The following is a 57,671-nucleotide window of genomic DNA, read 5'->3' as shown; positions in this document are numbered from 1 at the left end:
CTGTATTTCATACAACTATTTCAATTGCGAAACATAAAACCAGTATATATAAAGGAAGAAAATAGTTGTATGATTAAACCTCGAATATAAATAATCAAATTGGTTGTATTGTACAATTATTTGTGTTATACTCTAACTATAAAATAAATGAAAGAAGGACATTAAATGTTTAAACACACTATTGAATTTATAAAACGTTCAACGATTGATGTAGTACCTGAAAAGGTTAAAATCTTCAAAGATGAACAATTGCAAAAAGGACCAAAATATTATTGGTATATGTTTTTGCATGACGAAAGAATTGGAGAAGTATCTGATATGTTTGCATATTACGGCGGAAACAAAGATACAGCTAAACAAAAAATGAGTCGATTAATGAAAGATAGTCGAACTCATTTGTCTGAAAATGTTTTAGAATTACTTGCTAAAAACATGAATTTAAGTGTTTCTGAATTGCTGTGGGGAGATGAAGAAAATTGGAAGAAATTGCTTCCAGCACTTTTCTATTTAATTGTTTTTGAATCTATTAGCGCTTCTGATTTCAGAAAAAATAGAGAGCAACAATTGAAATCGAATGTGCTTGAAGTTTTAAAAGAGTCTGTACTATTTTCAAGTGAATTAGCGAAGAAAGAAATTGAAGCGGATTTATCTGATGGTATTGTTCCATTTGATATTTTTGATAAGAATTTATTTAAAGTTATTTCAAGACTTTATCAAAAAGAAGTAGAAGAAAAATTTTACAGACTATTTAAAGAATTCTTTATAGAAGAAAACTATTGTTTGAAAAAATTAGATAATAGAATAATTGATTTTGCGGAGCGAGTGTATAAAGAAGTTATTTTTGATAACAAGAAAACAGAAGATTCTTTAGGAATTCAGGTTTATCAGCATTCAAATTTATTTTTGAATGCTGATTATAGAGAATATAGAACAAGTATTATACAAAAGAAATCCTTGAATGAAGTAGTACTAGAAAAGGGGCAGGTATTAGAACATTATTTGGATGAAGAACAAAGAATGATACTTGAACAAGTTTCAAAATTTGTCAGTGGTTTAGATAAGATTCAGAGAAGACAAGATGAACGCTTAGGATATCGAAAGAACAACAAAAATTTATTCAAATATGGATTTGATTTTGTAAAATTTGATGAAGAATATTTTAGAGAATCAGAAGAGAAAGTAGAAGAAACTATGATATCTACTGAACAAATGAGCGCAGATTTGAAAAAATTAGATATGTAAAAAAAACAACCGCTAGAATTTTTAGCGGTTGTTTATGTTATTCAATAAGGTTGCTATTGCATCAATTATAGCGCTTTGAAATTAATTAAAATATTATTTAACTTGATTTAGAATCGTATGAAATGCGGAAATTATTTCTTTTTGTTTATTATCAGGTAAATTTTTTATATTTGAAATTAATTCAACAATCTCAGGATTTTCATCTTTTTTTGTAATATCAAAGAAAGATGAAATATCACATTCAAGGGCATTCATAACTTTTTCAAGTGTGTTAATTGTTATGTTCGTTTCTAAGTGTTCAAGTTTATATACATAATTTGTTCCAAGGTCGGCTCGTTCTTCAATTTGTTCTTGTGTAAAACCTTTTTTCAGTCTTAAAAGGCGGATTCGTTTTCCTACATATTTTCTTAGTGATTGCTTCATGTAATACCTCACAAACTTAATATTACAGTTTTTTTACTACATATTTTAGTTCTTGAAAGATTGGTTTAAACTTTACAAGGTTGGTTTAATGCGATATAATTAAAGAAAAAACAACTATATATAGTTGTTAATGTGAATTTTTGGAGATGTTATGTCAAAAAATACTTTTAAAACCCTCACAACCTCAACAGCTATTGCGCTTGCGTCTGTTGGTGGAACTGCATTTGCTCAAGAAGCAACTACTACAACAGCAGTTGATACAACTGCTGTCAATGAACCTGCTCTTGTTTCTAAACCTGTAGCTGATGCAAAACCAGAAGTGAAGAAATCTTCTGATGTCAAGCCTGCTCTGGATGCTCAAGCATCTACTGTTAAACAAGTTGAAGCTGAAAGTGAAACAGCAAAAGCTGAAGCTACTTCTGCTAACCAAGCTGTTACAACTACTGAAACTGCTTTGACAAGTGCTAAAGAGGACTTGAAGTCTGCTGAAGCTATTAAAGCCAATGCTACAGAAGAAAATATCACTGCTACAAAAGCAAAACAAGATGCCAATGTAAAAGCTCAAGAAGCCAATCAAAAAGCAACTGAAGCGTCTACTGAAGCCATTAAAGTTCAAACTGAAACTGTAGCAACTGAAACAGCTAACGTTGCAAGCGCAACAAGTAAGAAAGCTGAAGCCGATAAAACAGTAACCACTAAAGAAGCGAATGTAAAATCAGCTGAAGACGCGCTAAATGGTTCAGGACTTGGTGAAGCTAAAGCCTCACTTGCCCAAGCTGAAAAAGATATTGAACAAGCAAATGCCAATATTTCAAGCGCAGCAACAGCTGTCGAAACCGCTAAGAAAGCAGATAACAACCGCGCAGAAGCCATTAAACAAGCTGAGAACAATGTGAATGTCAAAAATGATGCCTTGAAATTAGCTAAAGAAATGATGGACGCAGACCAAAATAAAGTTGAATCTATCCAAGAAAAAGCAGATGCAACAGCGTCTAAAGAAAAAGAAGCGCAAACTGAATTGGATGTGAAAAAAGCTAAGTTAAATAAATCTGAAGGAATGAACATTCCAAATCCAACATTCACTATTCCATCAAATGTGTATAATGGATTTTCAGCAGATGTATTGAAATCAGCTGGTGTGTCTTCAAATGTTGTAACATTCGCACAGCTAGTCAAATTAGATGACGCAACTACAAATGAATCAATTAAAAAAGATTTACGTCGTGTCATTCTACAAGCTTCTGCTAACATTGTTAAACAATCAAATGCTAACGTTAAATATGACAATGCTGATCTAAATCGTCCAGTTGATATTGATAACTTGACAGAAGCTCAAAAACTTGAAATCTCAGAATTTTATGTTAATGGATTGAAACAAATCAGAAATGCATTTAAAAATTCATTTAACGTAAAATCAGAAACAGCAACAACTAAAGAAGCTGTCACTTTAGCGTCAACACAAGCTGAAAAATATGAAAAACGTGGATTAGACCCAGTTGTTCATGGTCACGTAACAAATGCTGTTGAAAACATTTCCTTCATGAACTCTGATATTTCAAATATGTATGAATTAAAACAAGCCGTCTATAACACTTTAATGTTCACAACATATCTTGATAATGCTGTTTCAAATGAAAGATACAGATGGGGACACCTTCGTGCAAACCTAAACTTTGCAAAATATGTTGGTATTGATGTAGCTAATATCAATGGTCGTTATTACATGATTACAGCATTTTCAAATGAAGGAACTCCAGTTTCTAAATCAAATGACCTTGCCCAACTTGAAGCAAAACTAGCTGAAGCCCAAAAACAAAACAGTCAAGCTCAAACTGCTCTTACAAATGCTAAAGCAGAATTGGCAGAAGCTTCACGCAAATATGCTTCTGCACTTGAAGCTAAAACAGACGCTGAAAAAGAATTGGCAAGCAAATCAGAAACACCACTTCAAACAGAAGTTGCTGAAAAGAACTTGCAATTGGCAAACCTTGCTTTGAAAAATGCACAAGAACGTAAAGCAAACGCTGAAAAAGCTGTTGAAAACTTCTCAAGAAGCCAAGCAGAAAAAGAAACTGCTCTTGAAACAGCTGAAGATGAACTAGCTACAGCCAAAACTGCTCAAAAAGATGCTGAAACTGCTCTTACAAGTGCGCAAGCAAAATTGCAAGCAGAAGAAAACAAGTTGAAAGCTCTTCAAGCTGAACAAGCTAAACTACATGAAGAAAAAGACAAATTGGTGTCAGATGCGAAAGCAATTGCAACTGAATTGAGTGCATATCTAAACGCAGATAAAAATCTTGCAGATGCGCAAGCAAAAGTAGCTGATTTAGAAACAAAACTGACTCAAGCAAAATCTACTGCAAAATTGGCACAAGATAAATTGGACACAGTTACAGCTAAATTGAAAGCTGAACAAGCTAAATTAGCTGAAATCCAAGAAGAGTTTGATAAGTTGCTAGACTTAGAAAACAAAGCTAAAGATAATGTAGTTGCAACTCTACCAGATGGAACTGTTGTTGCTGTAGACTCAAATTCTAATACTTTACCTACAGAAAATACTGAAGAAACTGTTGATAAAACAAAGACAGCTTCACAATCAGGTAAAGATGTTGCTTTGGATGCTAAAGAAGATGTTGTTGTGAAAGATAAACAACAAACATATTCAGCTCCAGCTGTTAAAGCGGGTGCAGATGAAAAAGTGACATATTCACGAGTAGAACGTGCAAAATCATTACCAAATACTGGAGAGTCATCAAGTGTTGCAATGTTGGTACTCGGTGCAATTCTTGGAGCATTTGGACTTGTAACAGTACGTAGAAAGAATTAGAATAATAAAAAAATCTTCTTATTGTAAATGATAGGAAGATTTTTTGGATTCACAAAATTAGTTTAAAAGACTACGCTATTTAAACCATTTTTGAGAATGAATAGAAGCGTTATTTGAAATATATACAGAAAAAGAACCCCAACGTACATTGGAGTTCCTCTTGTTTTTAATTGTCCGAATCAATATTTTTATTTCAAAAAAAGGTAGTGAAAAAGGTAGTGATTCGGTTGATTTTTATTGCAATGTAGTGAAATTTAAAATTTCAAAATTCGCTTAAAATCAAGGTTCCTCACGTCTATTGACATGTAGTGAATCCCTATTTCACCTCTGTAAACACAACGTGTTTGCGAAGTTTTGGTGAGTATTTCTTCAATTGAAGACGGTCTGGAGTGTTACGTTTGTTTTTAGAAGTAAGGTACAAGCGTTCACCAGATTCTTTGTGTTCAAGTGTAATATTTACGCGCATGGTATCTCCCTTCTATTATTCAGCTGCTGCAGCTTTAGCGATTTTACGTCCTTTGTAGTATCCTTTAAGTGATACACGGTGAGAACGTGAGTAATCTCCAGTAGTTTCGTCAAAGTTTACAGATGGAGCTGTTACTTTGTAGTGTGTACGACGTTTGTTTTTCTTCGCTTTTGAAGTGCGACGTGCAGGTACTGCCATTTTGATTTCTCCTTTAGGTATTTATATTCGATTCAATCTACTGATTTTCATCAACCATACTAGGATAACACATTTTGTTTGTAAAGTAAAGTTACTTGACAAAAAAAGATGAAAAAATTAGAAGGTCATTAACCGAATTAATCGAAATTTTCTGAAAATTCAAGAATTTTCTTCTGTTCATTGCCTTAAAAATGTGCTATAATAGTAAAAACTGAAATGGGAGGGAACAAATGACTGAATTAGATAAACGTCACCGCAGCAGCATTTATGACAGCATGGTAAAATCGCCAAACCGTGCCATGCTCCGTGCGACTGGTATGACAGATAAGGACTTTGAAACACCGATTGTGGGAGTGATTTCGACTTGGGCGGAAAATACACCATGTAACATTCACTTGCATGATTTTGGGAAATTAGCCAAAGAAGGTGTCAAATCTGCAGGTGCTTGGCCTGTGCAGTTTGGGACTATCACTGTAGCGGACGGGATTGCCATGGGAACGCCTGGTATGCGTTTCTCTTTGACATCTCGTGATATCATTGCGGACTCTATTGAGGCGGCTATGGGTGGTCACAACGTCGATGCCTTCGTCGCTATCGGTGGCTGTGACAAGAACATGCCTGGTTCTATGATTGCTATTGCCAATATGGATATTCCAGCTATTTTCGCCTATGGTGGTACTATTGCACCTGGAAATCTTGATGGCAAAGACATTGACTTGGTTTCTGTTTTTGAGGGAATCGGAAAATGGAACCACGGTGACATGACGGCTGAGGACGTGAAACGTCTTGAATGTAATGCCTGCCCTGGCCCTGGTGGCTGTGGTGGTATGTATACAGCTAATACCATGGCGACTGCTATCGAAGTTCTCGGTATGAGTTTGCCAGGGTCTTCATCTCACCCAGCTGAATCAGCTGACAAGAAAGAAGACATTGAAGCAGCAGGACGTGCTGTTGTTAAGATGCTGGAACTTGGTCTCAAACCGTCAGATATCTTGACTCGTGAAGCCTTTGAAGATGCCATTACTGTAACCATGGCTCTCGGTGGTTCTACAAATGCCACTCTTCACTTGCTTGCCATTGCCCATGCGGCTAATGTTGATTTGTCACTTGAGGACTTCAATACGATCCAAGAGCGCGTGCCTCACTTGGCCGACTTGAAACCATCTGGACAGTATGTCTTCCAAGATCTCTACGAAGTCGGTGGTGTGCCTGCGGTTATGAAATATCTCTTGGCGAATGGCTTCCTTCACGGAGACCGTATCACATGTACTGGTAAGACTGTCGCTGAGAACTTGGCTGACTTTGCAGACCTTACACCAGGTCAAAAAGTCATTATGCCACTTGAAAATCCAAAACGTGCGGATGGTCCGCTTATCATCTTGAACGGGAACCTTGCTCCTGACGGTGCGGTTGCCAAGGTATCAGGTGTTAAAGTTCGTCGTCACGTTGGGCCAGCTAAGGTCTTTGATTCAGAAGAAGATGCTATTCAGGCTGTTCTGACAGATGAAATCGTTGATGGCGATGTAGTCGTTGTTCGTTTCGTGGGGCCTAAGGGTGGTCCTGGTATGCCTGAGATGCTGTCACTTTCATCAATGATCGTTGGTAAAGGTCAAGGAGACAAGGTTGCCCTCTTGACGGATGGGCGTTTCTCTGGTGGTACTTATGGTCTGGTTGTTGGACATATCGCCCCTGAAGCTCAGGATGGTGGACCGATTGCCTATCTTCGTACAGGCGATATCGTTACAGTTGACCAAGATACCAAAGAAATTTCTATGGCTGTATCGGAAGAAGAACTTAAAAAACGCAAGGCAGAAACAACCTTGCCACCACTTTACAGCCGTGGTGTCCTCGGTAAATATGCCCATATCGTATCATCTGCTTCACGCGGAGCCGTGACAGACTTCTGGAATATGGACAAGTCAGGTAAAAAATAAACTTAAAAAGCAAGCCAATCTCGGCTTGCTTCTTTTCATCTCCAAAAGTAATTTGCATGCTTAACGAGGTGGTAGTCCAAGGGCAATACGGCCGTAGCGACTGATTCGTGTGATTTTCCAAGCAGGCGACCAGGTGACTTCAACCTTGACATCTTCAATCCCCTCGATTTGTTTCAGACCTGCGACGATTTCGATAGGCAGGCTTTCGGCGCAATCGCAGGCAGTATCGGTGAAGGTCATGACAATCTTACAGAGGCCTGTTTCGTCTAAATTGATTTCATAAATCAGCCCTAGATTGTAAACATCCAATTCCACATCTGTATCAAAAACTTTCTCTAGTTTTTCGATAATTTTGTCTTGTAAGACCAAAGCACGGTCATTGATTTTGATATCCTCTCTCATTACAGTCCCTCCACGTGATAAATATCCTCTATTTTCTCATAATTCTGACAATTTGGCAAGTTTTTGATGGATTTTCTGAAAAAATATGATAATATAAAGAAAAGACTAAATTAAGGAGAAGCCTATGGAGCAGATTGGAAAAGTCTTTAGACAATTACGAGAGTCAAGAAATATCCCGCTGAGACAAGCAACTGGGGGACAATTTTCGCCGTCTATGTTATCTCGCTTTGAAACAGGTCAGAGTGAGCTTTCGGTAGAAAAGTTCCTATTTGCACTGGAAAATATATCTGCCAGTGTGGAGGAAATCCTCTTTCTGGCGAGAGGTTTTCAGTATGATACAGATTCTGAGTTGAGAAAAGAAATCATAGATGTCTTGGATCCAAAGAATATAGCTCCGCTTGAGGACTTGTATCGCAAAGAGTATCAAAAGCATGCCCATTCTCAAAACAAACAGAAACATATTCTAAATGCCATTATTATCAAGTCTTATATGAAGAGCATGGATGAAAGGGTAGAGTTAACAGCAGAGGAAGGGAAAGTCCTTCATGATTATTTGTTTTCTACCGAGATTTGGGGAATCTATGAACTAAATTTATTTTCAGTCAGTTCTCCCTTTTTATCTGTTTCTCTTTTTACTAGATATGTACGAGAAATGATCCGTAAATCTGATTTTCTAATGGAAATGTCTGGCAATCGAAACCTTTTTCACACTATACTATTGAATGGTTTTTTAGCCAGCATTGAGTGTGAAGAATTTACCAATGCCTCTTATTTTAAACGTGTTATCGAAGAGCATTTCTACAAGGAAAATGAAACCTATTTCCGAATTGTCTATTTGTGGGCGGAAGGTCTCCTTGATAGCAAGCAAGGCAGAGTCAAGGAAGGTCAGAAAAAGATGGCAGATGCTGTCCGTATTTTTGAGATGCTTGGCTGTAATAAATCTGCCGAATACTATAGAAAAACGACCGATTGTTGAATATCTGCAAACTAAGAAAATCATTCGAAATTTGAAGCGATAGAATTGTTGAGCTCTCACAGGTTATCAAAGAAGTTCTATCGTTTTTTTGCTCATTTTGTTTGTTGCATATATTCAAAAATTTTTCCTCTAGAATTTCTAAGTGCTATACTATAGTCATACTTCATATAGGGATTAGAACAAGGAGGGAGATTATCTATGAAACTATTGTTTAGAAATCAAGCTTATCGACTCTTGACTTTGTCACGCTTCTTCAATGCTTTTGGTGCTTCGATTTTTAATCTGGTATTTATCGTCTATGCATCGACCTTGCCACAAGCCTCCTTTGCTGTTGCTATGGCAAATATTGTCATGATTCTTCCGACTCTCTTTACAGTTTTTGTAGGGATTCGGGCAGATTATACGAGGGACAAGGTCAAATGGATGATCTATAGCGGTTTGTTTCAGGCGGTTTTATTTTTTCTAGCAGCCCTAGTTGTTCAGCAAGCTAGTTTATTTGCCTTTTCTAGCCTGTGTTTGATCAATGTCATTAGTGATGTCATCAGTGATTTTGCAGGTGGTTTGCGCATGCCTCTTATTAAGGAAAAAGTAGCTGAAAATGATTTGATGGAAGCTTATTCTTTTTCCCAGTTCATCACCTATATTTCAGCTATTGGTGGTCAAGCTTTTGGAGTCTGGCTCTTAGGACTATCGGTTAACAATTTTTCCCTCGTTGCGGGAATCAATGCTTGCTTTTTCCTAGTATCAGCCTTTATTCTCTTTTTAGGAAAAAGCAAATTGAGCCTGTCAATGTCATCTGCTGATGGTGAATCACTAAAAAATGAGAAGCTATCTATCAAAGAGCAATTCCTAACGATTTATCGAAATTTACGTCTCGTTTTTCTTAAAGGTGGACAGAAAAACTTTGGATTCATGATCTTTGCTGTCTTGCTTATCAATGCCTTGGGTGGCGCTTTAGGAAGCATCTATAACATCTTCTTTTTGAGCCATTCTCTTTTGGACTTTTCTTACACAGAGGCATTATTTATCAGTCAATTCTGTGCTTTGTTAGCAGTCATCATCAGTAGCCTTACGGGCAATGATTATTTTGGGAAGCAGTCCTTGCCTAGATTGATGATGTGGGTGACCGTAGGACTCAGTCTAATTGGTCTAGCTAATTTATTCAATCAAGTCGTACTTGGTTTACTATTTCTCTGTTCAACTCTGTATGTGTCTGGTAAAGTTCAACCAAAGATTAGTGCCATGCTCCTGAAAAATCTAGCTCCAGAGGTTCTAGCTCGTACCAGTAATTTTTTAGGTTTATTGTTCACCTTATCCATACCTGTGGGAACAGCTTGTTTTTCACTTGTTGCCGTATGGAATATACAGTTGACTTGGATGCTATTTGTTGGTCTTTCCTTCCTGGCTATTCTTTTGACAGTTATTAATCTCAAAAATGATATCTAAATCCTAAATTTTTTCTCACTGTTTTAATCCCTTTATTTATGGTAAAATAGGACTATTAAGTTTAAAGAGGATTCCCTATGAAATTACAAAAACCAAAAGGAACGCAGGATATTTTACCTGCTGAATCTGCCAAATGGCAGTACGTTGAGGGCTTTGCCCGTGAGATTTTCAAGCGCTATAACTATGCAGAAGTGCGTACGCCTATTTTTGAGCATTACGAGGTCATCAGTCGCTCTGTCGGAGATACGACTGATATCGTAACCAAGGAAATGTACGATTTCTATGACAAGGGTGACCGTCATATCACCCTCCGTCCAGAAGGCACAGCGCCCGTTGTCCGTTCCTATGTGGAAAATAAACTCTTTGCACCAGAGGTGCAAAAGCCAAGCAAGTTCTACTACATGGGCCCTATGTTCCGCTATGAGCGTCCACAGGCAGGGCGTTTGCGCCAGTTCCACCAGATTGGTGTTGAGTGTTTTGGATCTAGCAATCCAGCTACCGATGTGGAAACCATCGCGATGGCAGCCCATTTCTTGAAAGAAATCGGCATCCAAGGTGTCAAATTGCACCTCAACACTCTTGGCAATCCTGAGAGCCGTGCAGCCTACCGCCAAGCCTTGATTGACTATTTGACACCGCTCAAGGAGACCTTGTCTAAGGATAGCCAACGTCGTTTGGAGGAAAATCCTCTCCGTGTCTTGGACTCTAAAGAAAAAGAAGACAAGGTAGCAGTAGAGAATGCGCCTTCTATCTTGGACTTCCTTGATGAAGAAAGCCAAGCTCATTTTGATGCTGTGCGTCAGATGTTGGAGAATCTTGGAGTAGACTATATCATCGATACCAATATGGTGCGTGGTCTGGACTACTACAATCACACTATTTTCGAGTTTATCACTGAGATTGAGGGCAATGACCTGACAGTCTGTGCGGGTGGCCGTTACGATGGTTTGGTTTCTTACTTTGGAGGCCCTGAAACTGCTGGATTTGGATTTGGACTTGGTGTAGAGCGCTTGCTTCTCATTCTTGAAAAGCAAGGTGTGCCCCTCCCTATCGAAAACGCCCTAGATGTCTATATCGCAGTCTTGGGAGAAGGAGCAAATGTCAAGGCCTTGGAATTGGTGCAAGCCCTTCGCCAACAAGGTTTCAAAGCAGAGCGTGATTACCTCAACCGTAAACTCAAAGCTCAGTTCAAGTCAGCTGATGTCTTTGCGGCTAAGACCCTCATCACCCTAGGAGAGAGTGAAGTCGAAAGCGGACAAGTAACGGTCAAGAATAACCAAACCCGAGAAGAAGTGCAAGTGTCACTTGATGCTATCAGCCAAAACTTTTCAGAAATCTTTGAAAAATTAGGATTTTAATAACAGAAAAACTGGTCAGAGAACTACTCTGACCTTTTTCTTTTGCAAAATGACAAAAATCATAAACTTTTTGACAAATATGCTTGTCAAAAAGAAAAAGATGTGTTACAATATAATCAAGTTAAGAGAAAAGGAGCAGGGAACGATTATGTGGGCATTAGGATTTGTACCTCTTGTGATTATGTATTATATCTACCATTCCCAAAAGGTCAAGAAACTAGAGAATAAAATCAAAAGAATTGAGCAAAAACAGAAAGGAAATAAAGAAATGTCAAGAATTTTAAAAGAATTGATTGGGAAAACACCGACAATCATTGGACAAGTTTTTGGAACAGATAACTGGGAAGTTGTGGATGTTGATGAGGAATGGGTCAAGCTACGTCGTGTTAATAAAAAAGGAAAAGAAAAATTCAAACTACAACGTATTGAGGATATCCAAACCGTTGAATTTGACGGAGAGTAGGTGTGTAACATGCAACTAAAAAATCGTCTAAAAGAGCTTCGGGCTCGCGATGGCCTCAATCAAACCGACCTAGCCAAACTGGCAGGGGTTTCCAGACAGACCATTAGCCTATTAGAACGGGACGAATACACCCCGTCCGTTGTGATTGCCTTGAAAATATCTCAGATTTTCAACGAAACAGTCGAATCGGTATTTCGCTTGGAGGAGGATGAGTGATGAACAAGTATAAAGTGATTTATTATGTAGTTGCCATAGCTCTATTAGTCAGCCTGTGTCTACTAATTGGAACAAATCTAGGATGGTTTGATCTCTATTACAGCGACCAATTTACTTGGGCCTACTTTGCTCTTATCCCAGTAATTGACTGGATTGAAAAGAAATCCAAAAATCTAGCAAGTGAAAAAGGAGAATGAATATGAAAAAGAATAAGAAAGGTGGCTTGTTATTTTTAATGTCTATTGTCTTGGGAGGTTTCTTGTACATATTTGTAGATATGTTGAAGGCTGGTGCCGAATCCCACGAAATTATTTTAGATGTAAAAATCTTGATACCATGGATATCAGCTATTGGTTTAGTATTAGGTTTCATTAGCATTCTTTTGACGTTCAATTTCTTAAAGAAAAGCAGAAAATTTCACTCCTTGTATCAAGAGGAAATGGATGATGATCTGAATGAAACCTATTATGTGCAGATGTATCGGAATCTCGAGTTTGGAACCATTGCTTTTAATAGTGCAAGCGTAGCGATTTTATTGGCTCTCTTTATTTCAGGAAGTGAAGTGATTGTACTAGATAGAAGCAATCTAATCTTACCTCTTTCTTTTTTGGGGTTAGTGTTAGTTTTAAATGCTCAAAAATATCTTTTTAAGACCATTGCGATTGTTCGTCAGTTTGATTTGGCATTTTTCTCTACACCAAAGGATGTCATGGACTTTATCAATTCTTACGATGAAGGGGAGCGCCAGGCTAATTTGGAACAGAGTTTTCGGATTTTATTCCAACTAAATCAGTATGTCTTGCCAGGTCTCTACATTCTAATTGCTCTCTTTTCCTTACTGACAGGAGAGATTCAGTTACTAGCCTTCTTGCTTGTAGGAGCAATCCATATTTATATTGGTGTGATGCAGTTGCCTATGGTGAAACGTTATTTTAAATAAAGGAGTTTCTATGATTCGTGTTGAAAATGTAAGCAAAAGTTTTGGGAGCAAAAAAGCTCTTCATCAGATTTCTTTTGAGATTAAGGAGGGTGAAATCTTTGGTTTTCTGGGCCCTTCTGGCTCAGGTAAAACAACCATGATCAATGTCTTGACAGGTCAGTTGGCTGCAGATCAAGGTAAAACAGTTTTGTTAGGCAAGAATTCTCAAGATTTAACCTCAAATGATTTGGAACAAATTGGTATTGTTAGTGATGGTAGTGGTTTTTATGAAAAGATGAGTCTTTACAAAAATCTTCTTATCTATGCTAAGCTATATGGTCTCAAGTCAGATAGAGTAAGTCAGGTGCTCCAACAGGTTGGATTGGCAGATGCTAAAGATATTATCGCAGAAAAGTTATCTACAGGAATGAAACAACGAATGTTCTTGGCTCGTGCCCTTCTTAATGCTCCTAAGATTCTTTTCCTAGATGAGCCAACTAGTGGCTTAGACCCTACAACATCTAAGATGATTCATACCCTACTTCAAGAATTAAAGCAGGCGGGGACAACTATCTTTTTGACCACGCACGATATGAATGAGGCAACTCTGCTTTGTGATCGCTTATCTCTTTTGAATAAGGGAAACTTAATAGAGTATGGAAGTCCGCAAGATATTATTCAGAAGTATCATGTGGATAAGAAAGTACATGTGGTTTATAACGATGGACGAGAACAGATAGTTCCATTTGAAGAATTACCACAATTAGACACGACAGATTTGATGGTGGTTCACTCTTGTGAGCCAACTCTAGAAGAAATCTTTATCAGATTGACAGGAGAAAAGTTAGATGTTTAGAAAATTAAATGCCCTACTATGGTTAAGATTACAAGTCCTTATCAGCAATTCAACTTTGTTAGCAACTTTATTGATGCCTTTTGGTACTGCTGTTCTATATAATGAATTTTCAAATAAGGATGGACAATTGAGCCTATTTTTACTATCTGCTAGCTTGACGATGGTCTTGAGCATGGGAAGTGGTTATATGGTATCGATTATGATGGCAGAAGATAAGGAAAAACGAAATCTCAAATCACTCATCCTAAGTGGTGTGACAGCAATAGAATATACTTTCAGTATGCTCGTTCTCCCTATTTTGATAATGTTGGTTGCTATGATTGTACTTCCCATCTATCTTAAAGTAGATGTATCTGGTTATTTATTTGCCTACGTTATCTATTTGCTCCTAGCAACTATTTGTATTATTTTTCTCAACCTTCTAATCGGTGCGGTGTCAGATACTCAATCTAAAGCGCAAGTTTATAGTATCTTCCCTATGTTAATTGTCTCTATTTTACCCATGATTGCTTCTCAAAATGATACGGTTCAGAAAGTGTTAGATTATTCGTTCATCGGTCCTATTGTAAATCTTTTAAATAAAAAAGGTGGGGAAATATCTTTTTCTAATATTGGTATGTTACTTGCCTGGGTACTTGTGTTAGGAATAGCGAACCTCTTTGTATTGAAAAACAGTTATAAAGCAAGATAGGAGAACTTTATGAAACTACTTAAAAACCTTGGCTGGTTTTTTCTAGCCCTTCTATCCTTTTTATTCATCTATGGCTTCATTCAGGGGCTCGCGACTACTTCGCTTGCCTTAGGCGCTTCACCCTATGCTGTTACCCTACTCTATGTGGCCTTGGCTGGAGTTTATGTGTACGGTATTTACAAATGGTATCAGAAAGGTCCTGTTCGTATTGAGAAGAGTGGCTTCAACCGATTTATTTGGGTTCCTGCCTTGGTTTGGTTCTTATCTCTGGTTGTCCAGTTTTTCTTGCCAAATGATCCTTCAGTAAATCAGCAAATAGCGATAGACTTGACCTTGTCTCAACCACTTTTCTCATTCTTTGCGGTCGTTATTTTTGCTCCTTTGACGGAAGAACTTATCTTTAGAGGGATGTTGGCACGCTACCTCTTTCCTAAGCAGGACAATAGCAAACAAACTCTGCTTTTCCTTCTGGTATCTAGTGTTTTGTTTGCCTTAGGTCATTTCCCAGGTGATGTGCAACAATTTTTTGTCTATTTTAGCCTTGGTTTTAGTTTGGGCTTGGCTTATATTAGCAGAAAAGGTCTGGTCTACAGTATTTCTCTCCACGCTTTGAATAATTTAGTCAGCTTTTTGATGATTCTCATGCTATAATAGAGTCAGGAGGTCACATGAAACGAGTAATTTTATTAGCAGTGATTCAAGCAGTTGTTCTATTTTTCATCATTGGAGCGCTAGCTTATGCCTTCAAGGGCGATTTCTTCTACAGCCATCTCGCAGTAGTCTTTGCCCCTATTGCTGGTATCTGGCGTTTTGGGACAGCTTATACGACGGAAATCGTCTTGCCTCGAAAGGCAGCTGAAATCGCTGAAAAGCGTAAAGCAGGCAAAAATTCAAAATAAAAGAGTCCGGTGAACTTCATCGGACTTTTTGTATGGGCGTTAATTTTTAGGGACTTTACCTGATTTTTAAAGACTGACAAACTTTTCTGCTGATTTTCATGAAGAGCCTGCGCTTTTATGGTAAAATAGTAACAGAATAAAAGAGGAGAGAAACAATGAAACGTAGTATGTATGCTGGTCGTGTTCGTGAGGAACACATCGGACAAGAAATGACCTTGAAAGGATGGGTTGGCCGTCGTCGTGACCTTGGTGGTTTGATCTTTATCGACCTTCGTGACCGTGAAGGAATCATGCAGTTGGTTATCAACCCTGAAAAAGTATCTGCAGAGGTCATGACAACAGCTGAAAGCCTTCGTAGTGAATTTGTTATCGAGGTAACTGGTCAGGTCGCTGCGCGTGAGCAAGCCAATGATAAGTTGCCAACTGGTGCAGTTGAGTTAAATGTGACAGCTCTGACAGTGCTTAATACAGCTAAGACAACACCATTTGAGATTAAGGATGGCATTGAGGCCAATGACGATACGCGTTTGCGTTACCGTTACCTTGACCTTCGTCGTCCAGAGATGTTGGAAAATCTTAAACTTCGTGCTAAGGTGACCCACTCTATCCGTAATTACTTGGATGAGTTGGAGTTTATCGACGTGGAGACACCATTCCTTTCTAAGTCAACTCCTGAAGGGGCGCGTGACTATTTGGTGCCATCTCGTGTTAATAAAGGGCATTTTTATGCTCTTCCTCAAAGTCCACAAATCACGAAACAGCTCTTGATGAATGCTGGTTTTGACCGTTACTACCAAATCGTTAAATGTTTCCGTGATGAAGACTTGCGTGGAGATCGCCAACCTGAGTTTACCCAGGTCGACTTGGAAACGTCTTTCCTTACTGAGCAAGAAATCCAAGATATCACAGAAGGTTTGATTGCGCGTGTCATGAAGGAAACAAAAGGCATTGAAGTCACTCTGCCTTTCCCTCGTATGAAATACGATGACGCTATGGCTCTTTATGGTTCTGACAAGCCAGATACTCGTTTTGACATGTTGCTTCAGGACTTGACAGAAGTGGTCAAAGGTGTAGACTTTAAAGTCTTTTCAGAAGCACCTGCTGTAAAAGCAATTGTAGTCAAAGGCGCTGCGGACAACTATTCACGTAAAGATATCGACAAGATGACGGAAGTAGCCAAGCAGTACGGTGCCAAAGGTCTTGCTTGGATTAAGGTAGTTGACGGAGAATTAAACGGACCAGTTGCCAAGTTCTTGACAGGCATCCAAGCAGAATTGTCAACAGCGCTTGCTCTTGAAGACAAGGACTTGGTTCTCTTTGTGGCAGATACGCTTGAAGTGGCTAATGCAACACTTGGGGCCCTTCGTGGACGCATTGCCAAAGAGCTTGGCTTGATTGATAACGATAAATTCAACTTTCTTTGGGTGGTTGACTGGCCAATGTTTGAATGGTCTGAAGAAGAAGGTCGTTACATGAGCGCCCACCATCCGTTTACTCTTCCACAAGAAGAGACTGCTCACGAATTAGAAGGTGATTTGGCTAAGGTTCGTGCTATTGCTTACGATATTGTCTTGAACGGTTATGAGCTTGGTGGTGGTAGCCTTCGTATCAATCAAAAAGACCTTCAAGAACGCATGTTCAAGGCTCTTGGTTTCTCAGCCGAAGAAGCAAATGATCAGTTTGGCTTCCTTCTTGAAGCCATGGACTATGGTTTCCCACCACACGGTGGCTTGGCTATCGGGCTTGACCGATTTGTCATGTTGCTTGCAGGAGAAGAAAATATCCGTGAAGTCATTGCCTTTCCTAAGAACAACAAGGCAACTGACCCAATGACACAAGCTCCTTCAACAGTAGCTCTCAAACAACTAGAGGAACTCAGCTTACAAGTAGAAGAAGATGAAACAAGCAAAACGAATTAAGCGGTGGCGCTATTATCTGCGCCGCTTTGCTCATCAGATAAAAATTTTACGTGTCTTACAAAGCATCTCTCGCGAAAAATATGATGAGAAGATTTCGGCCTCTCTGGTCTATGGTTTTTTATCAGCAGTAGCGGTCAATTTCTTTTTCCAACCAGGGCATGTGTATTCGAGTGGTGCGACAGGTCTGGCACAGATTATCTCTGCCTTGAGTAATCACTGGTTTGGTTTTCACATTCCTATTTCGCTGACCTTCTACGCCATTAATTTTCCTTTGATGGTCTTGGCTTGGTATCAGATTGGCCATAAGTTCACCGTATTTACCTTTATCACGGTATCCATGAGTTCCTTCTTTATCCAGTTTGTCCCTGTGGCGACCTTGACGGAGGATCCCATTATCAATGCCCTTTTTGGAGGAGTTGTCATGGGCTTGGGGATTGGTTTTGCTCTTCGCAACAATATCTCCAGTGGTGGAACGGATATCGTCAGTTTGACTATTCGCAAGAAAACAGGTAAGAATGTTGGTAGTATTTCTTTCTTGGTCAATGGGACCATCATGCTGATAGCAGGTTTGACCTTTGGTTGGAAATACGCTCTCTACTCTATGATTACCATCTTTGTCTCTAGCCGTGTGACGGATGCTGTTTTTACCAAGCAAAAACGCATGCAGGCTATGATTGTGACCAATCATCCAGATAAAGTAATTGAAAAAATCCATAAAAAATTGCACCGCGGAGCAACCATGATCCACGATGCAGAAGGAACCTATAATCACGAGAGAAAGGCAGTTTTAATCACTGTCATTACACGTGCAGAGTTTAATGAATTTAAACAGATTATGAAACAGGTGGACCCAGGTGCCTTTGTCTCTGTCTCGGAGAATGTTCATATTTTGGGACGATTCGTTGAAACAGAAAATTAGTGATCAAAAAAACCAGCGTGAGCTGGTTTTTATTTTTCAATAATTTTGTGGGCGATTAACTGACGGTAACAAATTTGTTTATTGCTTTTAGCATCGTTGATAATCTGAAGAATCGTTTCAAATGATGTTCGACCAAGTTCTAGGCTATTGATATCGACATAGGCTGCCAAGTTGAGCTTGGGATTGACTGAGTCGAAGCTGAGAACAGGGACATCCAGCTGGTGCTTAGCGATGTAGTCACAGACCCCTTCAGCTAGGAGGCTATCAGTTGTGATGATAGCATCAATCATAGGATCGTGTTTAAATAAACGCTTACTGAATTGATAACCTTTTTCTTCTAGAAATTCATTCGCAAAATAGGTTAAGTTACTATCAAGAGGCAGTTGGTACTGTTTGAGTGCTGACTCATAGCCTGTTAAACGGTCTTGTGTTACGAAGAGTCGCTTAGTACCTCCGATAAAGGCAATTCGATTGCAGCCTTTTTTGATGAAATATTCAGTCGCATCAAAGCCAGCTTGAACGTTGTCATTATCGACAAGTGGAATGAAGGGGGACAGAGATTTTCCGAGGATGAGGAAGGGGAACTGCTCATCAGCCACCAGTTTGACTAAAGGATCTTCCTCTTCGGCATAAAGGAAAATTAAACCGTCTACACGTTTACCATAGACCATTTGTGAAATGGCAGTAAGACGCTCCTTCTCATCTTTCCCTGTTGCTATCTGAATGGCATAGTGGTTTTCAGATGCGACTTGAGAGATGCCGCGTAGGACAGATGGAAAGAAAGGATTCTGGTAGAAGGCGTCTGAGTCATCGGGAAGAACTAAGCCGATAACTTGAGTATAGCTACTTACCAAACTGCGAGCGTTGAGGTTGGGGTGGTAATTGAGTTCCTTCATAGCCTTGCGAACGCGTTTTTTAGTTTCATCGCTAATGGTTGATTTATTTTGAATAACACGGGTTACGGTTGAAGGCGAAACACCAGCAGCCTTGGCCACGTCTTTAATCGTAACGGGCATAAAAATCTCCTATTTATGGTAATCTGGATCACGGAAATGCGTTTTATAAAAGATAGTGACTAGATACAGAACAAAAAGAATGTTTTGTACAGTAATCAAAGTTGTCATATTTTGGCCAAAGAGTCCCAAAATAAGCGTAATCAGAGTCGGCAATCCTAAACAGTTCAAGATAAAATGGTAGCACTCTTTAAAGGTTCTAAATGAAAAGAGTCGGGATTTCTTAGTGATATAAAGGAGAAGACTCGCTCCTAGAGAGACGATAAAGAAATTCAAACCAAAGAGGAAGCTTGCACCGAGAACTAGAAAGAGACTGATATAGACACGATTTTGTTGGTACCAGTCTTTAGAAATCGCTTGGGTCAAGCTGTCTTTACTTTTGAAACTCTCAGTCTGAATCGCTCGGTAAGAGATACGGGTCAATTCCTTGCTTTCCTTGCTGATGACGAGCTCATTCGTATAGAAATGCAGTTGCAAGTCCCTAGGTAATTCCTTGCTTTGACTTGGACCGATCACAATAGAAGGCACTTGACTAGCTGTTCCTGTATAAGTTAATTTACCATCAACAATTGCAGCATGTTCAGAGAGGTCCTGGACAACCCCATCCGTCAGAGGTTCATAGACATTATCGATAAAGGTTTCTAGCGGATAAGTCTCCTGCGAGCTGTTTTGGATGGCAATAGGTACCATAGACAAGCTGATAAGGAAGATACTGGTAAAGAGAAGCTGAAACCAGTTGAGCCCGAAACGTTTGGACAGGGGCTTACGAAATCCCCAAATACTTGAAAAATAGGAAAATGGATATGGAAGCATAGGTATCTTTCTAAAAGGTGTTTTCTATATGAGTATTATTATATAGAGAAATGCGCTTTATTTCAAGTCTAGGAGAAAAATTGCTTGTTGCAAGAATATTATTTACAGTAGCAATCGCTAATACTCAATGAAAATCAAAGAGCAAACTAGGAAGCTAGCCGCAGGTTGCTCAAAACACTGTTTTGAGGTTGTGGATAGAACTGACGAAGTCAGTAACCGTACTACGGCAAGGCGAAGCTGACGTGGTTTGAAGAGATTTTCGAAGAGTATAAAATGAAAAAGGGTGGCGGGGAAATATTATCCCTTGTCGCCACCACTTGTAAGTCCTGAAACAAAGTTCTTTTGTAGGAAGAAGAAGAGAATACAGATTGGAAGGGCGATGAGGATAGCACCTGCTGAGAAGTAGGCAATCTTCATGTTTTTCGCATTGTTAACGAAGGTTTGGAGACCTACGGCAACAGTAAAGTATTCTTTCTCACGAAGCAAGAAACTAGAGAGGATGTAGTCCCCGAAAGGTCCCATGAAGGCCCAGAGAGCTTGTACGGCAACCATTGGGCGAACAAGTGGAAGAACAATTTGCCAGAAGCGGCGGAAGTGTCCTGCACCGTCTAGTTTTGCAGATTCGTCTAGAGACATTGGCACTGTATCGAAGTAGCCTTTCATGAGCCAAGCATTCATCGGGATACCACCACCAACGTAGAGGAAGATAAGGAACCAGCTGTGGTTAAGGGCGTTCAACATAAGCGCCATAACGAAGAAGGCTGTCAAGGCGGCCATAGTTGGCACCATTTGGATGATCAAGAAGAAGACCAAACTTTGTTTACGAGCCAAGAAGTTGTAACGGCTGTAAGCATAACCAGCAAGTACGATGATACTTGTTTGAACAGCCATGGTAATCAAGGCGATAATCAAAGTGTTGAGGTACCAAGTACCGTACAAGGTTTCAGAGAAGAGCCCTTGGAAGTTAGCAAAACTAAAGTCGACGTTGCTGTCTAGTTTAAAGGCTACTACGTTACCAGTCTTGAAGGCTGACATAATGGTAATCAACAGTGGATAGATAATCACAATTGATAGACCAATCAGGTAAAGGTATGTAAGGGTTTGAGTCAGTCTACGTTTGAGTTTAATTGAGTTATTCATCTTAGACGTCCTCCATATCAAATGCGTGTAGTTTCTTGAATGCGATCATAGAGATTGAGATGACAATGATAGAGATAATCAAGGTAACAGCTGCCGCCATTGAGTATTGAGGAGATGTACCTGTTGTCAAACGGTAGATCCATGAGATCAAGATATCGGTTGAACCAGCTCCACCACCGACACTACCAGGTCCTCCAGCATTGAAGAGGTACATGATAGAGAAGTTGTTAAAGTTGAAGGTGTATTGACTGATCAAAGTAGGTGCCGCAACAGCCAAGATCATTGGGAAAGTGATGTTGCGGAATTTTTGCCAAGCATTGGCACCGTCAATATAAGCTGCTTCGTAAAGGTCGTTAGGAATAGATTGCAAGATACCCAAGGTCAAAACGTAGATGTATGGGAATCCAAGCCAACCTTGCATCATAATCAAGGCAATTTTAGTCCAAGTTGGGTCTGTTTTCCAAGGAATAAGAGCCCCATCAAGGAAAGGAAGGAATTTGGCCAAGATTGGCAATACTTGAGTGTTGATAGCTCCGACACTATCGTTAAACATGTTTGAGAATGTCAAGATAGTGATGAAGGCTGGGACAGCCCAAGGAAGAAGGAAAATAACACCGAAGATACGTTTTCCTTTGATAAATGGTTGGTTAGCAATGATAGCTGTGAAGATACCGATTACGATTTGTAAAGTAGAAGCTGCCAAAGCCCAGATGATCGTCCAAGAAAGAACGGCACCAAAGGCTGAACGGAAGGTACTCAAGCTCCAGATATTTGTAAAGTTGGTCAAACCAACCCAGTCCAACAATTTGTTTGGTGGCAAGTGTTGGAAGTCGTAGTTAGTAAAGGCGATCATCAAGGTTACGATAACTGGGAAGATAATCGCGAAGGTCATAGCAACATAAGATGGGATGATCAAGAGGTAAGGGAAACCATTTTCATAGATTCCTTTGATCATATCTTTGAGGCTACGTGGAACTGGAATTCCATTGTTAATGCGTTTTGCAATTGTATGTGCATCTTTGATATTTGCGAAATAAAAGAGTACATAAACGACTACAAAGATTAAATGGAAGGCGCCACGAATCAGCATAAAGAGGGAATTATCACGACCTGGTTTATCACCAAGAGTGATGAGATTGCTCAATTCAGGGGCTGCAAGTGATAGGAAGTAAAGGACAAATACAAGGGTTACACCAAGGAAGATAAAACCTTTGGCTTTTTGTTTATTGTAAATCTGTCCTAACCCAGGAATGATAGACAGCAGGGCTGCTTTACTAGGTTGTTGCTTTTCCATAATAACTCCTTTCATAGAATACTGGTTTTTAGATAAAACCTAAACTATTTATGTTTCTATTGATAAATTCAAAGGGGGATTTGAATTCCACCCCCCTTGAACAAATTTTTTATTCACCAAATTTTTGTTTGATTGTTTCTTTGATCAATGTTACAGCATCGTTAGCAGCTGTTTTAGCATCTTTCTTACCGCTTACAGAGTCAAAGAGCATGTTAGCAGCTGGTTCCCAAACTGCAGACATTTGAGAGATGTTTGGCATTGGTTGAGCGTTCTTGAACTGTTTGATAACAGCTGTTGTCAACTCATCGTTTTTACCTTCAGCGTATGAACGAGCTTCAGTGTTAGCTGGGATTTCGTTAGTTGCATCGTAGAAGGCTTTTTGTTGTTCAGTTGAAACAAGGAAGTCTACAAATTTTTGTGCGCCTTCAAGGTTCTTAGTGCTTGATGGGATAATCCAAGCTTTACCACCACCGAATGCTGCGTAATCTTTTCCGTTTGGAAGAGTTGGGATAGTTGCAACACCGTAGTTTACTTTAGCATCTTTGAATGCTTGAGCTTTCCAAGGTCCATCAATGATAGCAGCTGTTTTACCTTCTTGGAATTGAGTTTGGATTAAGTTTCCAGCAGCTGTACCATCTTGCATACCTTTAGGCCATTTTTCGTACCAAGATTTAGCGTAGTTGATACCTGCGATAGAACCGTCGTTAGCAAGACCGATGTCTTTAGCATCTTTACCGTTTTGACCGAATACGTATGCTCCGTTACCAGCAAGAAGTCCGTATGCATAGTAGAAGTTTGTCCAGTCAGCTAGGAAAGCAGAAGTTTTTCCATCTTCTCCAGCGAAGGCATATTTGCTATCTTTAGCAAGGTTTTCCAAGTCAGCAAATGTTTTTGGAGCTTCTTTTACCAAGTCTTTGTTGTAGTACATAACAAGTGACTCGATAACGGCAGGAGCACCGTAAACTTTACCGTCAGCAGCTGTTACAAGAGATTTAGTTTTATCATCTGTTTTAGCGCCATCGCTCAATTTAACTTCTGAAAGTTGTCCGTCAGTACCAAGGCTACCTACACGGTCGTATGGAGCCATCATAACGTCAGCGGCTTGACCTGATTGGTTGTCAAGAGAAAGTTTGTCAAGACCACCAAGTTGGTCACCAGATTTGATGTTAACTTTTGTTCCTGATTCTTTTTCATAAGCTTTAGCAACTGTTTCAGCATAAGCTTTGTATTGGTCTTCAACGTAAAGAGTGATTTCTTTCGCTTCAGATGAACCAGAATCAGCAGGCTTATCAGCAGTTTTGCTTCCGCAAGCTACCAAAAGCAAGCTAGCAAGTGTAGCAGTTCCAAGCACAGCAGCGCTCTTCATGAATTTAGATGACATAGTGTATTCCTCCTAAAGAATAACAAATTTTATAATGAGGAAACGCAAACGTTTTCCTTTATGGGACTAGTATAGCACAAACAGAAAACGGTTGCAAGTGTTTTTTGTAAAAAATTTAAAAAAATTTCACGAATAGGGTAAGCGTTTTATTTGTTTACAATAGAAGAAAAGTCAGAAAATATATTTTCATGATTTTACTGAAATTATTTAGGGAAACGATTGCTTAGATTTTGAACAAAAAATAAATTGATCTAGACCAAAAGTAAGCTAAGTTGGGCCTTCGATTTGTAGTTGAAGAAGATTTTGTAAATAGAAAAGGAAAATGTATATGTATACATAAAGAAGGACAACTTTTTTTAAAAAAATAATCAAAAGTTTTTTTAAAAACGCTTGCAATTATTCCAAAAATGAAGTATACTTATCTTAACGCAAACGTTTGCGTCCAAAAATGAAAATTTAAACTACAAATACACGAGGTGTTGTTTATGAAAAAACGTCAAAGTGGTGTGTTGATGCACATCTCTTCTCTTCCAGGAGCATACGGAATCGGATCATTTGGTCAAAGTGCTTACGACTTCGTTGATTTCTTGGTCCGCACAAAACAACGTTACTGGCAGATCCTTCCATTAGGAACAACTAGTTACGGGGATTCTCCTTACCAGTCTTTCTCAGCCTTCGCAGGAAACACTCATTTTATCGATTTGGATATCTTGGTGGAGCAAGGTTTGTTGGAAGCAAGTGACCTTGAAGGAGTTGACTTTGGTAGCGATGCGTCTGAAGTTGACTATGCTAAGATTTACTATGCACGTCGTCCTCTTTTAGAAAAAGCGGTGAAACGTTTCTTTGAAGTCGGAGATGTTAAAGATTTTGAGAAATTTGCTCAAGACAACCAATCATGGCTTGAGCTCTTTGCTGAGTATATGGCTATCAAAGAGCATTTTGAAAATCTTGCTTGGACAGAATGGCCAGATGCTGATGCTCGCGTTCGTAAAGCTTCGGCACTTGAAAGCTATCGTGAGCAATTGGCAGACAAGTTGGTTTACCACCGCGTGACTCAATACTTCTTCTTCCAACAATGGTTGAAATTGAAAGCTTACGCTAATGACAACCACATCGAAATCGTTGGGGATATGCCAATCTATGTAGCGGAAGATTCAAGCGATATGTGGGCAAATCCACATCTCTTCAAGACAGATGTCAACGGTAAGGCTACTTGCATCGCAGGATGCCCACCAGATGAGTTTTCTGCAACTGGTCAGCTTTGGGGTAACCCAATTTATGATTGGGAAGCAATGGACAAAGACGGCTACAAATGGTGGATTGAACGCTTGCGTGAAAGCTTCAAAATCTACGATATCGTTCGTATTGACCACTTCCGTGGTTTCGAATCTTACTGGGAAATCCCTGCTGGTTCCGATACAGCAGCACCTGGTGAGTGGGTGAAAGGTCCAGGCTACAAGCTTTTTGCAGCCGTTAAAGAAGAACTTGGTGAGCTAAATATCATCGCTGAAGACCTTGGCTTCATGACTGATGAAGTTATCGAATTGCGTGAACGTACTGGCTTCCCAGGAATGAAGATTCTTCAATTTGCTTTCAACCCAGAAGACGAAAGTATCGATAGCCCACACTTGGCACCTGCTAACTCAGTTATGTACACAGGAACACACGATAACAATACGGTCCTTGGTTGGTACCGTAACGAGATCGATGATGCGACTCGTGAGTACATGGCTCGCTATACTAACCGTAAAGAATACGAAACAGTTCCACACGCTATGCTTCGTACAGTCTTTTCATCAGTTAGCTTCATGGCAATTGCAACTATGCAAGATTTGCTAGAATTGGATGAGACAGCTCGTATGAACTTCCCATCTACCCTTGGTGGAAACTGGTCTTGGCGTATGACTGAAGATCAATTGACACCAGCTGTCGAGGAAGGTTTGCTTGACTTGACAACAATCTATCGACGAATTAATGAAAATTTGGTAGAATTAAAGAAATAATACAATATCAGGAGACACCTTAAACATGTTATCACTACAAGAATTTGTACAAAATCGTTACAATAAAACCATTGCAGAATGTAGCAATGAAGAGCTTTACCTTGCTCTTCTTAACTACAGCAAGCTTGCAAGCAGCCAAAAACCAGTCAACACTGGTAAAAAGAAAGTTTACTATATCTCAGCTGAGTTCTTGATTGGTAAACTCTTGTCAAACAACTTAATCAACCTTGGTCTTTACGACGATGTCAAAAAAGAACTTGCTGCTGCAGGTAAAGACTTGATCGAAGTCGAAGAAGTTGAATTGGAACCATCTCTTGGTAATGGTGGTTTGGGACGTTTGGCTGCCTGCTTTATCGACTCAATTGCTACTCTTGGTTTGAACGGTGACGGTGTTGGTCTTAACTACCACTTTGGTCTTTTCCAACAAGTTCTTAAAAACAATCAACAAGAAACAATTCCAAATGCATGGTTGACAGAGCAAAACTGGTTGGTTCGCTCAAGCCGTAGCTACCAAGTACCATTTGCAGACTTTACTTTGACATCAACTCTTTACGATATTGATGTTACTGGTTATGAAACAGCAACTAAAAACCGCTTGCGTTTGTTTGACTTGGATTCAGTTGATTCTTCTATTATTAAAGATGGTATCAACTTTGACAAGACAGATATCGCTCGCAACTTGACTCTCTTCCTTTACCCAGATGATAGTGACCGTCAAGGTGAATTGCTCCGTATCTTCCAACAATACTTCATGGTTTCAAACGGTGCGCAATTGATCATCGACGAAGCAATCGAAAAAGGAAGCAACTTGCATGACCTTGCTGACTATGCAGTTGTACAAATCAACGATACTCACCCATCAATGGTTATCCCTGAATTGATCCGTCTTTTGACTGCACGTGGTATCGAGCTTGATGAAGCAATCTCAATCGTTCGTAGCATGACTGCCTACACTAACCACACAATCCTTGCTGAAGCCCTTGAAAAATGGCCTCTTGAATTCTTGCAAGAAGTGGTTCCTCACTTGGTACCAATCATCGAAGAATTGGACCGTCGCGTGAAAGCAGAAGTGAAAGATCCAGCTGTTCAAATTATCGATGAGAGCGGACGTGTTCACATGGCTCACATGGATATCCACTATGGATACAGTGTTAACGGGGTTGCAGCACTTCATACTGAAATCTTGAAAAATTCTGAGTTGAAAGCTTTCTACGACCTTTACCCAGAAAAATTCAACAATAAAACAAACGGTATCACTTTCCGTCGTTGGCTCATGCATGCTAACCCAAGATTGTCTCACTATTTGGATGAGATTCTTGGAGAAGGTTGGCACCATGAAGCAGATGAGCTTGAAAAACTCTTGTCTTATGAAGACAAAGCAGCTGTCAAAGAAAAATTGGAAAGCATCAAGGCTCACAACAAACGTAAATTGGCTCGTCACTTGAAAGAACACCAAGGTGTGGAAATCAATCCAAACTCTATCTTTGATATCCAAATCAAACGTCTTCACGAGTATAAACGCCAACAAATGAACGCCTTGTACGTGATCCACAAATACCTTGACATCAAAGCTGGTAACATCCCTGCTCGTCCAATCACAATCTTCTTTGGTGGTAAAGCAGCTCCAGCCTACACAATCGCTCAAGATATCATCCACTTGATTCTTTGCATGTCAGAAGTTATTGCTAACGATCCAGCAGTAGCTCCACACTTGCAAGTTGTTATGGTTGAAAACTACAACGTTACTGCAGCAAGCTTCCTTATCCCAGCATGTGATATCTCAGAACAAATCTCACTTGCTTCTAAAGAAGCTTCAGGTACTGGTAACATGAAATTCATGTTGAACGGAGCTTTGACTCTTGGTACTATGGACGGTGCTAACGTGGAAATCGCTGAGTTGGTTGGCGACGAAAACATCTACATCTTTGGTGAAGATTCAGAAACTGTTATCGATCTTTACGCAAAAGCAGCCTACAAATCAAGCGAATTCTACGCTCGTAAAGCTATCAAACCATTGGTTGACTTCATCGTTAGCGATGCAGTTCTTGCAGCTGGAAACAAAGAGCGCTTGGAACGTCTTTACAATGAATTGATCAACAAAGACTGGTTCATGACTCTTCTTGACTTGGAAGACTACATCAAGGTTAAAGAACAAATGTTGGCTGACTACGAAGACCGTGACGCATGGTTGGATAAAGTTATCGTTAACATTTCTAAAGCAGGATTCTTCTCATCTGACCGTACAATCGCTCAGTATAACGAAGATATCTGGCACTTGAACTAAGATACAAGTTTATACTAATACATTTTGTAAAAAAGCGAGTTTCGATTGAAATTCGCTTTTTTAAATGCTGTGGATTTGGGTCAATCTTGTCTTAAAAGAAGAGAAAGCATAGACGTATTGAAGGTTTAACACTCTCTTTCAACCTTATGCTTCTTTGCAGTTGATTACCTCATATTTCTTGTATTCGCTTACATAAAGTATTATAATATGATTGTAGGAAAGAAGGTGTTTTTATGTGGAAAAAATATTTTTCAAAATATAGATGGACTGATTTATTTTGGATTGTATTTGTTATTTTGACATGCCTCTATATAGGTAACCATGATTTGTTTCCTCTCAATCATCAAGAATTCTCTTTTCGTGGTAGCGTTTGGGGTCTGGTACTGGCCTTATATCACTTATTGTTCATTGATAAGTTTGTAATTTCGAATCGAAAATAAAGATTAGAACTATGCCTGACTGCCTACTTTTATGATTGATTTTTGGGGGAAGATTTTGTCTCTGTTATTTATTATTTTAAATTTATCTATTTTGTATAAGATCTATTCTTTGAGGCGGGAGAAATCGAAATACTTGATTTATACGGCCTATATCATATTTGGGGTAAATGTAATATATGGTATTCAATGGTTATTAAAAGAACTGGTTTCAAAGATTTCCACTTAATGTGTATAGAAACTCCAGTGATTTTTGCATAACAAAACGCATAAGATTAAGTTTTTTGAGTACCTGTTCTTATGCGTTTTTGTAATATTGAAGATTTTCAGTAAGTTTTCTACCTTTGCGAACTCTAGTTTAGATTGCTTTCCCAACCAAAATCTCTGCTTCAATAGTAATCTCTGTCAGTTGGCTCCAGTCAATCTTGCTCTGGTCGATGTGAAAGAGGAGAGGAGTCATACTGAGTAGGGCTTGGAGCTGATCTGCTGTGATAGTCTTAGTCAGAGAGGCCGTTTGGCTAGATAGGATGGTAAAGTGTTCTTGGAAATGATTTTTGATATCTTGGTTGGAATAGTTCTTGTTTGTAAGCTGGTCTTGTACCTTCTGACGGATTTCTTTGAGGTGATTTTTAGTTGGAATAACCTTTATCAAGATACCGTCTTTGGATAAAACGCGACGAAATTCTCCATAGTTGGCAGGTGAAAAGATATCTAGTAGAATATCCATGCTGGCGTCTTTTATAGGGAGACGAGCTAGGTCGCCAACGAACCAATTGACTGCCCGGTTGGGTTCACTCTTGGCAGCGATTTGGACTGAATCTTTGGAGATGTCAAAGGCATAGAAAGTTTTTTCAGAGTGACTTTCTTGAAGTTTGCGAGAATAGAATCCTTCGCCACAACCGATATCTAAAATTGTTTTGGCATTTTTTGAGTTTGAAAGTAAATCAGAGACGACCTCTAGAATAGCCTGATAAAAGCCGGCTTCTAGGATTTGTTGACGGTTTTGAAAATTTTCCTTGTCGTAGTTGGTAGATTGCTTGATTTGAGGTGCCAGATTGACATAGCCAAATTTAGCCAAGTCAAAAGAATGGCGATTGTTGCATTTGAGACTGCTCTCTAGCAGAGTCAGATTTTCTTGGCAGATAGGACAGGCAAAGGCAGTCGCAGAAGCGAAGCGCTGCAGTTTGGGTTTGAGATTTGTATTCATAGTTTAAGTGTATCAAAAGAGGCAAATGAAAGCAACTTTAGGATGATTTGTAATAGAATTAAATAGTAGTATAATTACTTTTCAAAGTACCAAAATTAAATTGCTTTTATATACAAATTAATATATAATAATAGCTAGGAGGAAATAAGTATGTTAAAAGAAGTATTAACCGTTGCAAAAGTTGCGAAAAAATCATCACTTTTTTTGGGTGGTGTCGCATTTGGTACCCTTGGTTTGAAAATCTTGGCAAGTAAGGAAGCTAAAAAAGGTTATTCTAAAGCTTTGGCTAAGGCTTACAAGTTGAAAGACGGGCTAGATGCATCTGTTTCTGTTGTGAAACAACATGGAGACGATGTCTTGCAAGATGCCAAATATTTGTACGAGCAAGAGAAAAAAGAAGAGCAATTAGATAGCCTTATAGGAGAATAATATGTCTTTTAAAGTGCTACATAGAGGATACCAACATATCCGACTATCATCTTCTTTTTCACTCACCTTGGATATTCAAGACTATCTTCGTTCCTTGGCGAGAGATGAAAAGGGGATTGAGTCTATCCAGTTTTACATGGATCAACAGCACTTTACTCTACGTATAAAAGAAGGCTTCTCTGTATTAGACAATGCAGAAGCCTTTTTAAAAAGAATTAATAAAGGGAAAGTTTCTGAGTTGATGACTCTTCCCATTCGTAGAGAAGAGAGTGCTTATTCTATTGTTTCAGGCGCAGCGATTAAGCGTGTGCTTTTTCGTAGTTTTGTGCCGTATCCTATTCGCTATATATGGACTTGTTATCAGGCTTTTGGCTATATTAGAGAAGCCTATCAAACACTAGCGCGTAAGGAACTAACGATGGAAGTCTTGGACTGTTCGGCGATTTTATTGTCCTTGTTTATGAACCAATCCAAGACAGCTAGCAATATCATGTTTATGCTTGATTTGGGGAATCATTTAGATCAGTGGTCCTTGAAAAAAACTGCAACAGATTTAGAACAAAGCCTTCTTGCAAAAGAGAGCGATGTATTCCTAGTACAGGGCGATACGGTTGTTAGTATCAAGAGTTCCGATATTCAAATAGGAGATGTCTTGGTCCTATCTCAAGGAAATGAAATTCTGTTTGATGGACAAGTAGTTTCAGGTTTAGGTATGGTCAACGAAAGTTCCTTGACAGGAGAGAGTTTTCCAGTTGAAAAAAGAGAGTCTGATTTGGTTTGTGCAAATACAGTATTAGAAACTGGAGAGTTACGCATTCGTGTAACCGATAATCAGATGAACAGCCGGATTTTACAACTGATTGAGTTGATGAAGAAATCTGAAGAAAACAAGAAAACGAAACAACGCTATTTCATCAAGATGGCGGACAAGGTCGTCAAATATAATTTCTTGGGGGCTGGTCTGACTTACCTATTAACAGGTTCTTTTTCTAAGGCTATTTCTTTCCTATTGGTCGATTTCTCCTGCGCTTTGAAAATCTCTACCCCTGTAGCTTATTTGACAGCTATCAAGGAGGGGTTGAATCGTGAAATGGTGATTAAGGATGGGGATGTTCTGGAGAAATACCTGGAAGTTGATACATTCTTATTTGATAAGACTGGGACAATCACAACTAGCTATCCTATAGTTGAAAAGGTGTTACCTTTTGGAGACTATAGTGAGGAAGATATTCTCAGAATCAGTGCCTGTCTTGAGGAACACATTTATCATCCTATTGCTAATGCCATCGTCAAGCAAGCTGAGATAGAGGGAATTGAACATGAGGAAATGCATGGGAAACTCCAATATATCGCAAGCAAGGGAATTAAGTCCCATATCGATGGTCAACCAGTTCTTATTGGAAATTATGTCTTGATGCAGGATGAACAGATTCATATCAGTTCGGAGCAAAATGCTTTAATTGAAGAGTACAAGAGTCACTACAATCTCTTATTCTTAGCCTACCAGAATGAATTAATTGGAATGTTCTGCATTCATACTCCTTTGAGAAAAGAAGCAAAAGCAGCCTTGGAGAAACTTAAGGCACAAGGGAAAAAATTGATTCTGGCAACAGGGGATACCTTGGTTAGAACAGAGGAATTAGTCAAAGATTTGCCCTTTGATCAGGTCTATACAGACTTGAAACCTGATGGGAAATTTGAGTTAGTAGAGGAACTGCAGAAAGCAGGTCACACTATTTTGATGGTTGGAGATGGATTGAATGACTCAGCGGCTCTAACCCTATCAGATATCGGAGTGGTGATGAATGAGAGTGCAGATATTTCTAAGCAGATGAGCGATATCTTATTGTTAGATAATCGCTTGGATTTCTTCCAAGAGTTGGATTCGCTGTCATCATCTTTGCAAACACTCATCAAGAAGAATATTCAAGATACCGTTGTCGTAAATAGTAGTTTGATTGGCTTTGGCTTGTTTAATTGGCTCAGTCCTTCAAATCTCTCTATCTTACATAATCTAACAACCTTGCGCATTGTCCTGCGTAGCCTGTCTATTAAGGGATAGGTGGGGACTATTCACAGCAAAAAGGAGTTACCTTTCTCGAGGGTAACTCCTTTGTTTATAGATGAATGTTGAATAGTTTAGTAAGTCAATACAAAGTATTTTTTCTTACCGCGACGAATAACAGTCAGTTCATTCTCTAACTTATCTGCGTCACTCAAGACATAGTCAAGGTCTTGGATGCGGTCACCGTTGACGTAGATAGCTCCGTTTTGGACGTCTTCACGGGCTTGGCGTTTTGAGTTAACCACACCAGATGACACGAGAAGTTCTACGATATTGTGGTTTTCATCTGCTTGTACTTGGTAGTTTGGTACACCACGAAGTCCTTGTTTGAGCTCTTTAACAGAAAGATTCTTGATGTTTCCTGCAAAGAGTTGCTCAGTGATGTTGAGGGCTTCTTTGTAAGCTTCCTCGCCGTGAACGAGTGTAACGACTTCACGAGCCAAGACTTTTTGAGCCAAGCGTTCGTGTGGCGCTGCTTCAAATTGTTTACGAATGTCTTCAATCTCATCAAGTGACAAGAAAGTAAAGATCTTCAAGAAGCGAACAGCGTCAGCGTCCATAACGTTCATCCAAAATTGGTACATTTCGTATGGAGAAGTCTTTTCAGGATTGAGCCAGACTGCGTTTCCTTCTGATTTACCAAATTTCTTACCAGTTGCATCTGTGATAAGCGGAACTGTGATAACGTGTCCAGTCTTGTCAGCCTTACGACGAAGCAATTCGGTACCAGCTGTCATATTTCCCCACTGGTCAGAACCACCGATTTGAAGCGTTACGTTGTGGTCTTGGTTAAGAACGAAGAAGTCGTAACCTTGCATGATTTGGTAAGCGAACTCAGTGTAGGAAATCCCTGTTTCGATCCGTTTTTTCACAGACTCTTTACTCATCATGTAGTTGACAGTGAAGTATTTTCCGATATCACGGAGGAAGTCAATGAAGCTGATGCTGCCAAACCAGTCGTAGTTGTTGACCATGACAGCCTTGTTTTCACCATTTTCAAAGTCAAGAAAACGAGAAAGTTGTCCTTGGATAGACTTGACCCAGCCATCTACTGTGTCTTTTGTTTGGAGACTACGTTCAGCATCTTTGAAGGACGGATCTCCGATGAGACCTGTAGCACCGCCAACGAGCGCATAAGGTTTGTGACCTGCTAGTTGCAAGCGACGACTTGTCAAGATTGCGACAAGGTGGCCTAGGTGAAGGCTGTCAGCAGTCGGATCGTAGCCAGTATAATAAGAAACTTGACCTTCTTCTAGGGCTTTACGCAAAGCTTCTTCATCAGTCGTTTGAAATATCAAACCACGCTCTTTTAGCTCATCAAAAATGTGCATGTGTCTTTTCTCCTTTTTAAAATTATTGTTTCTACCTATTGTATCACAAACTCGGGCAATAGCCTAGCAGAATAGGGAAGAAAGTGGCTATTTTATTGAAAGTTTCCCTTTTGTGGTATAATAAATAGAGTGAGGAAATCCATGCAAAATCAATTAAATGAATTAAAACGAAAAATGCTGGAATTTTTCCAGCAAAAACAAAAAAATAAAAAATTAGCTAGCCCTGGCAAGAAAGGCTCAAGTGCCGAGAAATCTAAATCCTTAGAGAAGCCAGCCATTTTTCCAGCTATTTTACTGAGTATAAAAGCTTTATTTAACTTGCTCTTTGTGCTCGGTTTTCTAGGAGGAATGTTGGTAGCTGGGATTGCTTTGGGGTACGGAGTAGCCTTGTTTGACAAGGTTCGGGTGCCTCAGACAGAAGAATTGGTACATCAGGTCAAGGATATCTCTTCTATTTCAGAGATTACCTATGCGGATGGGACGGTGATTGCTTCCATAGAGAGTGATTTGTTGCGCACTTCTATCTCATCTGAGCAAATTTCGGAAAATCTGAAGAAGGCCATCATTGCGACGGAAGACGAACACTTTAAAGAACATAAGGGTGTAGTGCCCAAGGCGGTGATTCGTGCGACCTTGGGGAAATTTGTAGGTTTGGGTTCCTCAAGTGGGGGTTCAACCTTGACCCAGCAACTGATTAAACAGCAGGTGGTTGGGGATGCACCGACCTTGGCTCGTAAGGCGACAGAGATTGTGGATGCTCTTGCCTTGGAACGCGCCATGAATAAAGACGAGATTTTAACGACCTATCTCAATGTGGCTCCATTTGGCCGAAATAATAAGGGGCAGAATATTGCAGGGGCTCAGCAGGCAGCTGAGGGGATTTTCGGTGTAGATGCAAGTCAGTTGACTGTTCCTCAAGCAGCATTTTTAGCAGGACTTCCACAGAGTCCCATTACCTATTCTCCTTATGAAAATACTGGAGAGTTGAAGAGTGATGAAGACTTAGAAATTGGCTTGAGACGGGCTAAGGCGGTTCTTTACAGTATGTATCGCACAGGTGCCTTAAGCAAAGACGAGTATTCTCAATATAAGGATTACAATCTTAAACAGGACTTTCTCCCTTCAGCTACAGTCACAGGTGTGTCACGAGGCTATTTATACTTTACAGCCTTGGCAGAAGCTCAGGAACGTATGTATGATTATCTAGCTCAGAGAGACAATGTCTCCGCCAAGGAGTTGAAAAATGAGGCAACTCAGAAGTTTTATCGCGATTTGGCATCCAAGGAAATTGAAAATGGTGGTTATAAAATTACTACTACCATAGACCAGAAAATTCATTCTGCTATGCAAAGTGCGGTTGCTGACTATGGCTATCTTTTAGACGATGGAACAGGTCGTGTAGAAGTAGGGAATGTCCTGATGGACAACCAAACAGGTGCTATTCTAGGTTTTGTAGGTGGTCGTAATTATCAAGAAAATCAAAATAATCATGCCTTTGATACCAAACGTTCGCCAGCTTCTACTACCAAGCCTTTGCTGGCCTACGGTATTGCTATTGACCAGGGCTTGATGGGAAGCGAAACTATTCTATCTAACTATCCAACAAACTTTGCTAATGGCAATCCGATTATGTATGCTAATAGCAAGGGAACAGGAATGATGACCTTGGGAGAAGCTCTGAACTATTCATGGAATATCCCTGCTTACTGGACCTATCGTATGCTCCGTGAAAAGGGTGTTGATGTCAAGGGTTATATGGAAAAGATGGGCTACGAGATTCCTGAGTACGGTATTGAGAGCCTGCCGATGGGTGGTGGTATTGAAGTCACAGTTGCCCAGCATACCAATGGCTATCAGACCCTAGCAAATAATGGTCTATATCATAAAAAACATGTGATTTCTAAAATTGAAGCAGCAGATGGTAGAGTGGTGTATGAGTATCAGGATAAACCAGTTCAAGTCTATTCAAAAGCTACTGCGACAATTATGCAGGGCTTGCTGCGAGAAGTTCTATCCTCTCGTGTGACAACAACCTTCAAGACGAATCTGACTGCTTTAAATCCTACTCTAGCTAATGCAGATTGGATTGGGAAGACTGGTACAACCAACCAAGACGAAAATATGTGGCTCATGCTTTCGACACCTAGATTAACCCTAGGTGGCTGGATTGGGCATGATGATAATCATTCATTGTCACGTAGAGCAGGTTATTCCAATAACTCTAATTACATGGCTCATCTGGTAAATGCGATTCAGCAAGCCTCCCCAAGCATTTGGGGGAACGAGCGCTTTACTTTAGATCCTAGTGTAGTAAAATCTGAAGTCCTGAAATCAACAGGTCAAAAACCAGGGAAGGTTTCTGTTGAAGGAAAAGAGGTAGAGGTCACAGGTTCTACTGTTACCAGCTATTGGGCTAATAAGACAGGAGCGCCAACGACCAGTTATCGCTTTGCTATTGGTGGAAGTGATGCAGATTATCAGAATGCTTGGTCTAGCATCGTGGGGAGTCTACCAACTCCATCAAGCTCCAGCAGTTCAAGTAGTAGCTCAAGTGCTACACGACCTTCTGCTTCAAGGACAAGACGATAAGTTCTATAAACTGTGCTAAATGAAGTGGCCAATCAATGGATTGCCACTTTTTTCTTTTTCCCTTTCGTGTTACAATAAAGGTATGAATCAGTATCAGAAAAAGATTGTTAAAGGAACCATTTATTCGCTCCTATCCGGCTTAATATGGGGAATCTGTGGAATTTTGGGAGAATATTTCTTTACTCATTATCAAGTGTCCTCTGGCTGGATTACTTCTATGCGTTTGACACTAGCAGGGAGTCTTGTGCTCATTTGGTCTGCAATGCAATTAAAATCGCAAGTGCTAGATATTTGGCGAGATAAGAAAAATTACCTGCCCTTTTTGGCCTATGCTATTTTGGGGATTTTTTCAGTCCAGTATTTTTTCTATCTCTGTGTAGAATACTCAAATGCAGCGACAGCAACTATTTTACAGTTTATCAGCCCTGTCTTTATTCTCTTTTACAATCGTTTGGTTTATCAAAAACGAACGTCAAAAAGCGCTATTTTTTATGTTTTGGTTGCCATGTTGGGTGTTTGCCTGATGGCGACAAAGGGAGATATCTCTCAATTATCCATGACACCACTAGCCCTTGTGACGGGGTTGCTGAGTGCCATGGGTGTTATGTTTAATGTTATCCTACCTCAGCCTTTCGCGAAGCGCTATGGTTTTGTACCCACGGTTGGGTGGGGGATGATTTTGGCAGGTTTATTTAGCAATGTTCTCTCGCCAGTGCATCAGCTTTCCTTTACTCTTGATATTTGGAGTATCTTGATTTGCCTCACTATTGCTTTCTTTGGAACGGCTTTTGCTTTTTTTATTTCCATGAAGGCTGTGTCTTTGGTTTCTCCTTTGGTGGTTTCCGTTATCAGTGCCAGTGAACCTCTCTCTTCTGCCCTTTTGAGTGTTTTATTTTTAGGCTTGGTAGTGGATTGGTCCCTTCTTCTAGCTATGGCTCTGATTATTTTACCTATGATTTTCCTATCGATAGAAGAAGCGAAAGAAAGTGAATAAAAAGTCTTTTCTTAATTCTAAAAGTGTGCTATACTAGAATAGTCAATAAAACACGGGGAGATAGTTGTGAAGAGTGTTTTTAGGTTGTATCGGTAGGGGCTTGCTTTTACCGACAGCACGTTTTATCTCACATCCCTAAAAATCATACCTAAAAACAAACAAAAAGGCTTCAAATTTGAGGCCTTTTTTGGTAGAATAGGTATCATTAAAATGAACTAGGAGGCGCTTATGACTGCTACAAAAATGAACGCTCAAGAAATTATCCAATTTATCGCCAATGCTGAAAAGAAAACCAGTGTTAAAGTAACCTTTGAAGGACAACTTGCAACTGCTGTACCTAGCTCTGTTGTTAAACTAGGGAATGTCCTATTTGGAGACTGGAAAGATGTTGCTCCGCTTCTCGATGGCTTGGTAGAAAATCAAGACTATGTTGTTGAGCAAGATGCTCGCAATTCTGCAGTTCCTTTGCTAGATAAACGTGCTATCAACGCTCGTATCGAGCCAGGTGCTATTATCCGTGACCAGGTTGAAATTGGTGACAATGCTGTTATCATGATGGGAGCAGTCATCAATATCGGTGCTGAAATCGGTGCAGGAACCATGATTGACATGGGGGCTATCCTTGGTGGCCGTGCTATCGTTGGGCAAAACAGTCACGTTGGTGCAGGTGCTGTTCTTGCAGGTGTGATTGAGCCAGCTAGCGCAGAACCAGTGCGTGTAGGAGACAATGTTCTTATTGGGGCCAATGCAGTGGTTATCGAAGGAGTCCAAATCGGTAGTGGTTCAGTTGTTGCAGCAGGAGCTATTGTTACCCAAGATGTCCCAGAAAATGTGGTGGTGGCAGGTGTTCCAGCTCGTATTATCAAAGAGATTGATGCCCAAACCCAACAAAAAACAGCGCTAGAGGATGCGCTTCGTACCTTGTAATTTGTAAAAGAAAAATAGAGGCGGAACCCTTTTCCAGCCTCTTTCTGTTATATAGGAGGATAGATAGATGTTAGATTTGATTCAGACTAGACGAGATTTGCACCAGATTCCAGAGATTGGCTTGGAGGAGTTCAAGACTCAGGCTTATCTGCTAGATGTGATTGAGAAATTGACTGCGGGCAAGGGTTTTGTCCAAGTTCGTACTTGGCGGACAGGTATTTTGGTTTACTTGCAGGGAAGTCAGCCAGAGCGTACCATTGGTTGGAGAACAGATATTGATGGCCTGCCTATCGTCGAACAAACAGGCCTTCCTTTTGCTTCCCAGCACCAAGGTCGCATGCACGCCTGTGGCCATGATTTTCATATGACTATTGCCTTGGGCTGTCTTGAGCGAGCCCTTGAGGAGCAACCCAAGAATAATCTGCTCTTCCTATTTCAACCTGCTGAAGAAAATGAGGCTGGTGGTATGCTCATGTATGAGGATGGCGCTTTTGGAGACTGGTTGCCAGACCAGTTTTATGGGCTTCATGTCCGTCCAGATTTAAAAGTCGGCCAGATTGCGACCAATACTCATACACTCTTTGCAGGGACTTGTGAGGTGAAGATTCGTTTCAAGGGTAAAGGGGGACATGCAGCCTTTCCGCATGAAGCCAATGATGCCTTGGTGGCGGCTAGTTACTTTGTGACCCAAGTACAGTCAGTTGTCAGCCGCAATGTCAACCCAATCGAGGGAGCGGTGGTGACCTTTGGTGTTTTTCAAGCTGGAACAACCAACAATGTCATCACAGATACAGCATTTTTACACGGAACCATTCGTGCCTTGACTCAGGACATGAGCCTCTTGGTACAAAAAAGAGTCAAGACAGTCGCAGAAGGAGTTGCTGCTGCCTTTGATATGGAAGTTGAAGTCGAACTCAAGCAAGGTGGTTATCTGCCTGTTGAGAACAATCCAGCCTTGGCGCGTGAACTGATGGATTTCTTTGAAGAGAAAGAGGGAATTGAGTTGATTGATATTGAACCTGCTATGACAGGTGAGGACTTTGGTTATCTCCTTTCAAAGGTTAATGGCGTTATGTTTTGGCTAGGTATCGATAGTCCCTACGCTCTTCATCACCCTCAGATGAGTCCTAAGGAAGAAGCTTTAGCTATTGGGGTGGATGCGGTCTCTAGTTTCCTGAAAAAGAAGGCAGCAGAGTAGAGGAATTGGCTATGAAATCGGAATTACGCAAGCAAGTCTTGCAAGAAATGAAGGCTATCCCTCGAACTCAAAAAGTTACTATGGATCTAGCTTTAACCGAACGACTTTTACAACACCCCTTTTACCAAGAAGCTAAAATCATCGCAACCTATCTCTCTTTTCCTCATGAGTTTCAAACGCATGAACTGATTGAGCAGGCGCTGAAGGACGACAAAAAGGTTCTGATACCCAAAACCTATCCCAAGGGGCGCATGGACTTTGTGGTCTATGATTCGCAACAACTGGTCAAAACTTCCTTTGGCTTACTGGAACCACAGGGAGATTTGGAAGTGGTGGATGCATCTCAGATTGATTTGATTCATGTTCCAGGGCTGGCTTTTACAATGGAAGGCTACCGGATTGGCTATGGCGGAGGCTATTATGACCGCTATCTGAAACATTTTACTGGTCATACTTTGAGTCCGGTTTATCCTTGTCAAATTCAGGACTTTATCCCTGAAAATCATGATATTCCTGTTGAGGAGGTTCTGATTGATGAAGGAAATCTTTGATAGACGTTACCCTGTGACGAGTTTTTTCCTCTTAGTGACGGCCTTGGTATTTCTACTAATGTTGGTGACTACAGGTGGAAACTTTGATAGGGCAGATACCCTATTTCGATTTGGAGCCATGTACGGGCCTGCCATTCGCCTCTTTCCTGAGCAGGTTTGGCGTCTCTTCTCTGCCATTTTTGTCCATATTGGGTGGGAGCATTTCATTGTCAATATGCTTTCGCTTTATTATCTTGGAAGGCAGGTAGAGGAGATTTTCGGTTCTAAGCAGTTTTTCTTTCTCTATCTCTTATCAGGAATGATGGGCAATCTCTTTGTTTTTGAGTTTAGTCCCAAATCCTTAGCAGCAGGAGCTTCTACTTCTCTCTATGGGCTATTTGCTGCGATTATTGTTCTTCGCTATGCTACGCGTAATCCTTATATCCAGCAGTTGGGGCAATCTTATCTGACACTTTTTGTGGTTAACATTATTGGAAGTGTTCTGATTCCAGGAATCAGCCTAGCAGGTCATATCGGTGGAGCAGTTGGTGGCGCATTTCTAGCAGTTATCTTTCCAGTTCGAGGCGAAAGACGGATGTATAGCGCTAGTCAGAGACTGGTAGCGTTAGTGTTGTTCGTAGGACTCGCAGTTTTGCTTTTCTACAAGGGAATGGGGTTTTGACGACTAATATGTAAACTTGAATAAGAAAAAAGCTACTTAAAAAATGAGTAGCTTTTAATGTGTTTTGGAACCATTCGAAACAACACAGCTCTAAAAATAAGTCGTTGTGTGTAGATGATTTGAGAAAGTGAGCGCCCATTCTATCGCGAAGAAGTCATTTGTAAATAAGGTTTTTTGCAGAAAATTGAGAATGGTGTGCTTTTTATTTCTTTTGTATTAAGTTTTTAGAATATAGTGTTGTATCAGTCTTATTATATATTTTAAAAATAGAAAATGTTATAATATTAGAAATTGATTGAAGAATCATTAGAATAAAAGAGGTATAAAGTTGGAAAATTGTGTTTACATTATTTCAGGCCCTCCAGGCGTTGGGAAAAGCACAGTCAGTAAGGAGTTGGCCTATTCTTTTAAGAAAAGTGCAGTAATTGAAGGCGACATGATTTATTTAATGATTAAAGGAGGACTCGTGGCTCCTTGGGAAGATGATGGTTATTACATGGATTTATTTTGGGATAATATTATCAGTCTGATCAATAATTTCATCGACCGAGGCATTACCGTTGTGATAGAATATGTCATTTTTGAAGAGCAACTAAAGAAAATTGCAACCTTCTTAAAAGAAAAACAAATTGGTCTAAAATATTGTGTCTTAATGGCCGAAGAAAAAACCTTGAAAGATAGGGATGGTTCTCGAAAAGAAATGAAAAGAGTGGGCAACTTATCAATACAAGCAAGAAGTGAGTTTCTAGCTAAAAATAAGGAGAAGGAAAAACATTTTCTGTATACAGATGATTTAGACGTCCCCAAAATAGCAAATATCATTAAAACTTCAAATCGATTTTTGATTGAAAATCTGTAATCTGTCATTAAGGACCGAGGTTGAGTTGGTAGATTTAGAGACATATCAAATAAATCTTTAAATTGTATGTAAATTTGTAAAATAATTAAGTCTCCAGAGTCAACTTGCTGGAGACTTAATTTATTATCTGGAAACTAATTCTATTCCTTCTCAGCCAATTCTTTTCCAAGCTGGATGAGGTAATCTTTCAAGTCATCTTTGACTTGTGGGTGCTTGAGGGCGTAGTCAATAGATGTTTTCATAAAGCCAAACTTATCCCCAACGTCGTAACGAGCTCCTGTAAATTCGCGAGCGAAAACACGTTGTGTTTTATTGAGAGTATCGATTGCATCGGTAAGTTGAATTTCATTTCCAGCACCTGGAGTTTGATTTTCTAAGATATCAAAAATCTCAGGCGTGAGAAGATAGCGGCCGATAATAGCTAGCTCACTTGGAGCCTCCTCTGGAGCTGGTTTTTCAACGAAAGTTTCGACACTATAGAGTCCATTGATTCCCTCACCTTGAGGAGAAATGACTCCATATGATGAAACGTCTTCATGTGGTACGTGCATTACGGCAATTGTTGATGCATGAGTTTTCTCATAGTCATTCATTAGTTGTTTCGTCAATGGGATAGCTTTTTCGTTAGTGATGTCCATAAGGTCATCACCTAGCATAACAACGAAGGGCTCATTCCCAACAAAAGCTTTGGCTTGTAAGACAGCATCGCCAAGACCACGAGGGTGAGTTTGGCGAATGAAATGGAGGCGCATACCAGTTGCTTCATCTACCAATTTTAACAAATCCGTTTTGCCTTTTTCCTTAAGATTGTATTCAAGCTCAAAGTTTGAGTCAAAGTGGTCCTCAATAGAACGTTTTGATTTACCAGTGACAACTAGAATATCTTCAATACCTGATTTGAGAGCCTCTTCCACGATAAACTGGATAGTTGGTTTGTCTACAATTGGCAACATTTCTTTAGCAAGGGCCTTGGTTGCTGGTAAAAATCGAGTTCCAAGCCCAGCGGCAGGGATGACTGCCTTTCTAACTTTTGATGTCATAAGAATCCTTTCTTTAGAGGGTTAAGACCACTCATTTTCTGCTTTAAATTCATTGTTCATGATGTCGTAAATGGCATCTTTAATATTGGTTCCGTGGTAGATAACTTGGTAAATGGCCTGTGTAATGGGCATATAGACTCCAAGTTCTTGCGCTAGTTCATAGGCTGCTCGAGTCGTTGAGATTCCTTCGATTACCATGCCCATATTGGCTTCGATATCAGCTAGGGATTCTCCACGACCAAGAGCATCTCCAGCTCTCCAGTTACGAGAGTGGATGGAAGTTCCCGTTACGATCAAGTCTCCTACACCAGATAAGCCACTATAGGTCAGTGGACTGGCACCGAGTGCTACTCCTAGGCGGGTAATTTCTGCCAGGCCTCGAGCGATGATGGCTGCCTTAGCATTGTCACCAAATCCCAGACCATGTAAAGCTCCAGCACCGACAGCAATAATGTTTTTAAGAGCGCCAGCGGTTTCGACCCCTATAACATCCGTATTGGTATAAAGTCGAAAGTAGTGATTACTAAAGAGTTCTTGAACGTATTGAGCTGTTTGTAAATCTTTAGAAGCAGCAGTGATTAAAGTCAGGTCACGTACAATGGTCTCTTCTGCATGGCTAGGCCCTGAGACAACGACGATATCACTGCGGAGATGTTCAGGAATTTCTTCTTCAAGGATGGTTGATAATCGTTTATGGCTATCAGGTTCTAATCCCTTTGATGCGTGCATGATAATAGCCTTATGGTCCAAGGTTTTTGCAACTTGTTGGGCAACAAGTCGTGTCACTTTTGTTGGGACAACAAACAAAATCGCATCCACATCTTTCAGTGTCTCTGCTAAGTCAGTGTAGGCAATGATTTTGTCATCTAGAAAGACATCTTTAAAGTAGTGTGTATTAGTATGGTGTGTATTAATTTCATTGATTTGTTCGGGAATGTTTCCCCAAATACGTACCTCGTGTCCATTGTCATTTAAGACTTGTGAAAGGGCAGTTCCCCAAGAACCAGGCCCCAAGACGGCGACGGTTTGTTTTTCCATGTTTTCCTCCTTGATAGAGTTCTCTTTTTATTTTATCACATTCTAGGGGATTTTGCACTTGCATTACTGGGGAGTGGTTGCTTTGTTACTTGAAAAATACACAAAAACCGAGGCTAAGTAATTAAACACTTAGTCTCGGTTTTGATATTCCTTAAAGAATAGCTAGGTTTATTTCAATTGATCTGTAATGTCTTTTGATAGCAACATTCCCAGATGATAAGTTTTATTGATGTAAGCAATGACATCGTTGATATTTTCAGTTGTGTGAATTTTTTCTTTGATGCCAGCCCTAAATGTTTCATCCTTTAAAAGTTGTTCTTGGTAGAGCCTTTGCAGTCTCTCCTTCTCGTACTTATTGAGCAGAAAAAGGAAAACCAAGCTAATCACAACGAGGATATAAGCATATTGGCTCATAGAATATCTCCCTGTATGATAAAGAAGTAGTAGTGAATAAATCGATTTAGTGGACCTAAAATAGCAGAACAAGTCAGCAAAACTTGATAAGATTTTTGATAGACCTCTAAACCAAAGTCCGTATAGGATTTAGTGTTAGTTACTTAGATTGCTTTACAATCAAGTAATTAAAAGATTACGACATGAGCCTAACCAAATCGATATTATTTGGTTAGGTGAATTAGTGAAGCGATTAGACAAGTATCTCTAATTACGACGTCATGGCCCTAAATCGATTATATTTAGGGGTCATGACTAGTGAAGCGCCTAGCCAAATCCCTGATAGGATTTGGCGTTAGTTACTTAGATTGCTTTGCAATCAAGTAATTTAAAATATTACGACATGAGCCTAACCAAATCGATATTATTTGGTTAGGTGAATTAGTGAAGCGTTTAGGCAATTCGCCATATAGCGATTGCCGTCAAGAGACTAGGAACTTTAGTTCCAGTCTCTTGTAACGATTTACATCTTCTCTGGTGCTTCTACTCCAAGCAAGCGAAGGGCTTCTTTGAGAACGACTGCGGTTGCGTAGCTGAGGGCTAGACGGCTGTCGCGTTCTGGATTTTCGTCTAGGATACGTGTATGTGCATAGTACTTGTTGAAGGCTTGAGCCAGACTAATTGCAAATTTAGCAATGATAGAAGGTTCAAAGTTATCCGCTGCACGGTTGATAATACGTGGGAAGTCTTGGATGAGTTTGATGATTTCCCAGCTTTCAGCATCATTCAAGCTATAGTTGCCAGCTGTTTCTGGTTTGAAATCCGCTTTGCGTAAGATAGATTGGATACGAGCATAGGCATATTGAACGTAAGGTCCAGTTTCCCCCTCGAAGGATACCATAGCTTCTAGGTCGAAGTCGTATCCATTTGTACGGTCAGTTTTGAGGTCATAGAATTTAATGGCTCCAACCCCAACAGCATGCGCTACTTGATCTTTGTTTTCAAGTTCAGGATTTTTAGCTTCGATTTGGGCTTTGGCACGACTAACAGCCTCTGCAACTGTAGGTTCTAGTAAGATGACATTCCCTTTACGCGTAGAGAGTTTTTTCCCTTCTTTTGTAACCAAACCAAAAGGAACGTGGGTAATGTCGTCACTCCAGTCGTAGCCCATTTCTTTCAAGACAGCTTTGAGCTGTTTAAAGTGGGCAGATTGTTCTTGACCAACAACGTAGATAGATTTAGCAAATTGGTATTCGTTTTTACGGTAAAGGGCTGCAGCCAAGTCACGTGTGATGTAGAGAGTTGCACCATCAGATTTTTTGATAAGGGCTGGATGTTCAATTCCATATTTCTCAAGATTCACAACTTGGGCACCTTCTGATTCAACAAGTAGTCCTTTTTCAGAAAGAATGTCTACAACTGCATCCATCTTATCGTTGTAGAAGGCTTCTCCGTTGTAGCTGTCAAATTCGACTTGCAATTCATTGTAAAGGCGGTTAAATTCCACCAAACTTTCATCACGGAACCATTGCCAAAGAGCGAGAGCTTCCTCGTCGCCATTTTCAAGCTTACGGAACCATTCGCGTGCTTCTTCATCCAAGCTAGGGTCATTTTCAGCTTCAGCGTTGATGCGGACATAGAGTTTAAGAAGTTCATCGATTGGATGAGCTTTTACAGCTTCTTCGTCGCCCCATTTTTTGTAGGCAACAATCAACATCCCAAACTGTTTACCCCAGTCTCCCAAATGGTTGATCTTGACCGTTTGATAACCGATTTTTTGGAAGATATGTGATAAGCTATCTCCGATGACAGTTGAGCGCAGGTGACCAATAGAGAATGGTTTAGCGATATTGGGACTAGACATATCGATAACAACATTTTCTTGTTTACCAATATTTTGATCAGCATAGTGTTCTTTTTCAGTGATAACAGCTTGCAATACTTGAGCAGAAATGGCAGATTTATCAAGGAAAAAATTAACGTAAGGTCCTGTTGCAACAACCTTTTCAAAGGCTTGACTGTTAATCTTTTCAGCCAGGTCAGCCGCAATCATTTGTGGCGCTTTACGTTCGACTTTTGCAAGAGAAAAAGCAGGGAAAGCGATGTCTCCCATTTCTGAATTTTTAGGGGTTTCAAGTAAATTTAAAATAGCCTCTTGGTCCAGGCTATCAATGATGCTAGCCAACTCGCTAGCAATCAATTCTTTTGTATTCATTAAGAGCTCCTTTTTGGACTTTTCTACTATTTTATCACAATTTTAAAGAAAGAAGAAAAAATTTTTGAAATCTCCTATTTTTTTGGTATAATATAGTTATAAAAATAGTTATAAATATTCACATAAGAGGATTTTATGAGAAAAAGAGATCGTCATCAGTTAATAAAAAAAATGATTACTGAGGAGAAATTAAGTACACAAAAAGAAATTCAAGATCGGTTGGAGGCGCACAATGTTTTTGTGACGCAGACAACCCTGTCTCGTGATTTGCGCGAAATCGGCTTGACCAAGGTCAAGAAAAATGATATGGTGTATTATGTACTAGCAAATGAGACAGAAAAGATTGATTTGGTTGAATTTTTGTCTCATCATTTAGAAGGTGTTGCAAGAGCAGAGTTTACCTTGGTGCTTCATACAAAATTGGGAGAAGCCTCTGTTTTGGCAAATATTGTAGATGCAAACAAGGATGAATGGATTTTAGGAACAGTTGCTGGTGCCAATACCTTATTGGTTATTTGTCGAGACCAGCACGTTGCCAAACTCATGGAAGATCGTTTGCTAGATTTGATGAAAGATAAGTAAGGTCTTGGGAGTTGCTCTCAAGACTTATTTTTGACAAGGAGAGACGGAAAATGGCGACAGAAAAGTTATCACCCGGCATGCAACAGTATGTGGATATTAAAAAGCAATATCCAGATGCTTTTTTGCTCTTTCGGATGGGTGATTTTTATGAATTATTTTATGAGGATGCGGTCAATGCTGCGCAGATTCTGGAAATTTCCTTAACAAGTCGTAACAAGAATGCGGACAATCCGATTCCTATGGCGGGTGTTCCCTATCATTCTGTCCAGCAGTATATCGATGTCTTGATTGAGCAAGGCTATAAGGTAGCCATTGCAGAGCAGACGGAAGATCCTAAGCAAGCTGTTGGGGTTGTTAAACGAGAGGTTGTTCAGGTCATTACGCCAGGGACAGTGGTTGATAGCAGTAAGCCAGACAGTCAGAACAACTTCTTGGTTGCTATAGATCGTGATGGCAATCAATTTGGTCTAGCTTATATGGACCTGGTGACTGGTGACTTTTATGTGACAGGTCTTTTGGATTTCACACTGGTTTGTGGGGAAATCCGTAACCTCAAGGCTCGAGAAGTGGTGTTGGGTTATGACTTGTCTGAGGAAGAAGAACAAATCCTCAGTCGCCAGATGAATCTGGTGCTTTCCTATGAAAAAGAAGGCTTTGAAGACCTTCATTTACTGGATTCACGATTGGCAACTGTGGAGCAAGCAGCCTCTAGTAAGCTGCTCCAGTATGTTCATCGGACTCAGATGAGGGAATTGAACCACCTCAAGCCTGTTATCCGCTATGAAATCAAAGATTTCTTGCAGATGGATTATGCGACCAAGGCTAGTCTGGATTTGGTTGAGAATGCCCGTTCAGGCAAGAAGCAAGGTAGTCTTTTCTGGCTTTTGGATGAAACCAAAACGGCTATGGGAATGCGGCTCTTGCGTTCTTGGATTCATCGCCCCTTGATTGATAAGGAGCGAATCGTCCAACGTCAAGAGGTGGTGCAGGTCTTTCTCGACCATTTCTTTGAGCGCAGTGATTTGACAGATAGTCTCAAGGGTGTTTATGATATCGAACGCTTGGCTAGTCGGGTTTCTTTTGGCAAAACCAATCCCAAGGATCTCTTGCAGTTGGCGGCCACCTTATCTAGTGTGCCACGGATTCGTACGATTTTAGAAGGGATGGAGCAGCCTGCTTTGGTCTATCTCATAGCACAGTTAGATGCCATTCCTGAGTTGGAGAGCTTGATTAGTGCGGCCATTGCTCCTGAAGCTCCTCATGTGATTACAGATGGGGGTATTATCCGGACTGGATTTGATGAGACTTTAGACAAGTACCGTCGCGTTCTCAGAGAAGGGACTAGCTGGATTGCTGAGATTGAGGCTAAGGAGCGAGAAAATTCTGGTATCAGCACGCTTAAGATTGACTACAATAAAAAGGATGGCTACTATTTCCATGTGACCAATTCGCAACTGGGAAATGTGCCCGCTCACTTTTTCCGCAAGGCGACGCTGAAAAACTCGGAACGCTTTGGAACCGAAGAATTAGCCCGTATCGAGGGAGATATGCTTGAGGCGCGTGAGAAGTCAGCTAATCTAGAGTACGAAATCTTTATGCGTATTCGTGAAGAGGTCAGCAAGTATATCCAGCGTTTGCAGGTTCTAGCCCAAGGAATTGCGACCGTTGATGTCTTGCAAAGTCTGGCGGTTGTAGCTGAAACCCAGCATTTGATTCGGCCAGAGTTCGGAGAGGGTTCGCGAATTGATATCCAGAAAGGGCGCCATGCTGTCGTTGAAAAGGTCATGGGGGCTCAGACCTATATTCCCAATACGATTCAGATGGCAGAAGATACCAGTATTCAACTGATTACAGGGCCCAACATGAGTGGGAAGTCAACCTACATGCGTCAATTAGCCATGACGGCGGTTATGGCTCAGTTGGGTTCTTATGTGCCAGCAGAAAGTGCCCATTTGCCAATTTTTGATGCAATCTTTACCCGTATCGGAGCAGCCGATGATTTGGTTTCAGGTCAATCAACCTTTATGGTGGAGATGATGGAGGCTAACAATGCCATTTCGCATGCGACTAAGAATTCTTTGATTCTCTTCGATGAGTTAGGTCGTGGAACTGCAACTTATGACGGTATGGCTCTTGCTCAGTCCATCATCGAATACATCCATGAGCATATCGGAGCCAAGACCCTCTTTGCGACCCACTACCATGAGTTGACTAGTCTGGATTCTAGTTTACAACATTTGGTCAATGTCCACGTGTCAACTTTGGAGCAGGATGGGCAGGTCACCTTCCTTCACAAGATTGAACCAGGTCCAGCTGATAAATCCTACGGTATCCATGTTGCCAAGATTGCTGGTTTGCCAGCAGACCTTTTAGCAAGGGCGGATAAGATTTTGACTCAGCTAGAGAGTCAAGGAACAGAAAGTCCTGCTCCCATGAGACAAACGAGTGCTGTCACAGAACAGATTTCACTATTTGATACGGCGGAAGAGCATCCTATCCTAGCAGAATTGTCTAAGCTGGATGTTTACAATATGACACCTATGCAGGCTATGAATGTCTTAGTAGAGTTAAAACAGAAACTATAAAACTAAGACCCACTAGTTAATCTAGCTGTATCAAGGAGACTTCTTTGACAAGTTTCCACTTTTTTGCTAGAATAACATCACACAAACAGAATGAGAAGGAGCTGACGCATTGTCGCTCCCTTTTGTCTATTTTTTAAGGAGAAAGTATGCTGATTCAGAAAATAAAAACCTACAAGTGGCAGGCCTTGGCTTCGCTCCTGATGACAGGCTTGATGGTCGCTAGTTCACTTCTGCAACCGCGTTATCTGCAGGAAGTGTTAGACGCCCTCCTTGCAGGTAAATATGAAGCTATTTATAGTATCGGGGCTTGGTTGATTGGTGTGGCCTTGGTCGGTCTAGTTGCTGGTGGGCTCAATGTTGTCCTCGCAGCCTATATTGCCCAAGGAGTTTCATCTGACCTTCGAGAGGATGCCTTCCGTAAAATCCAAACCTTTTCTTATGCTAATATTGAACAATTTAATGCGGGAAATCTAGTTGTTCGTATGACAAACGATATCAACCAAATTCAGAACGTCGTCATGATGACCTTCCAAATTCTTTTCAGACTTCCCCTCTTGTTCATCGGTTCGTTTATCCTAGCGGTTCAAACCTTACCTTCTCTGTGGTGGGTGATTGTTCTCATGGTTATCTTGATTTTTGCCTTGACTGCTGTCATGATGGGGATGATGGGGCCTCGTTTTGCCAAGTTTCAAACCCTTCTTGAGCGCATCAATGCCATTGCCAAGGAAAATCTGCGTGGCGTTCGCGTGGTCAAGTCCTTTGTCCAAGAAAAAGAGCAGTTTGCTAAGTTTACGGAGGTTTCAGACGAGCTTCTTGGTCAAAACCTTTACATCGGTTATGCCTTTTCAGTAGTGGAACCCTTTATGATGTTGGTCGGCTACGGGGCGGTCTTCCTCTCTATTTGGCTAGTTGCAGGGATGGTTCAGTCGGATCCGTCAGTTGTTGGTTCCATTGCTTCCTTTGTCAATTACCTAAGCCAGATTATCTTTACCATTGTTATGGTTGGATTTTTGGGAAATTCTGTCAGTCGTGCTATGATTTCTATGCGTCGTATTCGAGAAATTCTTGACGCAGAGCCAGCCATGACCTTCAAGGATGTTCCAGATGAAGAGTTGGTCGGAAGTCTTAGCTTTGAAAATGTGACCTTTACCTATCCAATGGACAAGGAACCGATGCTGAAAGATGTGACCTTTACTATTGAACCTGGACAAATGGTTGGTGTCGTTGGAGCGACTGGCGCAGGAAAATCAACCTTGGCTCAATTGATTCCACGTCTCTTTGACCCGCAGGAAGGGGCCATCAAAATTGGAGGCAAGGATATTCGAGAAGTGAGTGAAGGAACCCTGCGTAAAGCTGTCTCTATCGTTCTCCAACGTGCCATTCTCTTTAGTGGAACGATTGCAGATAACTTGAGACAGGGTAAAGGAGATGCTACTCTATTTGAAATGGAACGTGCAGCTAATATTGCTCAGGCTAGTGAATTCATTCATCGTATGGAGAAAACCTTTGAAAGTCCAGTTGAGGAACGGGGAACCAATTTCTCAGGTGGGCAAAAGCAAAGGATGTCGATTGCGCGTGGGATTGTCAGCAATCCACGTATCCTGATTTTTGACGATTCGACCTCAGCCTTGGATGCCAAGTCAGAGCGCCTGGTGCAAGAAGCCTTGAATAAGGACTTGAAGGGGACGACAACCATTATCATCGCGCAAAAGATTAGCTCGGTTGTCCATGCAGATAAAATCTTGGTTCTAGATCAAGGACGATTGATTGGTCAAGGTACGCATGCAGACTTGGTTGCCAACAATGCTGTTTACCGTGAGATCTATGAAACACAGAAAGGAAAGGAGGAGTAAGATGAAGACAGTTCAATTTTTTTGGAATTATTTTAAAGTTTATAAGTTATCATTTGTAGTTGTCATTCTGATGATTGTTCTGGCGACTCTTGCTCAAGCTCTCTTTCCGGTCTTTTCTGGACAAGCAGTGACGCAGTTAGCTAATTTAGTTCAAGCTTATCAAAATGGCAATCCAGAACTTGTTTGGCAAAGCCTATCAGGAATCATGGTCAATCTTGGCCTGCTGGTTTTGGTTCTATTTATCTCTAGTGTGATATACATGTGTCTCATGACGCGCGTGATTGCAGAATCGACCAACGAGATGCGCAAAGGCCTCTTCGGTAAGCTTGCTCGCTTGACGGTTTCTTTCTTTGACCGCCGTCAAGATGGCGATATCCTGTCTCGTTTTACCAGTGATTTGGATAATATCCTCCAAGCCTTTAACGAAAGCTTGATTCAGGTCATGAGCAATATTGTTTTATACATTGGTCTGATTCTTGTCATGTTTTCGAGAAATGTGACGCTGGCTCTCATCACTATTGCCAGCACACCAGTGGCCTTTCTTATGTTGATTTTCATCGTAAAAATGGCACGCAAATACACCAACCTCCAGCAGAAAGAGGTAGGGAAACTCAACGCCTATATGGACGAGAGTATTTCAGGCCAAAAAGCCGTGATTGTGCAAGGAATTCAAGAGGATATGATGGCAGGATTTCTTGAACAAAATGAGCGCGTGCGCAAGGCAACCTTTAAAGGAAGAATGTTCTCAGGAATTCTTTTCCCTGTCATGAATGGGATGAGTCTGGTCAACACAGCCATCGTCATCTTTGCTGGTTCAGCTGTACTTTTGAATGATAAGTCTATTGAAACAAGTACAGCCCTAGGTTTGATTGTTATGTTTGCCCAGTTTTCACAGCAGTACTACCAGCCTATTATCCAAGTTGCAGCTAGTTGGGGAAGCCTTCAGTTAGCCTTTACAGGTGCTGAACGGATTCAGGAAATGTTTGACGCAGAGGAAGAAATCCGACCTGAAAACGCCCCGGCCTTCACTCAGTTGCAAGAAGGTGTTGAAATCAGCCACATTGATTTTTCATACTTGCCTGATAAACCTATTTTGAAAGATGTTAGCATTTCTGCCCCTAAAGGCCAGATGACAGCAGTTGTTGGTCCGACAGGTTCAGGAAAAACCACTATTATGAACCTCATCAATCGCTTTTATGATGTTGATGCTGGTGGTATTTATTTTGACGGCAAAGACATCCGTGACTATGATTTAGATAGTCTTAGAAGCAAGGTGGGGATTGTCTTGCAAGATTCGGTCTTGTTTAGCGGAACCATTCGAGACAATATCCGTTTCGGTGTGCCAGAGGCTAGTCAAGAAATGGTTGAGGCAGCAGCCAAGGCAACCCACATTCACGACTATATCGAAAGCTTACCTGATAAATACGATACCCTTATCGATGATGACCAGAGCATCTTCTCAACAGGACAAAAGCAATTGATTTCTATCGCTCGAACCCTGATGACAGATCCAGAAGTTCTCATTCTCGATGAAGCAACTTCAAACGTAGATACGGTGACAGAAAGCAAGATTCAGCATGCCATGGAGGCGGTTGTAGCAGGCAGAACTAGTTTTGTCATTGCTCACCGTTTGAAGACCATCCTCAATGCTGATCAGATTATTGTCCTTAAAGATGGAGAAGTCATTGAACGCGGTAACCACCATGAACTCTTGAAGCTAGGTGGCTTCTATTCAGAACTCTATCACAATCAATTTGTTTTCGAATAAGGAAAAAGTTGTCCTATGGGGCAGCTTTTTCTTGTCCATAAAAAATATTTATCACGACCTTAAAAAAAACATATTAGACGAAAGTCATTTTGAGTGATATGATAGGACTATCGTTAACATTCGAAAGGAGAGACATCATGGCTAGAACGGTTGTAGGAGTTGCTGCAAATCTATGTCCCGTAGACGCAGAAGGCAAAAACATTCATTCATCTGTATCTTGTAGATTCGCAGAGAGCATTCGTCAAGTCGGCGGTCTCCCTCTAGTCATTCCTGTCGGTGATGAGTCAGTCGTGCGCGACTATGTGGAAATGATTGACAAATTGATTTTGACAGGCGGTCAAAATGTCCATCCTCAGTTTTATGGAGAGAAAAAGACCATCGAGAGCGATGATTACAATCTAGTACGTGATGAGTTTGAACTGGCTCTCTTGAAAGAAGCGCTTCGTCAGAATAAACCAATTATGGCAATCTGTCGTGGTGTTCAACTTGTCAATGTTGCCTTTGGCGGAACCCTCAATCAAGAAATTGAAGGTCACTGGCAAGGACTACCTTTCGGAACATCTCATTCTATTGAGACAGTAAAAGGAAGCGTGGTGGCCAAACTATTTGGAAAAGAAAGTCAGGTCAACTCCGTCCATCGTCAAAGCATTAAAGATTTGGCACCTAACTTCCGTGTAACTGCTATTGATCCAAGAGACCAGACCATCGAAGCGATTGAGTCTATCGACGAACACCGCATTATCGGTTTGCAGTGGCATCCAGAGTTTCTGGTCAATGAAGAAGATGGCAATTTAGAATTATTTGAGTATTTATTGAATGAACTGTAACGACTGGAACATCTAGTCGTTCTTTCTTTTATTTTTTCAAAATTTTTGGAATGTGGGATTTTTACGCAAACGTTTGAATTCTGATAAAAATTGGAGAAATTCGACAAAAAACTTGAAAAAAACGAAGGTAAGCGTTATGATAGAAAAGAAGAAATATTGGAGGAATAACATGTCACATATTAAATTTGATTATTCAAAAGTTTTAGACAAATTTGTTGCACCACATGAAGTGGAATACATGCAATCACAAGTAACAGCAGCAGATGAATTGATCCGTAAAGGAACTGGTGCTGGTAGCGACTTCTTGGGATGGTTGGACCTTCCTGAAAACTACGACCGCGAAGAATTTGACCGCATCTTAAAAGCTGCTGAGCAAATCAAGTCAGACAGCGATGTTTTAGTTGTGATCGGTATCGGTGGATCTTACCTTGGTGCGAAAGCAGCAATCGACTTCTTGAACCACCACTTTGCTAACTTGCAAACAAAAGAAGAACGCAAGGCTCCACAAATCCTTTATGCAGGAAACTCAATCTCATCTACTTACCTTGCTGACTTGGTAGAGTATGTTGCAGACAAAGACTTCTCAGTAAACGTGATTTCTAAATCAGGTACAACAACTGAACCAGCTATCGCTTTCCGTGTTTTCAAAGAACTTTTGGTTAAGAAATACGGTCAAGAAGAAGCCAACAAACGTATCTATGCAACGACTGACCGCCAAAAAGGTGCTGTTAAGGTTGAAGCAGACGCTAACGGTTGGGAAACATTTGTTGTTCCAGATGATATCGGTGGACGCTTCTCAGTATTGACAGCTGTTGGTTTGCTTCCAATCGCAGCATCAGGAGCTGACATCAAAGCCCTTATGGAAGGTGCGAATGCAGCTCGCAAAGACTACACTTCAGATAAAATCTCTGAAAACGAAGCTTACCAATACGCAGCAGTTCGTAACATCCTTTACCGTAAAGGCTATGCAACTGAAATCTTGGTAAACTATGAGCCATCACTTCAGTACTTCTCAGAATGGTGGAAACAATTGGCTGGTGAATCAGAAGGAAAAGACCAAAAAGGTATCTACCCAACTTCAGCCAACTTCTCAACTGACTTGCACTCACTTGGTCAATTTATCCAAGAAGGAACTCGTATCATGTTTGAAACAGTTGTCCGTGTTGACAAACCTCGTAAAAACGTGATTATCCCTAGCTTGGAAGAAGACCTTGACGGACTTGGTTACCTTCAAGGAAAAGACGTTGACTTTGTAAACAAAAAAGCGACTGACGGTGTTCTTCTTGCCCACACAGATGGTGATGTACCAAACATGTACGTGACTCTTCCAGAGCAAGATGCTTTCACTCTTGGTTACACAATCTACTTCTTCGAATTGGCTATCGCTCTTTCAGGTTACTTGAATGCTATCAACCCATTTGACCAACCAGGTGTTGAAGCTTACAAACGTAACATGTTTGCCCTTCTTGGAAAACCAGGATTTGAAGAATTGAGCAAAGAACTTAACGCACGTCTATAATAGAAGAAAAGAGTGGCTTGTCCACTCTTTTTACTCTCTTTATCCATAGAAATTGGCCTCAGCCAAGACTTGTGATATAATATAGAGAGCAAAAAGGCAGACGCCTAGATACTTTATAGGAGAAACTATGTCAAAAGATATCCGCGTACGTTACGCACCAAGTCCAACAGGACTACTACACATCGGAAATGCTCGTACAGCATTGTTCAACTACCTTTACGCACGTCATCATGGTGGAACTTTTATTATCCGTATTGAAGATACTGACCGTAAACGTCATGTCGAGGATGGGGAACGTTCACAGCTTGAAAACCTTCGCTGGTTAGGCATGGATTGGGATGAAAGCCCAGAAACACATGAAAACTACCGTCAGTCTGAACGTTTGGACTTGTATCAAAAATACATTGACCAATTGCTAGCTGAAGGAAAGGCCTACAAATCTTATGTTACAGAAGAAGAGTTGGCAGCTGAACGCGAACGCCAAGAAGCAGCTGGCGAAACACCACGCTACATCAACGAATACCTTGGTATGAGTGAAGAAGAAAAAGTAGCTTACATCTCAGAACGTGAAGCAGCAGGGATCATCCCAACTGTTCGTCTGGCTGTCAATGAGTCAGGTATCTATAAATGGCATGATATGGTCAAAGGCGATATCGAATTTGAAGGTGGCAATATCGGTGGTGACTGGGTTATTCAAAAGAAAGACGGTTACCCAACTTACAACTTTGCCGTTGTCATCGATGACCATGATATGCAAATCTCTCACGTTATCCGTGGAGATGACCACATTGCTAATACACCAAAACAGCTCATGGTTTATGAAGCGCTTGGTTGGGAAGCTCCAGAGTTTGGTCACATGACTTTGATTATCAACTCTGAAACTGGGAAAAAATTGTCTAAACGTGACACCAACACTCTTCAGTTTATCGAAGACTACCGTAAAAAAGGGTATTTACCAGAAGCAGTCTTTAACTTTATTGCTCTTCTTGGTTGGAACCCAGGTGGCGAAGATGAGATTTTCTCTCGTGAAGAATTGATTAAACTTTTCGATGAAAACCGCCTGAGCAAGTCTCCAGCAGCCTTTGACCAGAAAAAACTCGACTGGATGAGCAATGATTATATCAAGAATGCAAACCTAGAAACTATCTTTGAAATGGCAAAACCATTCTTAGAGGAAGCAGGCCGATTGACTGACAAGGCTGAAAAATTAGTTGAGCTCTATAAACCACAAATGAAATCAGTAGATGAGATTATCCCATTGACAGATCTCTTCTTCTCAGATTTCCCAGAATTGACAGAAGCAGAGCGTGAAGTTATGGCGGGTGAAACAGTCCTAACAGTTCTTGAAGCCTTCAAAGCAAAACTTGAAGCAATGACAGATGATGAATTTGTGACAGAAAATATCTTCCCGCAAATCAAAGCTGTTCAAAAAGAAACAGGTATTAAAGGGAAAAATCTTTTCATGCCTATTCGTATTGCTGTTTCAGGTGAAATGCATGGACCAGAATTGCCAGATACTATCTTCTTGTTAGGTCGTGAAAAATCAATCCAGCATATCGAAAATATGTTAAAAGAGATCTCTAAATAAGAAGGATGTAATAATGGACATCTGGGAAAAGATGTACGAAGAGGCACAGAAATTGTATAATCCACATGAAGTATCTGATTTTGTTTACGCTAACCATGTTGTGGCCGCAGTAGAAGCAGAAGATGGACAAATATTTACAGGTTTCTGTATGGAGGGAACCTGTGGTGTGTTTCATCTCTGCGCAGAGCGGGCAGCTCTCTTCAATATGTACCAATTTTCAGGACAAACTAAGGTTAAAAAAGTATTAGCCTTTCGAGACAAACCACCTTATGGTGGAAGTTCAGGAATGCCCTGTGGCGCATGCAGAGAGTTCCTCTTAGAGTTGAACGCTGAAAATAAAGATGCAGAATTCATGATGGACTACAATAGAAGAAAGACTGTTAAAGTTGCAGAATTAATGCCCTATTGGTGGGGAGAAGAACGTGCTTCTAAGTTTGATAAGTAATAAAAGAGTCGGTTCAATTCTGGCTCTTTTTACTATAATTTGAAAAACTGTACTTGAAAAGAATTGAAAAATTTGTAAATTCCCAAACTAAGTTCCACCGCTAATCCAAGTGGAAGTTAATCTGATAAAAATCCTAAAAACCAGTGGACATCCGTGTCAGGGTAAGTTCAACTGGTTTTAATCATGCTTGATTTCATAGCTTTTGTAGGCAAAATGAATCGAAAAAAAGAGCGCACAACATCTCCTCATCTGAAAGCGTTTCAGATTAAGTTCCGCTATGGTGGAAGTTACTTTGAGAAGTTGCCTTCATGCAAAAAAGTAAAAAAGTTTAAAAAAGTAGTTGACAAAGTTTAAAAAGTCGGTATAATAGTAAGAGTTGAAAATAACAACTCTGGTCCGTTGGTCAAGGGGTTAAGACACCGCCTTTTCACGGCGGTAACACGGGTTCGAATCCCGTACGGACTATGGTATGTTGCGGTTGGAACACT

The 57,671-nt window shown here is 40.4% G+C and carries 51 protein-coding genes and 1 tRNA gene; 37 read left to right on the top strand and 15 right to left on the bottom strand.

Features of this window, described 5'->3' with window-relative positions:
- Nucleotides 1–165 precede the first annotated feature (165 nt).
- On the top strand, nt 166–1,242 hold the full coding sequence (locus B7695_RS08810; RefSeq protein WP_084891189.1) for a hypothetical protein: 1,077 nt from the start codon (nt 166–168) through the stop codon (nt 1,240–1,242).
- Nucleotides 1,243–1,335: 93 nt separating this feature from the next.
- Here B7695_RS08810 and B7695_RS08805 read toward each other — a convergent pair whose 3' ends face one another.
- Nucleotides 1,336–1,665: a helix-turn-helix domain-containing protein gene (locus B7695_RS08805; protein ID WP_084891187.1), complete on the bottom strand. Its 330-nt coding sequence runs from the start codon at nt 1,663–1,665 to the stop codon at nt 1,336–1,338.
- A gap of 151 nt (nt 1,666–1,816) precedes the next feature.
- Between B7695_RS08805 and B7695_RS08800 the strand changes: the two genes are divergently transcribed.
- Nucleotides 1,817–4,492 (top strand): SEC10/PgrA surface exclusion domain-containing protein, encoded by a 2,676-nt coding sequence (locus B7695_RS08800; protein ID WP_084891328.1) that lies wholly within the window; start codon nt 1,817–1,819, stop codon nt 4,490–4,492.
- 316 nt (nt 4,493–4,808) lie between these two features.
- Here B7695_RS08800 and rpmG read toward each other — a convergent pair whose 3' ends face one another.
- Together rpmG and rpmF are read right to left on the bottom strand one after the other, a co-directional pair.
- Complete coding sequence (gene rpmG, locus B7695_RS08795; protein WP_001265622.1) at nt 4,809–4,958, bottom strand: 50S ribosomal protein L33; 150 nt, start codon at nt 4,956–4,958, stop codon at nt 4,809–4,811.
- A gap of 15 nt (nt 4,959–4,973) precedes the next feature.
- Nucleotides 4,974–5,156, bottom strand: a complete 183-nt coding sequence (rpmF, locus tag B7695_RS08790; RefSeq protein WP_000290416.1) for a 50S ribosomal protein L32 — start codon at nt 5,154–5,156, stop codon at nt 4,974–4,976.
- Nucleotides 5,157–5,386: 230 nt separating this feature from the next.
- Here rpmF and ilvD point away from each other — a divergent pair, with 230 nt between their 5' ends.
- Nucleotides 5,387–7,090: a dihydroxy-acid dehydratase gene (gene ilvD / locus B7695_RS08785; RefSeq protein WP_000137344.1), complete on the top strand. Its 1,704-nt coding sequence runs from the start codon at nt 5,387–5,389 to the stop codon at nt 7,088–7,090.
- Nucleotides 7,091–7,150: 60 nt separating this feature from the next.
- Here the strand turns inward: ilvD and B7695_RS08780 are convergent, their stop codons facing one another.
- Nucleotides 7,151–7,492, bottom strand: a complete 342-nt coding sequence (locus B7695_RS08780; protein ID WP_084891185.1) for a metal-sulfur cluster assembly factor — start codon at nt 7,490–7,492, stop codon at nt 7,151–7,153.
- Between the two features lie 124 nt (nt 7,493–7,616).
- On the opposite strand from B7695_RS08780, the gene rgg reads away from it, so the two are divergent.
- The 13 genes from rgg (at nt 7,617) to B7695_RS08715 (ending at nt 18,154) form a co-directional block, all read left to right on the top strand.
- On the top strand, nt 7,617–8,468 hold the full coding sequence (gene rgg, locus B7695_RS08775) for a quorum-sensing system transcriptional regulator Rgg (RefSeq protein WP_084891183.1): 852 nt from the start codon (nt 7,617–7,619) through the stop codon (nt 8,466–8,468).
- Nucleotides 8,469–8,666: 198 nt separating this feature from the next.
- Complete coding sequence (locus B7695_RS08770; RefSeq protein ID WP_084891181.1) at nt 8,667–9,914, top strand: MFS transporter; 1,248 nt, start codon at nt 8,667–8,669, stop codon at nt 9,912–9,914.
- Between the two features lie 77 nt (nt 9,915–9,991).
- The gene (gene hisS / locus B7695_RS08765; protein ID WP_084891179.1) at nt 9,992–11,272 is read left to right on the top strand and encodes a histidine--tRNA ligase; all 1,281 of its coding nucleotides are present in this window, start codon (nt 9,992–9,994) and stop codon (nt 11,270–11,272) included.
- 100 nt (nt 11,273–11,372) lie between these two features.
- Nucleotides 11,373–11,735: a hypothetical protein gene (locus tag B7695_RS08760; protein WP_239822279.1), complete on the top strand. Its 363-nt coding sequence runs from the start codon at nt 11,373–11,375 to the stop codon at nt 11,733–11,735.
- A gap of 9 nt (nt 11,736–11,744) precedes the next feature.
- Nucleotides 11,745–11,951 (top strand): helix-turn-helix transcriptional regulator, encoded by a 207-nt coding sequence (locus B7695_RS08755; protein WP_001176230.1) that lies wholly within the window; start codon nt 11,745–11,747, stop codon nt 11,949–11,951.
- Nucleotides 11,951–12,148 (top strand): hypothetical protein, encoded by a 198-nt coding sequence (locus tag B7695_RS08750; protein ID WP_084891175.1) that lies wholly within the window; start codon nt 11,951–11,953, stop codon nt 12,146–12,148. The genes B7695_RS08755 and B7695_RS08750 overlap by 1 nt, the downstream gene beginning before the upstream one ends.
- A gap of 2 nt (nt 12,149–12,150) precedes the next feature.
- Nucleotides 12,151–12,891 carry a DUF3169 family protein gene (locus B7695_RS08745; protein WP_192855770.1) on the top strand — a complete coding sequence of 247 codons (741 nt, stop codon included), beginning with the start codon at nt 12,151–12,153 and terminating at the stop codon, nt 12,889–12,891.
- A gap of 10 nt (nt 12,892–12,901) precedes the next feature.
- Nucleotides 12,902–13,726, top strand: a complete 825-nt coding sequence (locus B7695_RS08740; protein ID WP_084891171.1) for an ABC transporter ATP-binding protein — start codon at nt 12,902–12,904, stop codon at nt 13,724–13,726.
- Nucleotides 13,719–14,417: an ABC transporter permease gene (locus B7695_RS08735; protein ID WP_084891169.1), complete on the top strand. Its 699-nt coding sequence runs from the start codon at nt 13,719–13,721 to the stop codon at nt 14,415–14,417. Before B7695_RS08740 ends, B7695_RS08735 begins: the two co-directional genes overlap by 8 nt.
- Before the next feature lie 9 nt (nt 14,418–14,426).
- Entirely contained in the window at nt 14,427–15,068 is a 642-nt protein-coding gene (locus B7695_RS08730; RefSeq protein ID WP_084891167.1) for a CPBP family intramembrane glutamic endopeptidase, read from the top strand.
- Between the two features lie 17 nt (nt 15,069–15,085).
- Nucleotides 15,086–15,316 carry a hypothetical protein gene (locus B7695_RS08725; protein ID WP_033682917.1) on the top strand — a complete coding sequence of 77 codons (231 nt, stop codon included), beginning with the start codon at nt 15,086–15,088 and terminating at the stop codon, nt 15,314–15,316.
- 155 nt (nt 15,317–15,471) lie between these two features.
- Nucleotides 15,472–17,235 (top strand): aspartate--tRNA ligase, encoded by a 1,764-nt coding sequence (gene aspS, locus B7695_RS08720; protein ID WP_084891165.1) that lies wholly within the window; start codon nt 15,472–15,474, stop codon nt 17,233–17,235.
- On the top strand, nt 17,213–18,154 hold the full coding sequence (locus tag B7695_RS08715; protein WP_000806276.1) for a YitT family protein: 942 nt from the start codon (nt 17,213–17,215) through the stop codon (nt 18,152–18,154). Before aspS ends, B7695_RS08715 begins: the two co-directional genes overlap by 23 nt.
- Before the next feature lie 29 nt (nt 18,155–18,183).
- Here the strand turns inward: B7695_RS08715 and B7695_RS08710 are convergent, their stop codons facing one another.
- The 5 genes from B7695_RS08710 to B7695_RS08685 all read right to left on the bottom strand — a co-directional run bounded on the left by B7695_RS08710 (nt 18,184) and on the right by B7695_RS08685 (nt 23,795).
- Nucleotides 18,184–19,170, bottom strand: a complete 987-nt coding sequence (locus B7695_RS08710; RefSeq protein ID WP_084891163.1) for a LacI family DNA-binding transcriptional regulator — start codon at nt 19,168–19,170, stop codon at nt 18,184–18,186.
- A 9-nt stretch (nt 19,171–19,179) separates the two neighbouring features.
- Nucleotides 19,180–19,980, bottom strand: a complete 801-nt coding sequence (locus B7695_RS08705) for a DUF1189 domain-containing protein (protein WP_084891161.1) — start codon at nt 19,978–19,980, stop codon at nt 19,180–19,182.
- Nucleotides 19,981–20,277: 297 nt separating this feature from the next.
- Nucleotides 20,278–21,120: a sugar ABC transporter permease gene (locus tag B7695_RS08695; RefSeq protein ID WP_084891159.1), complete on the bottom strand. Its 843-nt coding sequence runs from the start codon at nt 21,118–21,120 to the stop codon at nt 20,278–20,280.
- A 1-nt stretch (nt 21,121) separates the two neighbouring features.
- Nucleotides 21,122–22,414, bottom strand: a complete 1,293-nt coding sequence (locus B7695_RS08690; protein WP_192855769.1) for a carbohydrate ABC transporter permease — start codon at nt 22,412–22,414, stop codon at nt 21,122–21,124.
- 109 nt (nt 22,415–22,523) lie between these two features.
- Entirely contained in the window at nt 22,524–23,795 is a 1,272-nt protein-coding gene (locus B7695_RS08685; protein WP_084891155.1) for an extracellular solute-binding protein, read from the bottom strand.
- A gap of 485 nt (nt 23,796–24,280) precedes the next feature.
- Between B7695_RS08685 and malQ the strand changes: the two genes are divergently transcribed.
- The 3 genes from malQ to B7695_RS11750 all read left to right on the top strand — a co-directional run bounded on the left by malQ (nt 24,281) and on the right by B7695_RS11750 (nt 28,522).
- On the top strand, nt 24,281–25,798 hold the full coding sequence (malQ, locus tag B7695_RS08680; RefSeq protein WP_084891153.1) for a 4-alpha-glucanotransferase: 1,518 nt from the start codon (nt 24,281–24,283) through the stop codon (nt 25,796–25,798).
- Nucleotides 25,799–25,823: 25 nt separating this feature from the next.
- Nucleotides 25,824–28,082, top strand: coding sequence for a glycogen/starch/alpha-glucan family phosphorylase (glgP, locus tag B7695_RS08675; protein WP_084891151.1), 2,259 nt, complete (start codon nt 25,824–25,826; stop codon nt 28,080–28,082).
- 233 nt (nt 28,083–28,315) lie between these two features.
- Complete coding sequence (locus B7695_RS11750) at nt 28,316–28,522, top strand: hypothetical protein (RefSeq protein ID WP_084891149.1); 207 nt, start codon at nt 28,316–28,318, stop codon at nt 28,520–28,522.
- Nucleotides 28,523–28,877: 355 nt separating this feature from the next.
- Here B7695_RS11750 and B7695_RS08660 read toward each other — a convergent pair whose 3' ends face one another.
- The gene (locus B7695_RS08660) at nt 28,878–29,726 is read right to left on the bottom strand and encodes a putative RNA methyltransferase (protein WP_084891146.1); all 849 of its coding nucleotides are present in this window, start codon (nt 29,724–29,726) and stop codon (nt 28,878–28,880) included.
- 150 nt (nt 29,727–29,876) lie between these two features.
- On the opposite strand from B7695_RS08660, the gene B7695_RS08655 reads away from it, so the two are divergent.
- Together B7695_RS08655 and B7695_RS08650 are read left to right on the top strand one after the other, a co-directional pair.
- Nucleotides 29,877–30,155 carry a DUF6110 family protein gene (locus B7695_RS08655; protein ID WP_000910910.1) on the top strand — a complete coding sequence of 93 codons (279 nt, stop codon included), beginning with the start codon at nt 29,877–29,879 and terminating at the stop codon, nt 30,153–30,155.
- A gap of 1 nt (nt 30,156) precedes the next feature.
- Complete coding sequence (locus B7695_RS08650; RefSeq protein ID WP_084891144.1) at nt 30,157–32,217, top strand: heavy metal translocating P-type ATPase; 2,061 nt, start codon at nt 30,157–30,159, stop codon at nt 32,215–32,217.
- A gap of 77 nt (nt 32,218–32,294) precedes the next feature.
- Here the strand turns inward: B7695_RS08650 and tyrS are convergent, their stop codons facing one another.
- Nucleotides 32,295–33,551 carry a tyrosine--tRNA ligase gene (gene tyrS / locus B7695_RS08645; protein ID WP_000546884.1) on the bottom strand — a complete coding sequence of 419 codons (1,257 nt, stop codon included), beginning with the start codon at nt 33,549–33,551 and terminating at the stop codon, nt 32,295–32,297.
- A 141-nt stretch (nt 33,552–33,692) separates the two neighbouring features.
- Between tyrS and pbp1b the strand changes: the two genes are divergently transcribed.
- The 7 genes from pbp1b to B7695_RS08610 all read left to right on the top strand — a co-directional run bounded on the left by pbp1b (nt 33,693) and on the right by B7695_RS08610 (nt 41,330).
- A complete protein-coding gene (gene pbp1b / locus B7695_RS08640; protein ID WP_084891142.1) occupies nt 33,693–36,140 on the top strand; it encodes a penicillin-binding protein PBP1B in 2,448 nt (815 codons plus the stop codon).
- Nucleotides 36,141–36,222: 82 nt separating this feature from the next.
- A complete protein-coding gene (locus B7695_RS08635; protein ID WP_084891140.1) occupies nt 36,223–37,134 on the top strand; it encodes a DMT family transporter in 912 nt (303 codons plus the stop codon).
- A 228-nt stretch (nt 37,135–37,362) separates the two neighbouring features.
- Nucleotides 37,363–38,061 (top strand): 2,3,4,5-tetrahydropyridine-2,6-dicarboxylate N-acetyltransferase, encoded by a 699-nt coding sequence (gene dapD, locus B7695_RS08630; RefSeq protein ID WP_084891138.1) that lies wholly within the window; start codon nt 37,363–37,365, stop codon nt 38,059–38,061.
- Nucleotides 38,062–38,128: 67 nt separating this feature from the next.
- On the top strand, nt 38,129–39,259 hold the full coding sequence (locus B7695_RS08625) for an N-acetyldiaminopimelate deacetylase (protein ID WP_084891136.1): 1,131 nt from the start codon (nt 38,129–38,131) through the stop codon (nt 39,257–39,259).
- Between the two features lie 11 nt (nt 39,260–39,270).
- The gene (locus B7695_RS08620) at nt 39,271–39,810 is read left to right on the top strand and encodes a 5-formyltetrahydrofolate cyclo-ligase (protein WP_084891134.1); all 540 of its coding nucleotides are present in this window, start codon (nt 39,271–39,273) and stop codon (nt 39,808–39,810) included.
- Nucleotides 39,794–40,471 carry a rhomboid family intramembrane serine protease gene (locus B7695_RS08615; RefSeq protein ID WP_084891132.1) on the top strand — a complete coding sequence of 226 codons (678 nt, stop codon included), beginning with the start codon at nt 39,794–39,796 and terminating at the stop codon, nt 40,469–40,471. Before B7695_RS08620 ends, B7695_RS08615 begins: the two co-directional genes overlap by 17 nt.
- Nucleotides 40,472–40,799: 328 nt before the next feature.
- Entirely contained in the window at nt 40,800–41,330 is a 531-nt protein-coding gene (locus B7695_RS08610; RefSeq protein WP_084891130.1) for an ATP-binding protein, read from the top strand.
- A 140-nt stretch (nt 41,331–41,470) separates the two neighbouring features.
- Here the strand turns inward: B7695_RS08610 and galU are convergent, their stop codons facing one another.
- From galU to argS, 4 genes are all read right to left on the bottom strand, one after another.
- On the bottom strand, nt 41,471–42,370 hold the full coding sequence (gene galU / locus B7695_RS08605) for a UTP--glucose-1-phosphate uridylyltransferase GalU (protein ID WP_084891128.1): 900 nt from the start codon (nt 42,368–42,370) through the stop codon (nt 41,471–41,473).
- A 21-nt stretch (nt 42,371–42,391) separates the two neighbouring features.
- Nucleotides 42,392–43,408 carry an NAD(P)H-dependent glycerol-3-phosphate dehydrogenase gene (locus B7695_RS08600; RefSeq protein WP_084891126.1) on the bottom strand — a complete coding sequence of 339 codons (1,017 nt, stop codon included), beginning with the start codon at nt 43,406–43,408 and terminating at the stop codon, nt 42,392–42,394.
- Nucleotides 43,409–43,576: 168 nt separating this feature from the next.
- Complete coding sequence (locus B7695_RS08595; RefSeq protein WP_084891123.1) at nt 43,577–43,822, bottom strand: MarR family transcriptional regulator; 246 nt, start codon at nt 43,820–43,822, stop codon at nt 43,577–43,579.
- Nucleotides 43,823–44,324: 502 nt separating this feature from the next.
- Entirely contained in the window at nt 44,325–46,016 is a 1,692-nt protein-coding gene (gene argS, locus B7695_RS08590; RefSeq protein WP_084891121.1) for an arginine--tRNA ligase, read from the bottom strand.
- A 135-nt stretch (nt 46,017–46,151) separates the two neighbouring features.
- On the opposite strand from argS, the gene argR reads away from it, so the two are divergent.
- The 9 genes from argR to B7695_RS08540 all read left to right on the top strand — a co-directional run bounded on the left by argR (nt 46,152) and on the right by B7695_RS08540 (nt 57,648).
- Nucleotides 46,152–46,598 (top strand): arginine repressor, encoded by a 447-nt coding sequence (argR, locus tag B7695_RS08585; protein ID WP_001231476.1) that lies wholly within the window; start codon nt 46,152–46,154, stop codon nt 46,596–46,598.
- 50 nt (nt 46,599–46,648) lie between these two features.
- Nucleotides 46,649–49,183, top strand: a complete 2,535-nt coding sequence (mutS, locus tag B7695_RS08580; RefSeq protein WP_084891119.1) for a DNA mismatch repair protein MutS — start codon at nt 46,649–46,651, stop codon at nt 49,181–49,183.
- Nucleotides 49,184–49,329: 146 nt separating this feature from the next.
- On the top strand, nt 49,330–51,036 hold the full coding sequence (gene patA / locus B7695_RS08575; protein ID WP_084891117.1) for a multidrug efflux ABC transporter subunit PatA: 1,707 nt from the start codon (nt 49,330–49,332) through the stop codon (nt 51,034–51,036).
- A gap of 1 nt (nt 51,037) precedes the next feature.
- Entirely contained in the window at nt 51,038–52,804 is a 1,767-nt protein-coding gene (gene patB / locus B7695_RS08570) for a multidrug efflux ABC transporter subunit PatB (protein WP_084891115.1), read from the top strand.
- Between the two features lie 137 nt (nt 52,805–52,941).
- Entirely contained in the window at nt 52,942–53,631 is a 690-nt protein-coding gene (locus B7695_RS08565) for a gamma-glutamyl-gamma-aminobutyrate hydrolase family protein (RefSeq protein WP_084891113.1), read from the top strand.
- Between the two features lie 169 nt (nt 53,632–53,800).
- A complete protein-coding gene (locus tag B7695_RS08555; protein ID WP_000018268.1) occupies nt 53,801–55,150 on the top strand; it encodes a glucose-6-phosphate isomerase in 1,350 nt (449 codons plus the stop codon).
- A 127-nt stretch (nt 55,151–55,277) separates the two neighbouring features.
- On the top strand, nt 55,278–56,738 hold the full coding sequence (gene gltX, locus B7695_RS08550; protein ID WP_084891112.1) for a glutamate--tRNA ligase: 1,461 nt from the start codon (nt 55,278–55,280) through the stop codon (nt 56,736–56,738).
- Nucleotides 56,739–56,751: 13 nt separating this feature from the next.
- Nucleotides 56,752–57,183: a cytidine deaminase family protein gene (locus B7695_RS08545; RefSeq protein ID WP_084891110.1), complete on the top strand. Its 432-nt coding sequence runs from the start codon at nt 56,752–56,754 to the stop codon at nt 57,181–57,183.
- Nucleotides 57,184–57,576: 393 nt separating this feature from the next.
- A tRNA-Glu gene (locus B7695_RS08540) sits at nt 57,577–57,648 on the top strand.
- Nucleotides 57,649–57,671: the final 23 nt, after the last annotated feature.

The sequence above is a fragment of the Streptococcus mitis genome, assembly GCF_002096845.1.
GTDB classification, from domain to species: Bacteria; Bacillota; Bacilli; order Lactobacillales; family Streptococcaceae; genus Streptococcus; species Streptococcus mitis_A.
The sequence above is the reverse complement of the archived record's forward strand: the minus strand, read 5'-3'. Positions and strand labels throughout refer to the sequence as shown.

Coding starts and splice junctions, on each gene's coding strand:
- B7695_RS08810 (WP_084891189.1), top strand. CDS start 166: ATGTTTAAACACACTATTGAATTTATAAAACGTTCAACGATTGATGTA.
- B7695_RS08805 (WP_084891187.1), bottom strand. CDS start 1,665: ATGAAGCAATCACTAAGAAAATATGTAGGAAAACGAATCCGCCTTTTA.
- B7695_RS08800 (WP_084891328.1), top strand. CDS start 1,817: ATGTCAAAAAATACTTTTAAAACCCTCACAACCTCAACAGCTATTGCG.
- rpmG (WP_001265622.1), bottom strand. CDS start 4,958: ATGCGCGTAAATATTACACTTGAACACAAAGAATCTGGTGAACGCTTG.
- rpmF (WP_000290416.1), bottom strand. CDS start 5,156: ATGGCAGTACCTGCACGTCGCACTTCAAAAGCGAAGAAAAACAAACGT.
- ilvD (WP_000137344.1), top strand. CDS start 5,387: ATGACTGAATTAGATAAACGTCACCGCAGCAGCATTTATGACAGCATG.
- B7695_RS08780 (WP_084891185.1), bottom strand. CDS start 7,492: ATGAGAGAGGATATCAAAATCAATGACCGTGCTTTGGTCTTACAAGAC.
- rgg (WP_084891183.1), top strand. CDS start 7,617: ATGGAGCAGATTGGAAAAGTCTTTAGACAATTACGAGAGTCAAGAAAT.
- B7695_RS08770 (WP_084891181.1), top strand. CDS start 8,667: ATGAAACTATTGTTTAGAAATCAAGCTTATCGACTCTTGACTTTGTCA.
- hisS (WP_084891179.1), top strand. CDS start 9,992: ATGAAATTACAAAAACCAAAAGGAACGCAGGATATTTTACCTGCTGAA.
- B7695_RS08760 (WP_239822279.1), top strand. CDS start 11,373: ATGTGTTACAATATAATCAAGTTAAGAGAAAAGGAGCAGGGAACGATT.
- B7695_RS08755 (WP_001176230.1), top strand. CDS start 11,745: ATGCAACTAAAAAATCGTCTAAAAGAGCTTCGGGCTCGCGATGGCCTC.
- B7695_RS08750 (WP_084891175.1), top strand. CDS start 11,951: ATGAACAAGTATAAAGTGATTTATTATGTAGTTGCCATAGCTCTATTA.
- B7695_RS08745 (WP_192855770.1), top strand. CDS start 12,151: ATGAAAAAGAATAAGAAAGGTGGCTTGTTATTTTTAATGTCTATTGTC.
- B7695_RS08740 (WP_084891171.1), top strand. CDS start 12,902: ATGATTCGTGTTGAAAATGTAAGCAAAAGTTTTGGGAGCAAAAAAGCT.
- B7695_RS08735 (WP_084891169.1), top strand. CDS start 13,719: ATGTTTAGAAAATTAAATGCCCTACTATGGTTAAGATTACAAGTCCTT.
- B7695_RS08730 (WP_084891167.1), top strand. CDS start 14,427: ATGAAACTACTTAAAAACCTTGGCTGGTTTTTTCTAGCCCTTCTATCC.
- B7695_RS08725 (WP_033682917.1), top strand. CDS start 15,086: ATGAAACGAGTAATTTTATTAGCAGTGATTCAAGCAGTTGTTCTATTT.
- aspS (WP_084891165.1), top strand. CDS start 15,472: ATGAAACGTAGTATGTATGCTGGTCGTGTTCGTGAGGAACACATCGGA.
- B7695_RS08715 (WP_000806276.1), top strand. CDS start 17,213: ATGAAACAAGCAAAACGAATTAAGCGGTGGCGCTATTATCTGCGCCGC.
- B7695_RS08710 (WP_084891163.1), bottom strand. CDS start 19,170: ATGCCCGTTACGATTAAAGACGTGGCCAAGGCTGCTGGTGTTTCGCCT.
- B7695_RS08705 (WP_084891161.1), bottom strand. CDS start 19,980: ATGCTTCCATATCCATTTTCCTATTTTTCAAGTATTTGGGGATTTCGT.
- B7695_RS08695 (WP_084891159.1), bottom strand. CDS start 21,120: ATGAATAACTCAATTAAACTCAAACGTAGACTGACTCAAACCCTTACA.
- B7695_RS08690 (WP_192855769.1), bottom strand. CDS start 22,414: ATGGAAAAGCAACAACCTAGTAAAGCAGCCCTGCTGTCTATCATTCCT.
- B7695_RS08685 (WP_084891155.1), bottom strand. CDS start 23,795: ATGTCATCTAAATTCATGAAGAGCGCTGCTGTGCTTGGAACTGCTACA.
- malQ (WP_084891153.1), top strand. CDS start 24,281: ATGAAAAAACGTCAAAGTGGTGTGTTGATGCACATCTCTTCTCTTCCA.
- glgP (WP_084891151.1), top strand. CDS start 25,824: ATGTTATCACTACAAGAATTTGTACAAAATCGTTACAATAAAACCATT.
- B7695_RS11750 (WP_084891149.1), top strand. CDS start 28,316: ATGTGGAAAAAATATTTTTCAAAATATAGATGGACTGATTTATTTTGG.
- B7695_RS08660 (WP_084891146.1), bottom strand. CDS start 29,726: ATGAATACAAATCTCAAACCCAAACTGCAGCGCTTCGCTTCTGCGACT.
- B7695_RS08655 (WP_000910910.1), top strand. CDS start 29,877: ATGTTAAAAGAAGTATTAACCGTTGCAAAAGTTGCGAAAAAATCATCA.
- B7695_RS08650 (WP_084891144.1), top strand. CDS start 30,157: ATGTCTTTTAAAGTGCTACATAGAGGATACCAACATATCCGACTATCA.
- tyrS (WP_000546884.1), bottom strand. CDS start 33,551: ATGCACATTTTTGATGAGCTAAAAGAGCGTGGTTTGATATTTCAAACG.
- pbp1b (WP_084891142.1), top strand. CDS start 33,693: ATGCAAAATCAATTAAATGAATTAAAACGAAAAATGCTGGAATTTTTC.
- B7695_RS08635 (WP_084891140.1), top strand. CDS start 36,223: ATGAATCAGTATCAGAAAAAGATTGTTAAAGGAACCATTTATTCGCTC.
- dapD (WP_084891138.1), top strand. CDS start 37,363: ATGACTGCTACAAAAATGAACGCTCAAGAAATTATCCAATTTATCGCC.
- B7695_RS08625 (WP_084891136.1), top strand. CDS start 38,129: ATGTTAGATTTGATTCAGACTAGACGAGATTTGCACCAGATTCCAGAG.
- B7695_RS08620 (WP_084891134.1), top strand. CDS start 39,271: ATGAAATCGGAATTACGCAAGCAAGTCTTGCAAGAAATGAAGGCTATC.
- B7695_RS08615 (WP_084891132.1), top strand. CDS start 39,794: ATGAAGGAAATCTTTGATAGACGTTACCCTGTGACGAGTTTTTTCCTC.
- galU (WP_084891128.1), bottom strand. CDS start 42,370: ATGACATCAAAAGTTAGAAAGGCAGTCATCCCTGCCGCTGGGCTTGGA.
- B7695_RS08600 (WP_084891126.1), bottom strand. CDS start 43,408: ATGGAAAAACAAACCGTCGCCGTCTTGGGGCCTGGTTCTTGGGGAACT.
- B7695_RS08595 (WP_084891123.1), bottom strand. CDS start 43,822: ATGAGCCAATATGCTTATATCCTCGTTGTGATTAGCTTGGTTTTCCTT.
- argS (WP_084891121.1), bottom strand. CDS start 46,016: ATGAATACAAAAGAATTGATTGCTAGCGAGTTGGCTAGCATCATTGAT.
- argR (WP_001231476.1), top strand. CDS start 46,152: ATGAGAAAAAGAGATCGTCATCAGTTAATAAAAAAAATGATTACTGAG.
- mutS (WP_084891119.1), top strand. CDS start 46,649: ATGGCGACAGAAAAGTTATCACCCGGCATGCAACAGTATGTGGATATT.
- patA (WP_084891117.1), top strand. CDS start 49,330: ATGCTGATTCAGAAAATAAAAACCTACAAGTGGCAGGCCTTGGCTTCG.
- patB (WP_084891115.1), top strand. CDS start 51,038: ATGAAGACAGTTCAATTTTTTTGGAATTATTTTAAAGTTTATAAGTTA.
- B7695_RS08565 (WP_084891113.1), top strand. CDS start 52,942: ATGGCTAGAACGGTTGTAGGAGTTGCTGCAAATCTATGTCCCGTAGAC.
- B7695_RS08555 (WP_000018268.1), top strand. CDS start 53,801: ATGTCACATATTAAATTTGATTATTCAAAAGTTTTAGACAAATTTGTT.
- gltX (WP_084891112.1), top strand. CDS start 55,278: ATGTCAAAAGATATCCGCGTACGTTACGCACCAAGTCCAACAGGACTA.
- B7695_RS08545 (WP_084891110.1), top strand. CDS start 56,752: ATGGACATCTGGGAAAAGATGTACGAAGAGGCACAGAAATTGTATAAT.